This is a genomic window from Bacillus sp. EB106-04-02-XG92, from assembly GCF_058791995.1.
Map to the genome: position 1 here is coordinate 1 of NZ_JBYTEA010000019.1, position 57671 is coordinate 57671.

A 57671-nucleotide genomic window follows, 5' to 3' on the forward strand; every position below is an offset into this window, starting at 1 on the left:
GCCCGGTACAATACCGGACTCACTTTTATCAAGCTGCCTAATGAAATAACCGTGTCTAACTTTTAGGGGTCACTTCACAAACCTAGAATTCCTACAATCTGGCGAGCCTTAACATTATCGATATAATAATGCATCTCTAACCCTCGTCTTTCTGCACGGAGCACGGTTCCCCTTAATTTTGATAGATGCTGTGAAACAGTAGATTGCGGGAGTCCTAATATTTCTGTCAACTGTGTAACATTACACAGTTTATGGTGCATTAATTCATTTACAATTTTCAATCGAACGGGATGTGCCATTACTTTTAATACATCTACATCTTCCTCTCGAATGTTAGCTAGATCTCTATTAGATATTAATATTGTCATTTCGCATTCCCCTTTATTATTAATTTCTATTTTCCAATTATACTTATAAGTAGTACTTATAGATATTTACCATTTATCCTGTTGAGAAAATGTATTCTCGTTCTTAATCAAAAAAGACACCAATTCTATGAACAATTTTTACTGTACCAATGAATTGATGTTCTCTAATTTTTAGCCAAACTATATTTTATTTTAAAAAAGTTATTTTATAGTAGACGTTTTCTCGTTGACACAAACTAGTAGATTAGCGATGGGAGTATCAAAATGTATTGATAAGCGGTTGGAAGTAATTGTTTTTTTTAATAGCAAAAAACGAGCATCCTCTCAAATTAGATAAGGTGCTCGTTTTCATTTTGATCGGTAATTCTTAATTCAATTTAGTTTCTTTCCAATAAGTAAAGATTAAATCAACTTAAAACAAAGCGTTTTAAATTTAATTCATAGATCTTACTGAAACTTGGAATTGCCCCTTAGAACCATCATCATTTGAAACGTAAATTTTATATGTTCCGCTCGGTAATGGAGATAAAGCATTCTGTACATTTGTAACATTAATTTGTTGTTCTCCAGGTTTTATATAACCACCAACAATTAGCTCCATATTTGGACCTTTCACACTATATCCCATTGTATTTTGACCATTATTTTTCATAAAGAAGCTTAAATTTCCACTCCCATTATATACAAAAGAAGTTACAGCCTCTCCACTATAATCCATTGTTTGAGTTAATAATAAGTCTGCAGGAACATGTTCAACTATATGAATGGTATCATTTGTTTTGTGTATTTCTTCAGCATAAGTATTATTTCCTAACACACCAAGTGTTAATGCTGAAATTACTCCACAACTAAGCACTAGTTTATTTAACTTCATTTTAAGCTCCCCCTTGATGTTTGTAATCTATTACCATCATACATTCTTTTTCAAGTACGTTTTTATGTAATAATTCATATCTTTAAACCTATATATTTTAACTTTATATCTTAAAATAGTTACTGAAACACTCACATTGATAAAGCTACAGTATTATGATTCATAAAAAACATGTGAATTTCAAAATTTGTTTAACGAGAATCCATACAATTAAGTAATAATGTACTCAAATAAATAGCGTTTCTATTTTAAATAAAATATACTAATGAAAAATTTCGAAATTTCCACTTTATAATTTGGTATATTCCATGTTAATATAACGAAGGCTACAAATAGAATCCACAAAATATATTTTTCATAGAATATTCATACTTAAAATCCTATTATTTTATTAGTAAATCAATCCCAATTTTACTTATACAAAAGTCAATTTCTAGTTTCATATGTATAAATATCTAAGTAGATTTTTTATCTATTATTTTTCCTAACTTCCTTATCAATTCTAATAAAAGTAATATTATAGTACTTTTTCAAGCGCTCTTCCTTTTTTAGATAGAAAGTCTATTAATAACTAAACATCTAAGTTTAACTCATACATAATCCAATATACAAACTATCGGAGATGCAAAACTATGGGAATATCTACGCTTTTATTAAATACCTTTATAATAATAATTTGTATCCTTAGCTACCACGTATTTTGGCTAGAACTTAAAGAAAAAATAACATGTAATAATATATTGATTTCTATCCTTTCCTCCATTGCTATTATTTTTTGCATGACTTTTCCTTTTCAATTACATGCTGGATTTATTTATGATTTACGTTTTATTCCTATCATATTAGTTTTTCTATATGGAAATACAAAAAATATTATTTTTATAGGAATTTTATATCTTTCTTATCGATTTTACTTAGGCGGAAATGGCGTTCTTCCATCATTTATTATCTTTACTATTATTTCTGTTATAACAATGCTCTTCCGTTACTTATTACCTCTATATGTTAAAGAAAAAAAGATATTATTGAGCTTGCTTCTTATTTTAGTATGTACAACTTCACTTTCTATCTGCGGTATTGTAACTCAAATACATACAGGTAGTAAAATAGACTCTACTCTCATAGAATTTTTATTAAATTATATAATCATTAATATTTTCACAGTATTATTATCAGTATATTTAATAGAAGGCATGATTGAGAAATATAAAATGAAAGAAAAGCTGCAACGGGCTGAAAAATTTTATATAGCTAGCGAACTAGCGGCGTCGATTGCACACGAAATCCACAATCCACTAACTACAGTACATGGATTCACTCAATTGTTAAATGAAAAACATGCCTCTAAGCTACCTCAGGATCAGTACTTAGAAATCATGTTAATTGAAATGCAGCAAATACAATCTACTATTAATAACTATTTATCTTTAACAAAACCACAGAACATCCTAAAAGAGAAAATAGATATTAATCATATTTTAAATCAAGTGAAAGACACTATTTCACCACTAGCTCTATCATACAAAGTTGAAATAAAACAAAATAATACAGATTCCTTTTATATAAATGGAGACCCCGAAAAATTCAGGCTCTGTCTAAACAACATCATACAAAACGGAATTGAGGCCATGATAAATGGTGGAGTATTACAAATAAATATACAGAAAATAAAAGGGAATATTATAATCGATATTATTGATTCAGGGATTGGAATGTCTTCTCAGCAAATAAAGCGGATTGCTTTGCCATTCTATTCAACAACAGAAAAAGGGACTGGCCTTGGTACCATGATTGCTTATAGTGTTATTAAAGAGTTAAATGGTGATATAGAGATAGAGAGTGAATTAGGTAAGGGGACACGCTTTTCTATTAGTATCCCCTGCTAATATGACGGAATTATTCGAATGATAAATTCTTTCTACTTAACTTATTAAATAAATTTCAAAAATGCCACTACTTGATTCATTAATTATCTTCATTTCGTAAATAAATTAAAAGTAATAAGGACCAGAGTATATCCGTTTTTACCGATAAACTCTAGTCCTTATTACTTTGCTCAGTTCTCTATGAAATCATAATTCATCAACTATTGTATCTCATTTACTAATTAGATCTACTTAGCTTCAAGATAAAGTCTCGTGATACTTGATTTCTTACTATCATTAGATATATTACTTACAGTTATTTTTTCATTTAAAGTATAATTTTTTTGATATTCATAACGATACTCCAGTATTTATCTTTATAACTGATATCATTACCTGCATTACTAAATATAAGCTAATATTGATTTCCAGTCATAAAAAACAATTGTCTTTTTTCTACTTTACTTCTACCGTATAATTCCCTGTTCCCCCGCCATACTGATACACATGTAAATAATATTTTCCTGGATACGTGTAGTAACTTCCTACTAACTTATTCCCTTCTTGCTGTGCATACGTAACATAATTATTTAAATCTGCTTCTGAATAAAGAACCCAGTTTACTCCGATATTATTTTCCTTCGTTACATTAATTTGTAGGTTTTTCGCCGTTTCTATATTAATTTCAAAGTAATCACTCGTATCACCATTTCCTAAACTCGCACGTAAAACTTGATTTAATTGTAGTTTATTTGCTGTTTGGAATGAATTATTCAGCTCTTTTTCTACGCTGTTATCTTCTTTCTTTTGAACCGTTACATTCGTTGTAACCGTATTCGTTAATCCTTTGTCATCTGTTACTGTTAATTTTGCCGTATATGTTCCTTCTTTTGTATACACGTGAGTCGGATTTTGTTCATTACTTACAGTACCATCACCAAACTCCCATTTATAAGAAACAATTTTCCCATCTTCATCTTTTGATCCATCGCTTTTAAATGAAATTGCTTCATTTATATTTCCGCTATATGGACCATTTATAACCGCAACTGGCGCTTTATTCACAGTACCTTCTTCTGTATTAATACCATGGAATACAACGTCATATTCAAATTGTCCAGATGCATTTACACGATAATTTACAAAATACACTGTTACTGTTTTATAGCCTGTCCATTCTTTTGCACTTAACCGTTTTAACGTATCATTCACGTTTTGTGTAATTGTTTTCCAGTCTTCATATTCTCCTTTTGCAGTCGTACCTGTATACGTTCCTTGCAGTGTAAATGTATTAAAGAACTGTGATTTATTTTTCTTAACTGATACATTACTTAATTTTGCTTCTGCTGTAATTTCTGCAGCAATATCTGAAACTGGTTTTGGTGCGTGCGTTGCTAAATAATCATCCGATACTAATGGAACATTATATTTCTCACGGTTATCGACTAACATTTGCATATAATCTTGATACTCTTTATTTAAATTCGCATCTTTACTTAATGCAGAGCAGTATGCATCATATGCTGTGACATCATTTTTCCTAATAAGATCATGAATTTTGTCAAACATATCATATCTTTTCGTGTACATGTACGATTGTAAAGCGAAAGAGTAATTATAGAAATCCCACGTTCCATACTTTGCGTTTAACGTTCTCTCTGCCGTATAACGCTCTGCTGGATTTGAAGATATTCCTCCTATAATGCTCTTTCTCGGTACAACATTATCCGTTCTCGTTGCACCTGCAAAAAACTCCGCATTTCCTTCTTCAAACCAAGATAATCTCTCATTCTCATAAATCTTCCCTTGTCCCCAAAGTCCCGGTACTTCATATCTACCTTGTAAGTAATGCGTGAACTCGTGTCGGAACAATTCTTCTAAACTATAAATGCTTTCTTCTGGCGTACGTTCATAAGTAAAGAACGTACCTGTTCCTTCTATATAAAGACCGCCGTTATTCGTTTCATACCCGTACAATTGACGGTTAAATTGATATTCAGCTGGACTATTATAAATAACCATTGTTAATACATCGTCAGGATTTCCTTTTTCTAAAGGTTGATCACTTTCAACCGTACGATGGAATTGTGCCTTCACTTCTTTTGCAGCCCAATATAGACGCTTTACTTTTTCTTCTGTCACTTTATCTCCAGCTTTTAAAACAATTGCCCCATCATCAAACGTATACGTTTTCGGCAAATATTTTTTCTTTCCATCTTCTCGTATTTGATCTAAATTCACAACATTTCCATTTGCATCTTTCCCGCCATAATTCGTCGAGATTTGCTCAGCCGCTACGAAATATTGCTCTCCTAAATACGGATACATTTTCATTGCGTCCGTTACAACTTGCAATCCTTTCGTTCCTGTACTATGGAATGTACCGAGTCTACCTGTATAATAAATACCATTATTAATTAACCATCCATTCTTCGCTGTTACCGTTCCAATTAAGGCAAAACGACTTAATTCATTAATATAGCTATCAATTTTTTGGTACCACATTGTATCTTTCGGAGCTTTTCTCGTATCATACAAATACGATTGAATATCGTAGTCAACACCTTGCATAATATCGTAAATCGCATTTCCAGCTGAAAGATTGTCTACTAATGTAGAAAAATCATCGTTATATTGTTTAAAGATTTTTGCAGCTACTGTTATCGTTTCCACATCACTCGAAGCATTTCCAATTAATTTTCCGTATAATGATACAACTCTATTTTGTTCTAACGTACCGAGTTTGAAATTCGGGTTATTCGCAATCGTTTTTAATGCAGGTAAGCATTTATCATGATAGCTCCGCTCATTTAGTTTACTTAATTCTGCATTATAAAATCCTAAATAAAACCCTGAGCGTAATACTTCTACTAAAGTCTCAATCCCTTTGGAATCATCTTTCGTATAAGCTTGTCCCTGCTGCTTCAATTTATCAATAATTGCCTGCATCCTACTATCATTTTGATAGAATGCAAGGCTATCCTTATTAAACTGAAATAGACCAGTAATTTGCTCCCAATCAATTGTTACAAGTAAATCTACTAATTGCTGATTGCTTAATTGATTCAATTCAGCAATTGTATAAGTTTTCGCTGCAGCTAATTGCTTACTTTCTTTTTTCACTTCAGGCGGTCTTTGCGACAAATCAGCAAATTGTAGCCTTTTCTCAAAAGACTTATTTTCAAGCACTTTTGATGAATGCGCTAATTCTTGGACTGGTAATTGTACACCAACTGGCTCCATTTTGAGCACATTCCGATAAGAAACTTGCTCTCCCTTTGTACTTTCTGCCAATGTGCTCCCTTGGAAACTCCCTAACATTAAACTAGCAAAACTTACCCCTACTAACACTTTTTTTGAATAGCCTTTCATGCTCTCCCCTACCTTACATTTTTTAGTGTCCCGCACCATTATTTTACTATTCTTACTTTTTATTCTGTATTGAGAAAAAATAAGAGAACGTTCACACATGTATCCATGCCTAGCAAAATTAACACTTGACTTTATGTGAATTTTATATCAAAAAAAGATAGATAATAGCGAATTTCCTGCTACATCTATCCTCGTTTTCAACGCTATGATTTTAACTTTATAAACGTAACTTCCGGTAATGTTTGCATATGCTGAATCAACTCATTCTTTTCTTCTGACGATATATTTTTCAGCTGCATCCTTACCTTATAAACTATTTCTGCTTCTTGCTGTAAATCTTCCACTTCATATGAAAGTATTGGAATGCCTTTCACTTGTAGCGTTTCTACTATTTGTTGTACCGCTTCATGTTTATTTATATGTATTTGCACTGTTATGCTTTGGGGAAATAAAAATTGCACCTTAAAAATACGGCTTACAATCTCTAAACCAATTAAAACGAGGATCGTCGCTCCAATTCCTACTACATACATGCCAGCCCCAATTGCTAATCCAATTCCTGCTGTAGCCCATAAACCAGCCGCTGTCGTTAATCCTTTCACCGCCTGCTTTTGTATAATAATTGTACCTGCACCTAAAAACCCTACACCACTAACAACTTGCGCTGCAATACGGCTTGGATCAAGAGCCATATGTTCCTCATTCATAATATCTGAAAAGGCATATTTTGAAACGACCATTATTAAAGCACTTCCTACCGCTACTAGGAAATGTGTTTTTAACCCCGCCTCTTTTGATCGAATCTCCCTTTCAATTCCGATTATCGCTCCTAATAAACCCGCAACACCGATTCGTATAATTAGATCAACATCTACACTCACGAGTCCTTCCCCCTTTCGTTCATTATAGATAGATAAAACAAGAATTATCACACACATCTACTTATCGATATAAAAGCATTTCATTAAAATACACTTAATATCCCAGGCGATTTATGTTAATATTTTTAATATTAAAATAAAATGAATTCAACCTACTTTTTATACGAAAAATCATAAACTGTACTTTCCATTTAAAAATGAGATATGGATTGCATAAAATGAGGTTGAGAAAATTTAGAAAACGCTTACATTTTGTATCATAATTTTTTTAAAATACTACATAAATAAAGGGGATTACCAACAATGAACGTCTCTTTACTAACACCTACTACCGATTTACAAGAAGAATACTTAGATTTTTATAAAGAATGGAAAGATAGCGGTGAAACGATGATTCCATGGGTTATCTCAAAAGATCCATCTAATTTCACGGCAATGATTCAAGAACTTCACGATGCGCATAACGGCATAAATCTTCCTGAATCTTGGGTACCAGACTCTACATATTGGCTCGTCACAGATGAAAATAAAATTGTAGGGGCTGTTAATATACGCCATAGTTTAACCGAACATTTATTTAACGCTGGCGGTCATATCGGTTATGGCATTCGTCCTTCTGAAAGAAGAAAAGGTTATGCTACGAAGTTATTAGAATTATCGCTAGAAAAAACGAAGGAATTAAACATCGAGAAAGTACTTGTCGTTTGCGACGAAGTGAATACTGCTTCTGAAAAAACAATTTTACATAACGGTGGACTTCGTGATGATAATTTCACTGAAGAAGATGGAAATGTAGTAAGAAGGTTTTGGATCGAGCTATGAAGAACTCATCCAATAAAAATAATCTTGTTATAGAGAAATATAATAGAAGCAATGAGCTACAAGTAAAACAACTTATTAATTTATACAATGAAGAATCGTATCTATTTAACTTATTACGAGATAATAAAACAAAATGTGCGTATGTTGCCTACTATATAAAAGATGTAGTAGGCGTCTTTTTCACCTGGAACAGTAACTTCCATCCATACTGCACATACTTTCGAATATACACGAACCCTTTCTATTCAGAGCTACACATAGAACAATTTTTATTAAACGAGATTCAAAAGCAAGAAAATTTTAAACTCCCATTGCAAACCTCCATATGGGAAACGTCAGCTCATTTAAAAACCTTTTATGAAGAACATAACTTTACGGAAATCCGAAGAACGTATATGCCGATATTAGACGTACAAAAAATCATACCTATCGGGACAACACTTCATTCAAATTATGATGTACAAACCTTATCAAACATCTTATCCAATAATAGCTTCTTTGAAAAACTAGCTCACTTAGTAAAAATGAATTATGAAGATACTCACTTAGCAAATCCGGTTGCCTCATACCCGCTAGAAATTTGGAAAGAAAAGATCTTAGCTGATGACATATTACTAAATGGGAGCTTTGTAATGATAGATGAAGAGACTGAAATTATTGCGTACTCTTTCCTCCATACATCAGAAAAGGAAAATACGGTAGAACTAGGATGGTGCGGGACTCACACTATAGAAAATGTCCCCTTGATGAAACAGCTCGTTTTCAAACAAACTATGTATGCAAATAAACACGGTTATTCTTTCATTCAAGGTGAATTCGATTCAACGAGTATATATGCAATGGAGATATTAAAATCCTTTCCTTTCAATCCTTGTGCTACTTGGATTACGTATCAAAAAGAAGCCGGAAAGTGATTATACACTTTCCGGCTTCTTTTATACAGCTTCTATTTCAAACTGGACTGTAATACCACTAGGATCTACTACAGTAAATCCATTTAAAATCTCATTTATTTCATGTTGTTTTTCTATTAATCTTCCTTTCACTTCCTCTAACGCTTCTTTATGCGGTAATACAATTGTATATACTTTAAGCCCCGTTGCATGTGCTGGTGGATGTGGATTATTTACTCCGTTCCACGTATTTGCACCTATATGGTGATGATATCCTCCTGCAGAAATGAATAAGCAGTCATCTTCGCGTTGTTGCACTTCAAACCCTATTGTCTCTACATAAAACTCGTGTGATTTCTCTACATCAGCTATTCGTAAATGTACGTGCCCAACGACAGTATTAGCCGGTAATCCATCAACCTCATAATCAACGAGCGTTGCTAGCTCTTTTAAATCTAGCGGCGTACTTCCTCCTGGCCCTTCTCCCCATTGATCTCGCGGACGGTCTGCATAAATCTCAATACCATTCCCCTCTAAGTCTTGTAAATAAAACGCTTCGCTATACGTATGATCACTTGCACTATTAAACCTTGAAATTGGTAAAATTTCATTTGAATATGTATAACGTCCCTCTTGCTCAGCCGGACTATCAATTACATTCTTATTACGAATCACACCAAATAACGCCGAAGCAAATGCCTCACGAGTCGGAACTAAAAAGGCTACATGATATATACCAGTCGTACGCGGTTCTTGCAGTACCCCACCCTCTAACTTTTCAAGAACAAGTAGCGTACTCTTGCCACCTTTTCCAGCTAAATATACTTTATTTTCCTCTTGTTTAATTACTTCTAGTCCTACTACATTCTCATAAAAAGCAATTTGCCGCACTAAATCTTTCACTTTAAATTCAACATGACCAATACGTGTTTTCGGATGAATTTGTACCATGAATAACTCCATCTCCTTATACCGATATTTTCCTATTTCATATAACCGTTACTATGAAGGATACAGCTAAATTCCTCCTATGTAAATAAGAAAAGTCAGAATTTATAAACATTTTTATTTTCGTAATAAAAAAGTCACCTCTTCTAGCTTTTAGAAAAGGTGACTTTATAATTATTATTTCATTTTATGTACTTCAGCAACTAACTTTCCGCCTTGAATACCCATATAAAGTTTTACAGGTGCATCATTCGTGTTTTCAAACACTAAGTCTAAGTATGGATAAGCAATTGTAGCATCTCTTCCTTGTGGAACATAACCTACCGTTTTAGAGTGTGTCGTTCTCTCTACCATTTTCAAACCAGCTTGATCTGCTGCATTATATAATGTTGATGATGTTTGACAAACACCACCGCCATATCCATCTACTAACTTACCATCTACAATTTCTTTTCCTAATTGATATCCTTTATCCGGTGTTGTATCACCAATTAATGCATTGAAAGAGAAACTGTCTCCTTTTGCTAATACAACTCCATTTATGCTCGCTGCTGACAAACGAATATTCTCAATACGTCCACCTGTTGAGCCACCTAAATTCGTTTCATATCTACCAATTACCGTGCCACTTCCTTGCGCATCACTTAATGTAGCGGTAGGTTTTTTCTCAACAATAGGTAACTGATATGAAGAATCCCACATACCTACGTTTAATAATTTATTTACTAACTCTTTTTCCATTAATTCAAAAGAAGGCTTTCCTTCTTGCCAACTTCCGTCAGGTCCTAAACGTGAAGGGACCATCTTTTTGTCAACACTTTTCCCAACTTCCCTAGCAACCTTCTCAACTGATTTTTTAAATTTTGCTTCATCTTCAAAATAGCCTAGACTTGATAAATCTAGCTTTTTCACTTCCGTACCTGTACGACCATCTACTAAACTAATAGAATCCTGTACTTCTGCTTTAGCCTCTACCGTGTGGCCACCAATATCACTTACTAACGCAACATCACTAACTTTTGTACCACAGCCACTCACTACAGCTACACATAACACCCCAACTAATATACCCTTTACTTTACGGAACAATATACTCTCCCCTTTTTCCTAATAGTACTTTTATGTATTATTTCATTTTTATGTATGTTTTGTTACAATCATTTTACAATATATTTATAAAATGTTACAAGTTATTTTTTACTCTATATAAATTACTCTTTTCTTTTCCAAATGTCTATACATATTTACATAAAAGTTTGAGTTTGATAGAATTTTAACTTTTATGTGACTCCATTTCATTATCCAGTATATACCATCTAACGAACGAAACACAAATGTAAAACACCATATTCGCATTTACAAAAAAACATCCTGTGAACATAAATAGGTATTTGCCGTGCCACACTCCGCTTTTACACATACATTATGGTGAATTAACCTATTTTAAAGAAATGGAGGATGTTTTTATGTACCCCTACAATCCATACGATCCATATAACCAAAATGCTTATCAGCCTCAATATGATTTACAAGCACAATACCAACAATATATAGATCCAGTAGAACAAGTTAATCCATATGATCAAACTCGACAATTCCAACTTCCAATCTCTTTCCCTGGTGCTGGAAACCGTCAACTAGAAAGACGAGTAAATGAGCTTGAGCAAAGAGTACGTCAATTAGAAAATACGGTTGAGCGACATACACGTAGATTAAACCGCTTAAACCAACGTTTACGTACTATAGAAAACAGACTAAACATTCCATTTTCAGCATTAGAAGACGGATTTTAATTTCGAAAACAAAAAATATATTAAGGAAGGGACTCCCCCTTCCTTATATAAATTGACGAAAGTTTTTTCCATCTCTATACTGATAAGAGTTAATGAAATGAAACAAGGTGATAAATATGGATTTCGAAATAAATTATCTTTCCTTTTATGTTGTACAAGTAGAAGGAAAAGGTGAAGCAGTTGATAAACGCTACAAACATTTTCAAACATTAGACGCTGAAGAGTATGAAGATAGCTCCTTAAAAGAATTTTTGAATGGTGAATTATTAAAAATTTCAAAGCGAAAAGTAGAACGTCATGCGAAAACAGAACAAGCTCCGACAAAAATCGGTCGCTTCATTGTAGAAGAAGGGCACGAACTTGATTCAAACCCCCATTACAACTTATTTAATCGCATTCGCTTCGCAGAAACTAAGGAAAACTTCAAAGATATGAGTGAACCACTCGTTTATACATATCTTGACACAAGTGCTGTACGCGGTGGTGTATTTTTAATTGCGCAAGCAAAACTACGTAAATATTTTGATGATCCATTCGTTTTCGTTATGAAATGTGACTTTGAACCGAAAGTTGCTTCTATTTCAGATGAATCCACATTAATTCGTAATGTTGAAATGGCCATCACAACAAAAAACATGAAGTCTATCCAATATCCGTACATGCCTGAAGAAGGTATGGTCGAAGTCGGCGAACTAAAAATTCACCAAGCATCACACGCCCGTTACTTTGAAGACTTCTTAAAATTCGTCGAGTATGAATGCTCTATGCCTGAAATTATGAAAACACAAGTAATGGACATGGTATATGACCAAATTGAAGATGTATTTGAAGAAGGTACGGAAGAACGCGAACAATTCGACCAAGCAATGGAAGTATGGGCTGCCAGTCCGAAACGCGAAATTATGGAACAATTTTCAACCGAAGAAGTAATGGAAGCTACCGCACAAATCGTCGAGCATGCTCCTGAAGTGGAATTGAAGCTAAAAGCGGACCATATCTCTGTTAAGGCCCTGCTTGCTGATTTCGGGGATCAAATACATATCGCAAAGGTAAATGACCGATACGTACTAATGATCGAAGCTGACACACTTACGTTTGAAAAAGGCTTCTCTCCTATTGAATTCCTGAAGCCAGATGAATTGCAAGATGTGATTGAGCGGATTGAGAATAAGCAGCAGTATTCTTACGATCCGAACGGGATTGAATAAACCCTTCTATATCCCTATTTTTACTGAGCGCTGTTAACGAGCGCTCTTGTATTTTGGACATAGTTGAAAGTTATATAAAAAACCGATTCTACTCAGAATCGGTTTTTATAACAATATATGCTTATTTTTGATCTAAGTGGACATTTATTGCCGAATCAAGTAGATTACTTCCTTATTGTACAAGCGTATTTCCAATAGAAGGGCTTATTTCAATATTTCTAATTGAACAAGTCCGTCTATAATTTTTTTATGTTTTCTTTTTAGTCACTATGTATGTTGTTCAAGTGAAAATTTCACTTCACTACCTCAAATTTATTGTAATCGTAGAAAGATAATTGAAAACGATATTCTGGATGCTCTCTCACCCAATCGTAAGCTTCTTCTAAAATATCCATTTTGTTTTGTACGTCATTAAGTTCACTACATTCGTCACCTTTTTGTTTGCACAGAGGGCAAAACCCATTCACTATTTCGGCACTTGTCGCCCTAATCGTTTTACTTTCTAAGTCAACTACTAGACGAAGAAGCAGAGAATGCTCTTCTTTTGTAGTCACCGTCATTTCAGCAATTCCTTCCTCATTCCAAAACACTCCGTTTAATTCCATCTGTACGTTGACGTCTTTAATATCTAAGTCTATCACTATCACACTTCCCTATATAAAACTCTTATCTTACTCTTTGATTTTAATCATGAATACACCTTAATTTTCAAAGTAATTATAATGACCCCATCACAACAAATCAATTGCTATTTAATATAAATATTTTATTCACATATAAAAACAATGACGTTACATTTATGTAGCTAGAAATAAAGAAGAATGTCATTTAACCTCTGCATTCTTCTCCATCTCAGCCAAATACTTAATCTGCCTTTCCGCTTTTCTAACCGCCGTACGAAAATGCTTTTTCAGTAGTTCTATTGTAGCTTCACTTATATAGTATCTTTCCGTTATACTTTCCCACGTGTCACTACTTTCAAATGTACTCCAAACGAAAGGACGCTCTGTCTTTTTTCTCATTTCTTTAAATACCCATTTTCGCATCTTTTTTTCGCTTTTTCTGTTAGTTTTCCGTTCTCTACAAGTTCAAGCTCACCGTGTCTTTTGTATCGTTTATGAATATCTCTCTCGTTATATACTTTTAGAAGTATGTTGGCTGTATTCTCAGCATCTGCTAAAGCTCTGTGTTGCTTTCCTTCCCATGTTAAACCGAGCTGTTCTACTGCAAATTGTAAACTTGGTGTATGCTCAAATAATTCTTCATACGCTTGGAAAACAAATTTCTGCAAATCAAACTTTCTCTCTTTTTCCATAGAGGGGCATTCTACACCGTGCAACGTACAATCATGAGATAGAAAGCGATAATCTTCTCTTCCCCATGAAACAAATATAGAATCCCCTCCGATAAACTGAATAAATTTCTCTATAATTTGCGGGAATTTCTCTATACCCATTAAATCTTTCTTTGTAATCCCTGTTAATTTTGTCGTATGGCGAGTAAGCCTAGCACCCGGTTTTACTAATTCCGAAAATTCTCCAATTACCTTCATTGTACTCGCTTCTATTTTTACAGCCCCGATATCAACTATCTCTGACGGATCGTCTGATTTATACGGCCTGAAATTTCTCTCTATATCAAACACAATAAAATGTGTAGCGTTTTCCAATTTATTTACCTCTTTCTACATTCCTTTTCACACACATACTTTATTTTCAGTATTCATTTATTCATACACTTTATGCATGGTAATACTTCGTCAAAAAACGAAAATTCAATCTCATTATGCTATGTACATAGGGGTATATTCAATAAAAATGCAAAAAAAAAGAAGGGCAAGCCCTTCCTTTTTCCATAATTACTTCTTGTTAACGTTAGTAGCTTGAGGTCCACGGTTACCTTGTTCTACTTCGAAAGTAACTTCTTGACCTTCTTCTAAAGTTTTGAAGCCTTCGCCTTGGATAGCTGAGAAATGTACGAATACGTCTTCTCCGCCTTCAACTTCGATGAATCCGAAACCTTTTTCTGAGTTAAACCATTTTACTTTACCGTTTTGCATGTAAAAAATCCTCCTACAATGTACCTATATGTACATATTCATTTTCAACCACTTTACAAAAATAAGTCAGACATTAAAAAAACTGCAACTCTGAGGAGATTTAACATTGCTATCCTCCTCGGAAGTTACAGCTCATTTAAATCTCTATATTATTAAAAGTAAAATGGTTTAAATATAATATATCATATCAATATAATAAAAGCAAAGTTTTTTTTGCTATACAACTTTTTTCTTCCACTGCATCGCTTTTGATTCACCTGATCCAGCTACAACATAGCCTTCTTTTTCGTTCACGATGCGCCAGCCATGCCCTTTAACTGAGTCACATACTGTAACAATTCCTTCTTCTAGAAGCACACGACAAACAGTACTAATCCCCGCCTTATTTTGCGTTGACGTTGTATATAGCACATGTTGATCTACACTTAAGTCCAAATAGCTACTTGCTTTCTGCTCGCTTTGACATGTGTGCCAATATGTTTTTTCACTCTCAATACTTTCATCTATTTTACAAAAAGAAATATTCCCGCTAATCCCTTTGCATGATCCACTAGCTGCTACTAAATAAGAATTGTGTAAAGTCAACGCTGAGATCATCTGATTCATCACGATTTTAATCCTCTTTAATTTACGTGTTTCCAAATTAAAGAGCCAAACACCACCATATTTAGCATGTATTTTCGTACCGATAAATAAGTAGTGTTTATATAAAAATAACGATCGAATAGATGGTGCCCCGTCACCATACTCAAGAAATGGATGAATGGTTTCCCATGTCGAACCAAAATTATTAGAATGATACAACGTTTTATCTCCATGTGCAACGACAGTCCCTTTTTCATTACTACACACATTCCAACTCGTTGCTTTTGTTGGAAAACGCTGAACCGTCCAGTTCTCTCCACCATTCATACTACGAATAAAAATTCCTTCGTCACCTACACCATACACTACATTACCTTCGCTATGTAAATCTCTAATTCGTTTTTGAAAACCATTTAAAATTTGTTTCCATTCTCCGTCTTGTTCAATAAATAAGCCATTATATGTAGTAGCTAACATAAGCTTTCCATCTCTTAACTTTGTAATAGCGGTCGCACTTAACATCGTCTCCACGTTGACACTCCCATTCTTAGAACTTCTCAGCAAATGCAATTGCAAAATTACTGCATTTTTCAACATCCTCTTCATCTTCTGGAGCTAATTCAATTTTCAATCCTTCTTGTACAAGCTCTGCACCGCGTTCTACAAGTTTCTCTTCAAATATCGTTACCGCTTCACAAAACAGTTCATACGCCGTATCTCCTGATCCGAATACCGCTACTTTTTTCCCTGATAAATCTATATTTTCTAAGTCATCATGGAAATCTTCCGCTTCAAATGGTAGTTCACCATCTCCCCACGTATAAGATCCTAAAATGATTCCATCATAAGCTAATAATTCTTCAGCATCCATGCCTTCCATCTCTTGCAATACTACTTCATGATCAAAAGCATCTAAACTAACTTTAATTAAATCAGCAATACTCTCTGTATTTCCTGACATACTTGCATAAGCTATTAAAATTTTCGCCACTTCGGCATCCCCCTCTTACAATAAATGATTCTCATTCTCATTATATTAATAATGAGAATCAATTTCAATTGTATTTTTAATTTTTATTTATTCCATACAAAAAAGCACAGATGACTATACAATCATCTGTGCTTTTTTATTACTTTTTAAAAATACCGAACGGCTTTCCAACTGGTAAAACAACTTTTCCGAAGTGTGTATTTAACACTGCTGCTGCTGAACCATAGAAAGATAATAATGAAATAAGCAGTTCAGAATATGCTGCTAAATTATGCATTGCATGCGGCATAACACCTAAAGTACTTAATGAAAGACCGATAAATAAGAAATCAATAAGGACGAAAATCATAAATAATACTTTATGTGTTTCCATTGCACCAATTGTCATAAAGATTGTGAAAATCAAATATCCGATAAAGGCTACTCCAAGCTGTTTTGAATCTGCAGCTTGTGCTAATTTTTCGCCAAATACTCCAAGTTGGATTAACCAAGTCATTCCAACACCTAACCAAAATAGGCCGTACGCACCGAATGCTGTTGTACCGAACGTATTGTTATGCTTTGCATCGTGAATGCACGCAAAGATTTGTGCAAATCCTCCTAAAAAGATTGCCCACGGTAATACAAGAGAAACGCCATCTGTTAAGCCTAACTTTTGAGATGATGCTACAAGTGTTACCATCGCTAATCCAAATAGACCAATTCCAGATGGATCCGCTGTTGTCATTTTCACATGATGTGTAGTTGTTTGATTGCTCATATAAACCTCCTGATTATAAACATACTCGAATACAATACTTAAATCAGAAGGCTATGTCAATGGTTTTTTTTGTATGTTGTCAGACCTTACTTTTTATAAAGATTACATATACTTCCGACCACTTCATACGGTTTTATATTCACTTCTTCCAACTCGTGTATCGGCAACCATAACGGAATATAACTTCCTCTATCTTTCAGTTCAAATTCTTCAGCTTTACCACTTCCGAAAACTCCACCTATAATACGGGCGTTAAAATAATACTCCGTACCCTTATACTCCACCTTTGCAATAAGATGCTCCACTTTTATATGTACTCCTAATTCTTCATAAGCCTCTCGCTTCGTTGCTTCTTCAGGTGTTTCTCCTTCTTCAATTCCTCCGCCTGGAAAAACATAATATGTTTCCCCTTCTCGGATACGTTTTATAAGTGCGATTTTCCCGTCCTCTACAATGATAGCCGCGCCGCGATTTTTTATCATTTTATTACCTCAATACGAATCGCAACTGTTCCCCACTTTTGTTCTTGTTCTTTCGTATATATTTTGTATGTACTTTCTAACATTTCCTCTAAACTATCATTTTCACAATCCAATAATTTTTTATCAATTTGTTCATACATTTCTTTAAAGCTTTCGTATCGTTTTATTTCCGTTACTTTTACAGTCATCGTTTCCTCTGTCGTAAGGTTCGTAAATACAATATGATCGCCTCGTTTTATAAGTTGACGTTTCGCATCGTATAAACGTACTTCATATACTTTTTTTCCTAATTGAATTGACTGAAAAGGTTTATTATATAACCCCATTTCGTATATCATTTATTCCACTCCTCTTTTATTCGTTGCGCCTACTACTATATTTGTGCATTACCAACTCATACAACACAGTTCCACTTACTCCAAGTTGCATATAATGTTCCATATCCATTACTTGCTTTAGAGAGGATGCTAAATTCGTTATGTTATATTTAAATCAAAAACCTGAATATAATAAATATGATATTGGTGATTATACTTATAGTAAAGTAGGACCAACCATTTTTTCTTGGAACGATGAAACAAAATTAAAAATAGGAAAGTTTTGTTCATTAGGAGAAGAAGTCGTTTTCATACTTGGCGGCGAACATCGCGCAGACTGGATAACGACTTATCCATTTAACGCTCTCTTCAATGAAGGAGCACATATTACTGGTCACCCTTCTTCAAAAGGTGATATCGTAGTCGGCAATGATGTATGGATTGGTTATCAATCCTGCATTTTATCTGGTGTTACAATTGGTAACGGAGCCATCATTGGAGCAAAGAGTGTTGTTACAAAAGACGTACCTCCATATGCAATTGTAGCTGGTAACCCTGCAAAATTTGTTCGATATCGTTTCCCGCAAGAAACGATTGACAAACTAGAGAATCTCGCATGGTGGGACTGGGACATCTCTGTTATAAAAGGCGCTATTCCATTTCTACTCTCGAGCAAAATCAACGAGTTTTTTACCTCATCGGAAAATGAATCTATATGATTCATACAAAAAGAGCATCTTATTCTTTCAAGATGCTCTTTTTATTTTTATTTCTTATGCCCGTGCAACTGATTACACGGAGAACATTGAAATGGAATTTTATCTAAACAATTAAAGTTCGTTTCACAAATTTGTTCAATCGTTGGAACGAACGGTATGACCACAATATTACTTTCTATTATTTGTGTAACAGGTGGTAACACTGGACCTACTTCATGTTCGAAGCGAATACTCGCTTGATTTATATAATTCCCTGAACCGCTTGGTGCTCTCTCCACTACTACTTGGAATGAAACTGTCCGTGCTTCACCTTGATTTAAACTCCCTATAAGAAATCCTGATACTGGGTTTACATTTGGCACTGGCGCATTACCAACCGTTACACTTCCAAGGATAAATCGTACACTACTATCTAACATATCTTGAAAACGAATATTTTGTATAACATTATCTCCCGTATTTGTAATAACTGTCGTAAACGTAATAACATCTCCAATCGTTGCTGCCTGTAAATCTGCCGTTTTTACGACTGCCGTTGAGACGTTTTGAGGAATAAACGGGATAACAACTGTATTGCTATCACCTTCAACTACTACTGGCAGCTCATTCGGATTTACAATTGCGAGCCCATTTGCTATAGCAGTATTTGTGACTAAGTTATTTATTTGCCCTCCTGTTATTACAACTTGAAAATTAATAATTGCTGCATCATTTGGCTGAAAATCACCTAACGGAATACCAGTATTCGGATTGGCAAATGGAAAAGGTACATCATTTACCGTTACCGTGCCATTTATAAATAACGTATTTGGATCAATGATATCTGTTAACACAATGTTGGTCACAGGAACTGTACTATCATTTATAACGGCAATTCCGTAAGTGACAACATCCCCTATCATTGCTACTTCAAAGTTTGCTCCTTTTGCAACAAATAAGATTGCAGTATTTACCGTTACAATAACTGTATTGCTCGTGTCCATCACTGTAACTGGCGGCTCTCCTGGTACTAAAATATATTCTGCTAACGCTCCAGCAACGTTTACTACTGTTCCACCATCCGGAAAACTTGTAATCGTAGCTTCATATGTTACAAGTGCCGTCTCACCAACTGGTATATCAGGTATCGTAAATCCAATCTGCGGATTTAACCCCGGTTGCGGAACCCCATTTATCGTTACACTATTTAGAACAAATTCAGCTTCCTGAGATAACACATCTATAAATTGAACATTCATCGCATCAGCCGTACCAGTATTTAATATACGAACAGTATACGTTACCGTTTCTCCCACTCCAACAACCGAATGATCTACTTCTTTCAGCATATCTAAACTACCTCGGTTTACTGGTGTGACTGTCGTATTACTTGAGTTCGTAATTGTAAACGGTGGTTCTCCTGGAATCAATTCGAAATCACCAGTTACTCTCGCTGTATTCATAATGCTACTAGAAGGCGGAATTGCGATTACATTTACTTCAAATGTAATTAATATACTATCCCCTACTGCAAGATCTGGTAATGAAAAGCCTACAAAAGGATCTAAACCTACTTGCGGAATTCCATCTATTTGTACACTTCCAGGAACGAATTCTAAACTAGATGACGGAACATCAATAAACTGAACATTCGTCGCTGTTACCGTTCCCGTATTTGTAACTTGCACACTATAAGTTAACGTATCCCCTAATCGTGTTGCTTGCTTATTTACGGTTTTTATAACATTAAATCTTCCTCTATTTACCCTTGTAATTGTCGTATTACTCGGTTCAGTTACTACAACCGGTGACTCTCCTGGTACTAAAGTAAAGCTTCCTGTTATATTTGCAACGTTCGTAATGGTTCCTGATGACGGGATGTTTGTAACTGTCGCTTGAAACGTCACGATAACGGTTTCCCCAACTGGTATATCTCCAACTCCAAATCCAGTAATTGGATTTAAGTTTGGTTGCGGGGTTCCATCTATCGTTACACTATTTGGTATAAATGACGCTCCTGCTGAAATCGTATCAATAAACTGAACATCATTAGCTGTTACCGTTCCTGTATTCGTTATTTGAACTGTATACGTCAATACATCTCCAACGAGAGTAGCAGCCCTATTTACTTGTTTAATAACATTAAATCTTCCTCTATTTACAGTTGTAAGTGTTGTATTGCTCGGTTGGTTTACTACAACTGGTGGTTCTCCTGGTACTAATATAAAGCTTCCCGTAACATTTGCAGTATTAGCAATTGTTCCGTTTGCTGGAACACTGACAACTGTTACTTGGAATATAACTTCTACACTTTCACCTGGGCTTATATCTGGAAGCGTGAATCCATTATTAGGATTGAATCCAGGTTGTAGCACGCCATCTATCGTTACACTATCTGGTATAAATGTGATCGAGGACGGTAATACATCACTATATTGAACATTCGTCGCTACCACTGTACCTGTATTTTGAACTACTGTTGTATATGTGATTGTATCACCTAATGCAACAACCGGCTGACTTACTGATTTTAAAACATTTAAACCAGGTTCATTAATTTCTGTTAATGTCGTATTACTTGTTGTCGTCTCCGTAATCGGTGGTTCTGTTTCACTTACAGCAAATGTAGCTGTAATGTCTACAAAGTTAGCAACTGTTCCACCTTCAGGTATGCTCGTAACCACTTCCTGATATGTGACAAGTACAAAATCATCTACAGGTATATCTGGAACTGTAAAACCGATGAAAGGATCTAATCCTGGTGCCGGTACCCCATTTATGCTCACACTTCCCGGTACAAATGCTACGCCGGCGGAAGTTGTATCTATAAATTCAACATTCGTCGCTGCCACTGTACCGAAATTAAAGATTAATACATCATACGTTAATATTTCTCCTACAGTCGCTACTTCTTTATCGACTATTTTTAATGGAAATATAGACGCTATATTAATTGTCGTAACGACTAAATTCGTTAATATCGTTTCCGTAATTGGTGGTTCCTGCGGATTTGGTTGTGAAGTAAACGTAACGTCAGCATCATTTAATATAACTTCATTATCTGGAATTTCCGTAATCGTCACTTGGAACGTCACAGAAATACTCGCTCCAGCATTTAATAGTGGACTAACTGTAAAGCCTATTTCTGGATTTAAACCGAGTTGCTGCACCCCACCTATCGTTACACTATCTTCTTCAAATGTCGTTCCTTCTGGAATGACATCTTGGAAGAGCACATCTGTAACAGGGATAATTCCTACATTTGTTATTAACACTGTATACGTTAATACATCTCCAACAGCACCAGCGGCAATATCAACTGTTTTTGTTGCTGTTACTTCACCAGGAGGCGGTAACGGTATCGTCACTACTGTCGTATTACTTGAATTTGTCGTTGTTACAGGAGGCTGTAAAGGATTTAATAAAAAAGTGGCTGTAGCAGATGCCGTGTTTAGTACGGCTCCGCGCGTGGATGGCGCAACTACTGTTACTTGGAACGTTACAGTCAATGATGTTCCAGCTGCAATATTAGGAAGCGGAAAACCTATATTTGGATCAAATCCAGGTTGAGGCGTTCCATTTATCGTTACACTATTTGCTACAAATGTTGTTTCTGGAGCAATTGGATCAATAAAAGAAACATTCGTTGCTGTTACTGTGCCGTTATTTCGAATGACAACAGAATACGTGTAAGTTTCTCCAAGTGCTGCTTGTTGTACAGATGAAGATTTTTGTATATTTAGCTGCGCTGTGTTTATTTGCGTCACTACAAAATTACTATTTGTTACAGTCGTTATTGGAGGGTTTGCTGGATTTATAAGAAAACTTGCAGTAACGTTCGATTGGTTTCTAACATTTCCACCGCTCGGAACACTCGTCACTGTAACTTGAAACGTAATCGTAGCCGTTTGCCCGACTGGAATATTTGGTACTGGGAAACCTGCCATAGGATCCGCGCCTTGCTGTACGACTCCGTTTATCGTCACACTATTTGCTACAAACGCAGTACCAGACGGAATTGGATCTTGAAAAATAATATTCGTTGCAGGAACAGTTCCTGTATTTTGAATAAGAATCGTATACGTTAACGTATCTCCTACTCCTGCTTGCGTTGTATTTACACTCTTCATTACATTAAGGGATCCTACATTCACTCGCGTCACAACAATATTACTAATCGTTACAATTGTAATTGGTGGCTGGAGAGGACTTACTTGGAAATCAGCAGTTACATTCGCATTATTCGGAAGAACTCTATTTGGTGGTACACTTGTAATTGTTATTTGAAAAATAACTGTTACCATCCCTCCGACTGGAATATTAGCAAGCGGAAATCCAATTGTTGGGTTTAAACCTGGTTGAGGCGTTCCATTTATTGTTACACTATTTGCTACAAACGTTGTTCCAACTGGAATTGGATCAAGAAACGATACATTTGTCGCTGCTACTGTTCCACTATTTTGTATACGAACTGTATACGTTAACGTATCTCCTACTCCTGCTTCAGCAGCGCTTACACTCTTTATTACATTTAATCCTGAAGAATTCACGACTGTCATAACAGTATTACTTGGCACCGTTACAGTAATTGGTGGTTCTGTTGGATTTACAAGAAAATCTCCAGTTACGTTCGCATTATTTACAACATTATTTCCTTGTGGAATTTCATCAATTAATACTTCAAACGTAACAATTACACTCCCACCAGCGGGTAAATTATTTAATGGGAATCCGAATTCTGGATCTGCCCCTTCTTGTAAGACCCCATTCACAAAGACACTGTTTTCAATAAATAATGTCCCTTGTGGAATTGAATCTTGGAAAAATACATTTGTAGCTGGTACACTACCTGCATTTATAATTTCGATTGTATATACTAAAACATCCCCTACTGTTGCAACATCCGTATTCACTGCTTTCACAACTTCAAAGTTCCCTGATTGTATAGTTGTATTCACAACGTTACTCGGAACATTGATTGTTACGGGTGGTTCACTCGGATTCACTTGAAAACTTGCTGTTACATTTGCTTGATTTAAAATATCTTCATTTTCTGGATCCTGTACAATTAATACGTCAAATGTGACTACAACTGTTTGAGCCGCAGGAATATTCGGAAGAGAAAATCCTGTATTTGGATTCAATCCACTTTGTGGTACTCCATTAATTATTACAGAATTTGCAACAAATGAGACAGCGGGAGAAATAGTGTCTTGGAAAAATACATTTGTTAGCGGAACGTTTCCTGTATTTTGGATGGCAATCGTATATGTTAAAGTGTCCCCTACTGCCGCTTGTGTCGTATTCACTTCTTTTATTACATTTAAACCGCCTGTATTAACTTGTGTCACAACTGTATTCGTTTGTCTATTAATCGTCACTGGTGGTTGATTCGGAATAACGACGAAATTAGCAGATACATTTCCGCGATTCGCAATCGTGCCTCCTGATGGTGTAGATGTCACTCGGACTTGAAAACGCACTGTCCTACTTCCACCTGGAGAAATATTTGCTACCGCAAACCCAGTCGAAGGATTTGCTCCAGGTTGTGAAACCCCATCTACAGTCACACTATTTGCGATAAAAGTCGTTCCAATTGGAATCGGATCTTGAAAAATAACATTTGTCGCAAGTACATTTCCGATATTCTCAATTGTAATAGTGTAGGTAAGAATATCGTTAACCGTCGCAAAAGCTTTATCCACTGTTTTTCTCGTTCTTATATCAGCTATATTAATAGTAGTAACTACAGTATTACTTGTCGCCTGCCCTGAAACTGGTTGTTGGCCAGGTACTGGAGTAAAGTTAAAGGTTGCACTCGCACGGTTCGGAATTGGATTGACAAGTGGATTAGATGTTACTCGAACTTGAAAGCGCACTACAGTCGTTTGAGAAGCATTAATACTTCCTAGATTAATACTACTTGCTGGATTTGCTCCTGGACGTGCTACTCCATTCACTGTAACACTATTTGGAACAAATGTTGTTCCACCAGGGATACTATCGACAAAAATAACATTATTTGCAGTGACATTCCCATTATTCGTCACATTAACCGTGTATGTTAATACATCATTAAGTGTTGCTGTCTGTAAATCTACAGATTTTTGCATACTTATAGTTGCTTGATTCACTGTCGTTTGTACTGTGTTTGAAGAAGACGTACTTGTAATAGGAGGGCTACCAACGAAAGGACGGAATTGATATGACACCATTGCACGATTTGAAATAGGATTTGGATTCGGGAATGATGTTATTCGAACTTGAAATGTAACAATTCTTTGCGTGTTATTTGGGATTGTACCTAAATTAATTCCATTAGCAGGGTTCGCATTAGGCTGTGTTACTCCTCCTACCGTTACACTACCTGCAACAAACGTCGTTCCGTTCGGAATACTATCACGTAATACAACATTTTCTGCACTTCCTGTTCCTGTATTTGGGACCGTAATCGTATAAGTGAGAGTATCCCCTACTCCTGCGACTGTTCTATTAACCGATTTAACAGGATTAATAATTGGCCCTGTTGCATCAATTTGAACCCCAAAGCCAGCTGCAGCATATCCATCTCCATTAGTAACGAATCGAACTGTTGCTGAAGTTTGATTATTTACTAATGATGCAGAGGCATTTACATTCGTAATATCCCATCCTTGTCTTCTGACGGCTAAAGCTGCCCCTAACGGCTGATTCAAATTCCCAAATGTCCCGGTTGTATCTAGCTCTCCAATGTCATTACAAATTTGTGATTGAAAGAAATTATTAGCAGGGTTTCTCGGGCCTGATAATGCAACTGTAGCATTTGCATTCGGTCCAAAGCGAAGTTGGTCTCCAACAATGTTAGAATCACCTTCTTGAGCAGTTACGAGCACCCGTCCTGTTACAGCTCCTGTCGCAGGGGTAGCAAATCCTGAGATAGTTGCATCAACTGGTGGTGATGAAGCATCGATAATTTCTTGACCTGCATAAACTGACAAATTCCGAAGTGGCAAACTGGCATTTTGATACACAACCTCAAGCGTCCATCCAGCCGAACGACTAATAGTTGGATCAGATGAAGTTCTTGCAGCTGGCACAGCCCCCGTTGTATAAGTTCCTGCCCCACCTGCACTAACAAGATTCGTTACATTAGCAGAGCGAGCATAATAAAATTGATTTCCTACTGAGCCTTGCTGCGCGGTTGCAGGATCTGGCGTAACAGAAAACGTCCCTGCTGGCGTTGTAAATGTAATGTTATCATTTAAAAATGGTAAAACATCTTCCGTATCAGTCCGGAAAGTACCAGCCCAAACTAATTCTGCGTATAACACACTGCTTCCCGCTGGAAGATTTAAAATGGCACTTGAAGAATTCAATTGCCATTCATCTGTTGTCCCTGCTGGAAATCCTGGTACTTGCAGCGCTGTATTTACTGTCGTAAACACAGCAAGTGTACCAAAAATATTGCCTGGTGCAGGCGATGTAGGGCTAAGCCCTAACGTATTCCCCGTAAAAGTGACGGCACCAGGTACTGTTGTTGTAAAACGATTTATAAAAGGCACACAATCATCTCATTTCAATTATAGTAAAAAGTGCTCTATACTATAAAATGTAGACAAACTGTGCAATGTACTTTGTCCAACAAAATTCCGCACATACGAGAGGAGCTTACTACACTATGCGCTATGTTATCGTAACAGGAACTTCACAAGGTTTAGGTGAGGCAATCGCCGCGCAATTGTTAGAAGAAAACACGAGTATCATCTCTATTTCTAGAAGAGAAAATAAAGAGCTTACGAAACTTGCACAGCAATATAACAGCAATTGTGTTTTCCACTCCTTAGATCTTCAAGATGTACATAATTTAGAAACGAACTTTAACGAAATCATTTCATCTATTCAAAAAGACACTGTATCATCTATTCATTTAATTAATAATGCTGGTACACTCGCACCGATGAAACCAATAGAAAAAGCTGAAAGCGAACTGCTCATTACGAATGTTCAAATTAATTTACTTGCACCGATGATTCTTACCTCCACTTTCATGAAACATACGAAAGACTGGAAAGTAGATAAACGTGTTATAAACATTTCATCTGGCGCAGGGAAAAATCCTTATTTCGGATGGGGCGCTTATTGCACGACGAAAGCTGGTGTAAATATGTTTACACAGTGTGTAGCAACCGAAGAAGCAGAAAAAGAATATCCAGTAAAAATCGTCTCTTTTGCACCTGGTGTTGTTGACACAAGTATGCAAGCACAAATTCGCGAAACAAATAAAGAAGATTTCATAAATTTAGACCGCTTCATCGCACTAAAAGAAGAAGGAAAACTATTGTCACCTGAATACGTTGCGAAAGCAATTCGTAACTTACTAGAAACTGAGAATTTCCCGCAAGGTGAAGTCATTCGAATTGATGAATAACAAAAAGGCATGCTCTAATAGCGTGCCTTTTCATTTTATTTCTCTAAAAATATAAGTACAGACTCCGCAATTTGTTCATAACCAATTTCTTGATAAATTTTATTAGACGTAGGATTCGCTAGATCAGTATATAACGTAGTCGTCTTATACCCTTCATCTAACATACGTTGACTAAGTGCACCGACACAACTAGATGCGTATCCTTTTTTCCGTTCTTCTTTCGGCGTATATACGAAATTAACTGTTATATTGTTTGTAGTCGGTCTCGTTTTTGCAGCTACAGATACAAGCTTCCCGTCTACTTCTAAACCAAATAGACGACGGTTCGTAATTAATGTATGAGCGGTTTGGGTCGCTTCTTCTTTTGTAGTAGGCAAATTCACATCTTCGCAAAATTGATATATCCACTGTTCTATTAATGGTAGCTCATCACTACTTGCTTCTCGAAAGACTCCACCTCCGTTCCACTTTTTCTTCACTTGTTTTAATTCATATACACCTTGCTCCATTACAACAGTAGTTTTCTTATTTTCTAACACGGCAATCTCTTCCGCTAATCTCTGTACAATTTTCTTATTACCGATCAATCCAGGAATATTTGGATATACTTTCGTTAATTTTTTTGCAAGTTCCACGATGTCCCCTTCTGACATCTCAGACGTAGCAACAATGATTTGTTTCTTTTCTTCTGTTTGAAGAAATACAACTACAATTTCTTCCTCTTGTTTTGCTATCCCCATAAATATCGGTTGTTGGATCATTTGTAATACACCTAATATGAGGTTATTTTCCTGCTCATTCTTCTCTAAAAATGGTGTAACCTCCTCTTTAAAAGTAAGAATCTCTTCATATACATGTAATTGAATCATCGACAATCTCTTCTCTCTATTTATAGTTTCATTAAGTATTGGCGATTAATTCACTAAATCCCTCTTTTACGATTCAATAATATCCGAGGCTAACGTATTCAAATCATTTTCCGCTTGTAAAATTCTCTGTTTTTCTTTTTCAAATACCTTTTCTTCTTTCTGAAATGACTCTTTTCGATTGTTAATCATACGCTCCATTTCTTTTTTACTCGGTCCACCGTATACCTTTCTTTTTTGAATGAAAGCTTCTGGCGATACAATCTCTTCCCACTCGTTTTCTAATAGCTGTATTTTATAATTTTCTTGTAAGTATATATTTACATCTTTGAAATGCAATTCATGCAGCTCCTTTTGTTGCTCCAATGACATATTTGCAATAACACTTGCTGCATGATGCGCATGCCGAAATGGAATGTTATAGTTTTTTGTTAAAACATCTGCGAAATCAGTTATCGTAATTGCATGTTTATAAGAACGACTTCTCAACGTTTCTTCTTCTATTTTCATCGTTCGAATCACTGCATTCATAATACACAAAACACGAATAGTCTTTTCAATTCCTTTATATAAATACGGCTGCAAGTCATCTTCCGTATCGACAATATCACCAAATGGCGTATTATGAATCATTTGAAATACTGTAAATGCTTCTCCTAAAGCACTACTCGTAATCGCACGCGCATGCTCAATTGAAACTGGATTTCGCTTTTGCGGCATAATACTACTAATTTGTACATATGGCTTCGCAACAGTAATACCATCATATTCTTTCGTCGCTAATAGTAAGAAGTCATGAATCCATCTGCTCGTATTCGTCATCATTACCATAAGTAGCGAGCTAACTTCTAATAAATAATCCGCTCCCGCAACAGCATCATATGAATTCTCAATTACATTTGTAAATCCAAGTAAATAAGCAACTCGCTCTCGTTTAATCGGGAAACTTGTTGTAGAAAGAGCGGCGGCTCCCATTGGAGACTGATTTAAAAATTTGTACGTTCGTTTCATTCGCTCTAAATCTCTTTGCATCGTATCATAAATCGCTAGCGTATAATGACCAAATGTAGTTGGCTGCGCTGGTTGTGTATGTGTATAAGCCGGCATAATCGTTCCCTTATGATCATCGGCAAGTTGCAACATACTTTCTTGCAATAACAAATGATGCTCCATTAATCGTAGTACATATCGCCTTAAACTCATGCGATACATCGTTACACCCATATCATTTCTACTTCTACCAATATGCATATTGCTTACAAAATCGCATTTCGCTTCTTGAGAAATTAAATGTTCGACTAAAAAAAAGAGATCTTCATGTTGCTTTGTATATAGCAATTGATCTTTCGGAATCCCCTCTATCTTGTTTAATGCGTGTAATATAACTTTAGCTTCTTCCTTTTTCATTAAATTTTCTTCAGTCAGCATCGTAATATGCGCTTTATGCACTTGAAACATATCTTTTAATAAGTAATTTCGTTGAAAATGAAATACATGTTGTAATACACAATCTACATATGTTTTCCCAGGGAAATCAGCGCCTTCACTCTTTATAAACTCTTCTTTACTTTGTTTCATCACCTTTTCCCCTCTCACCTAAGTATTACTACCCATCATACCCAGAGATAGGAAAAAAGTGCTTGTACATAAAAAACTCGGTGCTCTCTGCACCGAGTTTATTTAATAAAAGTCGCATCATACTTATCACTTTGCAACACTTGGAAATGTAAGTTTGCTAAATGTTTACGTATTTCTGCACTGTCGTCCTCATTTAAATTATTTGCTAAAAACACTATTTCTGTACAGTTCCCGCGTTTATCCATCGCATAAACTGCTTTTGTAACTGTCCATGGCGTATAACCATTTTTTTGCCCTGCATGTCTAAATGTTTTACGATATTTCTTAGCGCTCATATCTGTTTCAACAATATTCGCCCACACTTTTTCTTCGGCTTCTGTTAGGCCACCTTTATGATTTGCCTTTTGAAGCAGTACCATATAATCGTTTGCAGAAGCTGCTGGTAATCGATCTGACCAAATTTTATCGTAACGTTCCTCTAAATAAAGAGGAATTTCCTTCTGCAATAATGGTCCCTTCTTTTTTAAGCGTTCATGAATAATCATCGCGTATTCACGATATTGTTCTTGAGACATTTCTTTTAACTTTTTCTCTACTTTATATTTCGGAACATGTAGTTCTTTATGCAAATATCCAGGGATGTATAAAGATGAAACAATCGGAAATAGCGGCTGATGTGCTGGAAGCGATAAACTTTGTAAATTACGATTAATATTATCTAACCCTAACACTTCCATTAAATATTCAGCATTCGCATTCGAACTAAACTTAACCATTCCTTTTGCCACTTCTTCTAAAGAAACTGCTCCTTCTGTTATCTTGTCTGTCTTTTGCAAATACCTTTGCCATCTATCTTGTGCACCGCCATCTGTATTAGGTACGTAATAACGATTCACATCATTTATGGAAACGAAACTAGATGGATCAATTTTCCCTTCTGTAACTTGTTTCGTATATTCAAGCGCCACGATTAATTTCATCGTACTCGCAACTGGCAATACAACATTTGGATTTACAGAATAAACAACTTTATCATTTCTCTTTACTAGAAGCGCGCTATTTTTTTCATCTTTATGTTCTTCAATAAAGGATGCGATATACTGCGCATCATCATTATTTGAGCTCCATACTTTTTTCACTAAAAAATTACCCGATATTAGCAAAACGAAAATACCCACAATTACTGCGCATACTATAGTTTTTTTCAAGTAAAATTCCTCTCCTATTGTGTAACTCTTCTCTATTTATCTCTTACAAACAAAATAGTGGAGATGATTATTTTAGTAATCATCTCCACTATTTTAACTTGTATCCTCTTATTATGTCTACGTCATAATTTTGACGAAGTCTTCGAGAAATTTTTTATATTGTAATGACCAACCTATTCGAACCCAATTCTTTAAAGCTTTTGCATCAGGTTGAGGCCGAAAATCAGCAATACTTTCCCCCTTTGCAATCCCTACTGTATCTACATCGACACGGCGGTATACATAGTCCAAAATAGACGGATTTGCCGCAACCATCATTGTGACAACGTCATGCACTGGACTTCCTTTTATTTTCGGATTTAGCTTCCTATAAGCTTTATAATAATACGTAAAAATAGGTTCAATTAATTTATTAAAATTCGTTTTAGAATGTTTCGTAATGTAATTCACCATCTCTGGCGTAATAATTGCTTCAGATGTAACGTTAAGTGGCACTAATGTCACATTCTTGGCGTTTTGCATCACTAATTGTGACGCAATTGGATCACCATGAAAATTCGCCTCTGCGACTGGTGTCACATTGCCAGGCATTAAAAAAGCGCCACCCATTATATAATATTCTTTCACATACTTCATCATTGGCTTTTGCAAAATAAACGCTGTCGCAAGTGTCGTTGACCTGCCAGCATCAACAATGATTAATTCTCCTTTATATTTTTCAAGAATATCAAAAAACTCACAAAAAGGCTTTATATTCGGAGAAAGATTTTTTGGAGGACGAATTGGTCCTAAACCTTCTGCCCCGTGAATTTCCGGATAGTATGTTGTAATATCTCCAGATAAAGGAATCTTCGCACCATTAATAACTGGTATATCTTCCCTTCCTGCTAACTGCAATAAATATGCTGCATTACTCGTCGCCTTTTCTTGCGTTACATTTCCATATCCCGTTACTACGCCGACAATATCAATATCAGGATGCAACAATCCATACATAATTGCTAAAGAGTCATCAATTCCCGGGTCTCCTAAAAATAATACTTTTTTCATCACCCTCAACTCCATCCCCTCAATTGTTATTAATTTATGAATAGTCATTGATATACAGAATAAAAAAGAACAAATTCATACGAAAAAACGCAGTCCTATAAGGACTACGTTCTTCTTTAACCTATACTGTTTTTCTTCACGGTACTCATGCTTCCAATGGTATAAGCGATAAACGCAAAACAAATTGGGAAGACAACTGTATGTATACCGAATGGATTTGGATAGAAAAGATGGATGCACATATATGAACCTACCCCAACTAAAATAGAGGCAAGCGCTCCTGTTGCGTTTCCTTTCTTCCAATATAACCCTAATACGATCGGCCAAATGAATGCTGCTTCTAATCCACCGAAAGAAAATAAATTTAACCATATTAAAAAATCTGGTGGTTTAATTGCTGCTGCATAAACGAGCATTCCTACGATACCAGTAATCCACAAACTTCCTTTTCTAATTGTACTGTCTGCCGCATCTTTATTTATGTAATTTACGTATATATCTTTAATAATTGATGAACTTACAAGTAACAATAACGAATTTACTGTAGACATAATTGCTGCCATTGGTGCAGCTAAGAAAACTCCAGCTAGCCAAGGTGGCAACACTTCCATAGCGAGTAGCGGCATTACTTTATCTGGTACTGTTATACCGGGAAGTACGACTCGTGCAAACACACCTGTTAAATGCATACCAATCATAATTGTACCTACAACAATCGTTCCAATTATTAATGCTTGGTGCATAGCTTTTGAATTTTTATAAGACATAGCACGCACGCTAATTTGCGGTAAACCAACAACGCCAATTCCAATCAAAATCCAAAATGATGTCACATATGATTTCGTTAAACTACCATCCGCTCCGAATGGTGTAATTAAATTCGGATTAATTTGAACAAGTTCCTGCACAATCTTTTCAATTCCACCACCAGCAATGACAGTAGCAATTAAAATGATTGTCGTTCCAACTAACATAATGATACCTAATAACGTATCTGATAAAGCAACCGCACGGAATCCACCAATTAATACGTACACAAGTACAGAAAAAGTAAATAAAAATAGCGCCGTTGTATAGGAGAGACCCGTTAGTGACTCAATTAATCGACCACCGCCGACCCACTGAGCTACTGTTGCTGAAAATAAGAAAATAATAATACATAATGCAGAAAGTATAACAACTGCTTTATTATTATATCTTCCCTTTAAATAATCGATAAGAGTAATAGCTTCCATCTTCCTAGCGATAATTGCAAACTTTTTACCGATAACCGTTAAAACGATATACCCTGTTACAACTTGAATTGCAGATAGTAGCACCCATCCAAGCCCCATATTGTATGCAATACCAGGACCACCAATAAAACTACTTGCACTACCGTACGTAGCGATCATTGTCATTGCTAATAATAAACCGCCAAGCTCACGCCCACCAAGAAAATATTCTTGCAAAAATTTATTATTAGCAGTTGCTTGCACGCGTCTTGAAGCATATACACCAATTAAAAATACAACGATAAACGAAATTATCATTGGAATGATTACATACCAATTCATCTATTATTCCTCACTTTTTTCTTCCTCATCGAGTGAAATATCTTGAAATACAAAACGAACAACTAAACTAAGTAATATAACCATAACGATAAATCCAACGATACAACTATAAAAAAACCATGCTGGAAAACCGAATACATATGTATATTCACTCGGATTTTTACTACCAAGCCCATAAGCAAATCCGTACCATATTATAAAATTGATAATAGCAAGTCCAAGACCGATTAACGCTTCTCTATGGGCAATCCGAAAGCGTGAATCATCATGATAATTCTTCATTTTCTCCCTCCTCTCACGATGTATTATTGTACCATTGTTCTTCTAGTTTTTCCTACTAGAAAGCAAAAACAAGCAGGATTTTTTATATTCATATAGAAGATTCTCTTACATTACATATTTTTTACAATTGTAACACAAATGAAATTTGAATTTTCAGTATTTGTTACTTATGATTTAAATTAGAGGCTTTCCATCTAGTTCCCACATCCTTGATTTCGGAATAAACGCCGTCTCGTACTGCGTTTACATTATATTTTCAAGGGGGTTATACAATGAGTCAACTAGCTGTAAATCTTCATGAAAAAGTAGAAAAGTTTCTTCAAGGTACAAAAAAGTTATATGTGAATGGATCTTTCGTTGAAAGCGCTTCTGGTAAGACGTTTAAAACACCTAATCCAGCAACTGGCGAAACGCTTGCTGTCGTTTCTGAGGCTGGTCGCGAAGATATTCATAAAGCTGTCGTTGCAGCTCGCATGGCTTTTGACGAAGGTCCTTGGTCACGTATGAGCACTGCTGAGCGCAGCCGTCTTATGTACAAATTAGCTGATTTAATGGAAGAACATAAAGAAGAGCTTGCACAGCTCGAAACGTTAGATAACGGAAAGCCAATCCGTGAAACAATGGCAGCAGACATACCACTTGCAATTGAGCATATGCGCTATTATGCTGGATGGGCTACGAAAATCGTTGGTCAAACAATCCCTGTTTCTGGTGATTTCTTTAACTATACACGCCATGAAGCTGTTGGTGTCGTCGGTCAAATTATCCCTTGGAACTTCCCACTTCTTATGGCAATGTGGAAAATGGGAGCAGCGCTTGCTACAGGATGTACAATCGTTTTAAAACCTGCAGAACAAACACCACTATCTGCTCTATACTTAGCTGAATTAATTGAAGAAGCTGGATTCCCGAAAGGTGTTATTAATATCGTTCCTGGATTCGGTGAATCAGCTGGACAAGCACTTGTTAATCATCCACTCGTCGATAAAATTGCATTTACTGGTTCTACTCCAGTCGGTAAACAAATTATGCGACAAGCATCTGAATCATTGAAACGTGTTACTTTAGAGCTTGGCGGTAAATCACCGAACATTATTTTACCAGACGCCGACTTATCTCGCGCGATTCCTGGTGCACTTTCTGGTGTTATGTTTAACCAAGGACAAGTATGCTCTGCTGGATCACGCTTATTTGTTCCGAAGAAAATGTATGATAATGTCATGGCTGACCTTGTCCTTTACTCTAAAAAATTAAATCAAGGTGCTGGCTTAAGTCCAGAAACTACAATCGGTCCTCTCGTTTCTGAAGAACAACAAAAACGTGTAATGGGCTTCATTGAAAAAGGCATTGAAGAAGGTGCTGAAGTACTTTGCGGAGGAAGTAATCCATTCGATCAAGGCTACTTCGTTTCCCCTACTGTATTCGCTGACGTTAATGATGAAATGACGATTGCAAAAGAAGAAATTTTCGGTCCAGTTATTTCTGCAATACCTTTTAACGATATTGATGAAGTAATTGAACGTGCAAATAAATCACAATTCGGCTTAGCAGCTGGTGTGTGGACAGAAAATGTTAAAACAGCACACTATGTTGCAAGTAAAGTACGTGCTGGTACTGTATGGGTAAACTGTTATAACGTCTTTGATGCGGCATCTCCATTTGGAGGATTTAAACAATCCGGTCTTGGCCGTGAAATGGGATCTTACGCATTAAATAACTATACAGAAGTGAAGAGTGTTTGGCTCAACTTAAACTAACGAAAAAAGAACCTGACCTATCCGGTCAGGTTCTTTTCATTATGTATGCCTTTAAACTTGCAGTCCCCCGCTCACATTCAATACTTCTCCTGTAATATAAGATGCGTATTCCGATGCTAAAAAAGCAGCTGCGTTCGCAATATCTTCTGGCGTTCCAATTCTACCAACTGGAATCGCGCCGACCATCTTTTCTTTCACTTTATCTGGTATCGTTTTTGTCATATCTGTATCCATAAACCCTGGACAAATCGCATTACACGTAATACCAAAACTTCCAACTTCTTTCGCTGCCGTTTTCGTTAACCCTACAACGCCTGCCTTCGTAGCCGCATAATTCGCTTGACCTATGTTTCCTTCTCTACTAATTGAAGATATATTAATAATGCGTCCATAACCTTGTTGTCTCATATAAAGAAGCGCTGGTTGCATACAATAAAAAACTCCAGTTAAGTTCACTTGCAATACTTGTTCCCAAGAAGACTTCTCCATTTTATGTAACATTGCATCTCTTGTAATCCCAGCGTTATTCACCAAAATATGTAATGTACCGAATTTTTGAACTGCATATTCAATTAACGACTTCGCTTCATTTTGATTACTCACATCACATCGATATAAGCTCACTTCATATCCTTCATCCGATAACTCACGTGTCGTTTTTTGTAGCTTCTCTTCATTTACATCACTAATTAATACTTTTGCCCCTAGTTTTGCATAAACCCTTGCAATCTCTTTTCCAATCCCCTGTGCAGCTCCTGTTACAACAGCTGTTTTCCCATTTAAAAACTCCATTCCTATCCCCCATTTCTATTACTTATACTGTATATTTCGGCTTTTTACTTTCCAATTCCTCTTTGAATAAAAAAGTCTATTTGTGTCAAACTAACTTTGCAACGTCGCATAAAGTGCAAGGAGATTATGTCAAATGAACAAAAAAAATTTCAAGCAAAATAAAGCTGCTGATGGCATTGATGTTGAGTTCTCTCGTGAACTTGCTGACCACAATGACTTAGAAGCAAACGCACGTGCAAATGCCGCTGATGCACGTCAAAAACGCCAGTCAACAGAAAAATAAGGAAAGCACAACCTTATTCTTTTCAACAGGGACCTACTACCCAACAAAATAAACCGAGAGACATCTCTCGGTTTATTTTCGATATTTTTTTATATAATGTGCTAAAGTAAGTAGCGGATAAATTTGGGCATAGCTATGATAACGAATATAAAACCCACCTGGTAAACCTGTTCCAGTAGGATATTTTTCATTCACATAAGGATTCGCAAGCAAATATGAAATACCTTTTCGAATAGTTGGTGTTTCTTTATCATAGTAAGAAATGAGAGCATCTAACGCCCATGCTGTTTGAGATGGTGTACTAAATGGTAAAGTAACGAATCTTTTCTCCACACTACTTTGGCATGATTCTCCCCACCCACCATCTTCATGCTGTATATGTTCAAGCCATAAAGCCGCTCGTTTCAATGATGGATTGCTAGATGGAATTCCGAGTGACCGTAAACCTGTCATCACCGCCCACGTACCATATATATAACAAATCCCCCATTTCCCATACCAGGATCCATTTTTCTCTTGTACATTCATTAACCAATTTATCGCACTTTGTTTTTGTTTTTCAAGCAATTCATTTTGCGCATATGTCCCGTAAAGCTCTAACACTCTCCCTGTAATATCTGGTGTAGAAGGGTCTGTAATCATATCGCTTGCATTTTCGATTGGTAAATTTGCTAATAAATTGCTCGTCACACCTTTTTCAAATGCTCCCCAGCCACCATCATTATTTTGTAATCCTTTAACCCAATCAATCCCTTTCTTCCAAGCATTATCTATATTTTCGTTTCCTCTACTTCTCGCCAACGCTCTTAGCACAGCTGTTGTATCATCAACATCTGGAATTGTCGTATTCACATCCGAAAAACCCCAGCCGCCTGGATTAAGCGCCGGTGCATGTACGCTCCAATCAGCTTTTTTTGTATGTTGTTTTTTTAACAAATATGTTGCTGCATGTTGAATCATCTTGTTATCTTTCGGAACATGGGCTTCTTGTAACGCATAGCTGAGTAATGCCGTATCCCATAAAGTTGAAGGAGAGTTTTGCAAATGATTCCCTCTTTCCATCTTCCATATATAAGATGTTATCCCGGTTATAGCCTTTTGAATCATTGATGATTGAAGAGAATGACCTAACGCGAGTAAAGCATAAATCATATAAAAGGAGGCAGTTGCGTAACTATATAACGTTCCATTTTCATCAATACGCTCTTTCATAAAACGTTCAACTTCCTCATATCCTTTATGATGTAACGAAAGAGGATACGATATAATTTGCTTTACATCACTTACTAACGTTTGAAACAACGGAGACCGATCCTCCCGAAACCATTCTCCGCCCCCGCCGGCAATGTGATTTAAATTTGGCAATAACTTTTTCCCTACTTGAAATCTTTTATTTAAACAAAGCATCATCGGAATTAAATGAATACGTGCTGAGCTACTCAATTCAAATATACTGAGAGGGGAATCATTTTGGAGAAACATGATTGGTGTTGGCAAATGAAAGAGTGAAGGATATTCATATTCTCCATGAATTGCTAACAAAAACTTCGTCATAAAATGAGCACGCGCTACGCCTCCACGTTCCTTAATAAACATTTCGGCCCGCGTCATATTCGCATCTTCTTTTGTATATTTTTTCGATGCTAGCAGGGCCGCATAAGATTGAATTGTAGCAGATAAATTCCCTCCAACTTCATCTTCATACAATTTCCATGTTCCTTCATCTGTTTGGAGTGATGCTAACCTTTTTACAAACGGTTCTATCTCTTTATCTCTACCTAATAATTTTAATAAAAAAATCATATGGCAATCTGTTAATGGTGCCCCTTCAAAACAAAACCGCCACGTTCCATCTCGCTGTTGCATCGTTTGAAGGGCCGTTGTTCGCCTCGCTATTTCTTCATGCACTTTTTCATATAATAACAACTTACTCACCCACCCTTTCGAAATCCGTATAACGATATTCAAAAAAGGAGCTGAATATGTATGAAAACAAAGAAAAGCAGAACATATACAATGTTCTGCTCATAAACAATATCCCACTCCGACAATTATCCCTACTAAAGCACCAACTACTACTTCATACGGTGTATGCCCGACAAGTTCATTTAATTTCTTATACTCTGTTTGTCTACCGTGAAAAAACTCATTCAAAATTTTTGCTTGTTTACTTACCGCAAGCCTTACTCCTGAGGCGTCATACATAACAATAATGGCAAAAATAGCAGCAATCGCAAACATGGAACTTTCCACGCCTTCCACAACGCCAACACCTGTCGCGAGTGCTGTAACAGTTGAAGCATGAGAACTTGGCATCCCACCGGAAGCGAAAAACTTTGCAAAATCAAATTCACCCGTTTTAACCAATTTAAAGACTACTTTCGTTAATTGTGCTAAAAACCATGAAATTACAGCGGCCATAAGCGGATCATTATGTAAAATTGTTTCCACGTTCTCAGCCCCCTACTAGCTATAATGGAAATTCTTTATAGTATCAGTATAAAGAAAAATGCGTAGAAAATACTACGCATTATGATACTTTTGCTGATTTATTTTTTATAAATTTCGGTTGTTTCTGCACTAAGAACTTTGTTTTCGCTACCGAGAATACAAATAATGCAACCCATATACAGAAAAATGCAATCATATGAGTAGATGTGAAATGTTCACCAAATACGAATACACCTAAAATTAAACTAATCGTTGGTGCAATATATTGTAAAAATCCTACCATATAAAGTGGGATAAGTTGTGCTCCTTTTGCAAAATAAAAAAGTGGTAAAGCAGTAACAATACCCGCTCCTATTAATAGTAGCGTCGATAACATGGAAATAGAGCCAAATGAGCCGAAACCATGTACTCCTGTCATTACTAGATAAATAATCGCAAACGGTGTCACTAACATCGTTTCCATCGTAAGTCCAATTGTCGCATCATAGTTTAACAATTTTTTCGTTAATCCGTATAATCCAAATGAAAAGGCGAGTGATAAAGAGACCCACGGAATAGATCCGAAGCGTACTGTTAAAATGATAACCCCTAATCCAGCTAAACCAACTGCAACATATTGCCAAAAGTTTAACTTTTCCTTTAAAACAACTGTACCAAGTAAAATACTAATAAGCGGATTAATATAATAGCCAAGACTTGCTTCAATGACATGATTATGATTAACAGCCCATATGTAGACAAACCAGTTTCCGCTAATCAAGACTGAAGCTATTGTTAATGACATTAATAATTTAGGTCGTTTAAAAAGATTCACGAACTCCCTAATAAACTGACGAAACCTTTTCGTAACACCTAATACGAGTAACATAAAAACGAACGCCCAAACGATGCGGTGTGCTAATATTTCATCTGCTGGAACTTCCTCAACCCATTTCCAATAGAGTGGTAGGATTCCCCACATCGTATAAGCACCAGCCGCATATATAATCCCTTTTTTTTGCTGTGCTGATTGACTCCCCATCTTCCTTTTTCTCCTCTTCTCTTTTTTCTCCATTATACGGTCCCGCATGCTCACTTTACCAATAATCAATCTGCAATTCTTTCGACATTTCTCATACAGCAAAAAGTAAACATACTGTTATAACGACAAGTAATGGTATACCAAAAACAAATTTCTTTTTATGAGTTTTATGGTGAAACATATACATACCGATCCAAGCACCAACTGCTCCTCCAGCTGCCGCTGATAAAAACAACGTACTTTCTGGCGTTCTCCACTGCTTTTTCTTCGCTTTTCGTTTATCAAGCCCCATAAGGCTAAAAGCTATAACATTAATAATAATAAAATAAATCCATTTCATCGCTTTCTCTCCCTATGAAAAATTCGCTTAATGGTAACATGAAAAAACGACGGAAACAACTGAAGAACGCTTTTTATTAATTAGTTACCTTCATAATTTATATAGCCAATTAAACAGAAAGATGTTATGAGCAGAATCTTATATTTCATTCCCTTCACCCACTACCATATCATCGAAAAAACTTCTCTCAATCTCTTTTTCATCAAAATGAAGAACTACGACTAGTCCTACATATAAAGAAACGAAATTTAGAAACCATTCGCCATTTTCATCTTTGTTAGCTAAACATTTAAATATCTCTTGAAATTGCATACGCTCATCGGTGGCAACAACGGGACGCACGCCAAAGTATTTCAATACGAGATTCAGCTTCAGTTGCACGGATAATGATAAAATATATTTTAATAGCTTTGTATAATAAACAACATTTTTTTGGCTATATAACTTCACAAGCTTTTGATGTAAAGTAGAAATCGATAATTCTTCTTCAGTCGCTTTTGTTGCTTCTATCGTTTCAATCATCTTTTTCATATCCATTACATTTACCCCTCCTGTTACAAAACAAAAACCAAAGTGTATTTATTTTATAATCAGCAATAATCGTGCATTTCTTGTCTCTTGTTCTTCTTCACTAACTAAGTCATACTTTTTTAAAAGATGAAAGATATCGTTTAATATTTCCTGCGAATGATTACGTTGCAAAAATCCTTTCAATCCTGTAAAAATCCCTTCCGGTAAAAAACTCTTCTGACTTTCCAGCTTATTCATTACATCTTCCATAGTATGATCGATATTACAAGCCATAAAAAATTCCTCCTTTATCCTTTATAAATAATATCCTCCGCTAACGATGTAAACACTTCTCCTACAAGAGAGTCTTCATCATATACAGATGAACCGTTGTTTTCTTCTCGTTTTGCAAAAGGTATTTGCGCGATCACTTCTGTTTGCAATTGTTCTGCAAGCATTTCGCCTCCACCTTTTCCGAAGAGATAATTTTTCGATCCATCTTGTTCTTCATAATAAGCCATATTTTCCACAATACCTAAAATTTCGTGTTTCGTATGTTTTGCCATAACACCTACTCTAGATGCTACGAATGAAGCTACATTGTGTGGTGTTGTAACGATAATTTCTTGCGCCTGCGGGATCATTGCAGCAACATCAATAGCAACATCCCCTGTACCAGGTGGTAAATCAAGAAGTAAATAATCTAATTCTCCCCAGTGTGTATTCGCTAAGAAATTTTGAATCCATTTATTTAACATCGGCCCGCGCCACATAACCGGGTTATTTCCTTCCGTAAAAAATCCCATCGACATAATTTTAACACCGTGACTAACGACTGGAATTGCCGTTTGATCAATCATCGTTGGCTTTTGATTCGTTTCCATCATAGCTGGAATGCTAAAACCATATATATCTGCATCTAATATCCCCACTTTTTTGCCCATACGAGCTAAAGCAGTTGCAAGATTAATTGTCACTGTTGATTTTCCAACCCCACCTTTTCCGCTCGTTACAGTAATAAATCGTACCCCTGAATCAAGGCGAAGCATGCTCGGCATACCAGTTTCTGTTCTACTATTTTTCTTTAACTTCTCTGTTAGCGCAGCTCGTTCTTCTTGTGTCATAGAACCAAATGTCAAATCTACTTTAGATGCACCAATTGCATGCAGAGATTCTTCCACATCTTGTTGAATTTTTGCCTTTAATGGACAACCTTGAATCGTTAGCACTACTTCAAGTTTAACCTCTGTTCCATTCATTTGTATATTTCTAACCATATTTAATTCTACAATACTTTTGTGTAACTCCGGATCCTCTACATGTTTTAACGCGCTCATTATTTGTTCTTGAGTAATCATAAAACTCATCCCTTCTCGTATTCGAATTTATATACAACATCTTCTTGGCGAAAAAGCTTATTATCCCCCGCTAACAGGCGGAATGAATGCGACTACATCTCCAGCTTTTATCATCTCTTCATTCGTTACAAATTCTTCATTAACAGCCACCATCACTCTATCAAGCGATTGTAAACAATAGCTTGCTTTGAGCCATTCTTTTAATTGCTGCACTGTCATTTCTTGTTTTTCTAAAATGACTAATTGATCCAATCCGACTTCCTCACGCAAATTTGCGAACAATAAAATTGTAATCATTTTCTCATTCTTCCTTCTCCGGTTTTCCTTCTGGATATGCTGTATTTTCAAGTTGATCTCCAATCCACATCGTCCCATCTTCCCAAAATTCTTTTTTCCAAATTGGGACAATTCTCTTTATACGTTCAATCGCGTATTCATTCGCTTCATAAGCTACTTTCCGATGCGGTGATGAAACTGCAATAACGACCGCGATATCCATAATTTCTAGCCGCCCTACACGGTGCGTAATTGCTACTTTTGCATCCGGCCACTTTTCATTGATTTCTTCACCAATTCTTGTAAGTTGTTTTACTGCCATCGGCTTATATGCTTCGTACTCTAAATGTAGCGTTCGTTTTCCTTTTGTTAATTCTCTTACCGTACCAATAAATGTTGTAATTGCACCTGCTTCTCTTCTTGCGACTTTATTCGTTACTTCTTCAACTACAATCGGTATATCTATAATTTCAAATAGTACTTGTCCCATTAGAAACACCTCTCACTTTATAAAATGTCCAAGGCCATTCACTACCTTCATTATCTTCCAGCAAGAGAACATCTACGAACATATCTTTTTTATAACCTCTCGTACCACCTGGAAGTACAATAAATATATTTGTCTCTGCTAATGAAGAAACCGAACTAGATTTATCAAACCCTGACGGATAAGCAATTAATTGCCCTTCTTTATATGTCAGTTTTGCTCGCACAAATCTTGTAAATGGATTTGGTTTTAAAAAATCTTCTCCTAACAACGCTTTTTCTCTTTTTACATGTGCTTTTTCACTAAACATATACGTCCGAATACAAGGTCTTACAAACAATTCAAATCCTACGTAACAAGCAGATGGATTTCCTGATAAACCAAATAATAACTTGCCATTTAATTGTGCTACAGTCGTAACACTTCCTGGCCGCATTGCAACTTTATTGAAAAGAACCGATGCACCTAATTTTTCATATATAGCTGGCAAATAATCGTAATCCCCTACTGATACACCACCTGTTGTAATGAGCATATCTACTTGGCTTAATGCTTCTTTTACAGCTGTGAAACATGTATGAAAATCATCGCTAAACTTCCCAAAATATTTTACTCTGCCGCCCGCTCTTCGAATTTGAGACAGTATCATATACGTATTACTATTTCGGATTTTCCCTGGCTGTAGTGAATCATTTACATCCAGTAATTCACTACCAGTCGCTAATAGTCCAATTATAGGTTTTCTTGCAACTGGCACCTCGCTATAGCCGAACGTAGCAAGAAGAGCTGAAATACCTGGATGAATGTATGATCCTTTCTTTGCAAGAACCGTTCCTTTACGAGCATCTTCACCTTGAAAAGAAATATTGTCGCCCGTTTTAAATGATCGCTTCACTTCCATATAATTGTTGCCAGCTTCCTCATATTGACGAGTCAGCTCTAACATAACAACCGCATCACACCCATTCGGAATTTGCGCTCCCGTCATAATTCGGACTGCTTGAAACGGGCCTACTTTCTCGTGGAATATTGATCCTGCACCAATTTCACCAATTACTTCAAACACAATTGGTGTTTCATAACTTGCTACATTCGTATCTTCTGACCTAATAGCAAATCCGTCATACGGTGAACGATTGAATGAAGGTACATCATGGTCGGCTACTAAATCCTCTGCTAATATACGCCCGTAGGCTAATTCAATTGGCAATAGCTCCTTTAATCCCTCATTAGCAAATTCCATTACTTTACGAACAGCTTCTTCAACCGTAATTGGCACTCTTCTTTCCATTGTTGACAACCCTTTCTATTAACCGAATACGCGATAATATAATTGTTTCGCTTTCGATATATCATTTGTACCATGAATGAAAACACGACCATCCCGAAAAATAACGACGCGGTAATCATCTAGTTGGCAAGATAGTAAATATGGATTCTGCTCTACTCTCCCTAGTTTTTTTAATACTTTTTCTATGTCGTCAAAATCGTACTTTCTATTGTCTACTGGCCTAATTTGAACTGTATTTCTTCCGCATAAAACAGCTACCTTCGTTTGGTTTTCGTATGATAAATAAGGATAAGTTCGATTCAAACCGCACGAAGGGCAATCATCAGTCTTGATTTTCCCTAGTTTTATAAATTGGTTTTGATTATTCCATATATCAAACATGAAAAATGTTTTTCTAATTGCCGAGAAATCTTCTACTAAAATTTTGATTGCTTCCGCCACTTGATATGCCGCGACAATTTGGACAGCCGGACTAATAATTCCAGCTGTATCACATGTCACACCTGTAACAGGAACATTCTTCAGCACACAATGTAAACACGGTGTCTTTTGCGGAATAATTGTATAGCTCATACCGTACGATCCAACACAAGAACCATATACCCACGGGATATTATGTTTTTGCGATAAGTCATTAATGACAAATCGAATATCAAAATTATCTGTTGCATCAATTATCATATCTACATTTTTTAATAGGTCATCCATATTTTCTGCAACTGCATCCATTACGAAAGCATGTATGTGTACTTCAGAATTAATTTGTTCTAGCCGATTTTTAGCAGCAATTGCTTTTGGTATTTTCTCTCTGGCATCTTGTTCAGAGTACAATTGTTGCCTTTGTAAATTACTCCATTCAACGTAATCACGATCAATAATCGTCAACTTACCAATACCTGCACGTACGAAACTTTCGGCACTCGCACTTCCTAATGCGCCTGCTCCTACAATTAACACATGTTTATTACGAATTTTTTCTTGTCCTTTACTCCCAATTGGTTTGAACAACTGTTGTCGTGAATACCGCTCATCCATTACATATCCTTCCTCTCACGAACTCTATTTCATATTGGAATATTGTTTTTGATAACAAGCAAAGTAAGCAAATCCAACAAATCCAGCTCCTCCAATTACATTTCCTATAAAGACAGGAACAAAATTTCTAGCAAGATCCACCCACGTCAGATGACCTGCAAAAATAACTGCTGAGATGACAAACATATTTGCTACTACTTGCTGAAATCCAATCACTACAAATGCCATAATGGGAATCCAAATTCCGATTATTTTCCCGACAAAATCACTCGTCCCATAAGCGAGCCAAAGCGCCAAACAAACGAGCCAATTACAACCAATTGCTAAAATTAAAGTTCTTCCAAACGATTCATGTAATTTCCCTTCTGCTATCGCTACCGTTTTATTTAAATAATCTCCCTCTGTTAATCCGCCAAGATGACCGAAACAATACGCAACAAAAATAGCTCCCACGAAATTCATGAAAGTAATCCAAACCCAGTTATTTAGTACACTTACTAATGTAATTTTCTTTGCATATAGTGCCATAGACAGTGACATCATATTTCCCGTAATCAATTCTCCTCCTGCTAATACGACGAGCATTAATCCAACAGGAAAAACCGCTCCTCCTAAAACATTGACTAAACTACCCCAGCGTTCAGGTAAATTACCTAAAACGCGAATGTTAAGCAGAAAACCTAACGAAATAAACGCTCCTCCTAAAAAACCGAGAATAAGCATTGCTGGCAACGTCTGACTTACTTTTTGAACACCGGCCTCAATTACAAGCTCAGCAATTTGTTCCGGTTTATGAAATGCCATTACTAATTCCTCCATTTTCTCCAAATAAAAAAGCAGCTTCAAAAAACCTCCACAAAATAAAGGTTTTTGAATGCTGCTTAATTTCTCTGCACATCTTTTACAGAGATATCAATCATCACTTTTACTATAAAATAGAAAATCTACAAACGTTGCACATTTTCCATTTTGTATATAATTCATCATAGCTTTACTCTTATATATCAACCACCAATATGTGACATTTCAATTTTAGGTACTCTTTTTTCACTTGTATTATTTAAGCGTTCATCTGAATAACGATCTTCTCGGTTGTTCCATATATCACGTACGATATTTGTTATTTCCTCGTCAGTGTACCCAGATCGAAGTAGTTCTCTCAAATCATTTCCTTTAGAGGCAAACAAACAAGTATATAATTTTCCTTCTGCAGAAATACGGGCTCTCGTACATGAGGAACAGAAGGAATCTGTTACTGATGAAATAATACCTATCTCTTCATCACTTCCAATATAACGATAGCGAGTCGCAACTTCACCTGCATAATTCGCTTCAATCCGTTCTAATGGCATAACTTGATGAATGGCATCTACTATTTCTTGTTTCGAGACGACCTCTTTTAATTCCCAACCGTTATAATTCCCAACATCCATATACTCAATAAAACGAAGAATATGCTTATTTTCCTTAAAGTATTGTGCCATCTGCAAAATGTCCTGTTCGTTTTTCCCCTTTTGAACGACCATGTTTATTTTAATTTTCATACCAACTTCAGCTGCAGCCTGTATTCCTTCTAGTACCCTTTGCACTTTGCTTCTATTACCATTCAAATAGAAAAAACGGTCTTCTTCTAAGGAATCTAAACTAACTGTCACACGTGATAAACCCGCCTTATATAAATCAGGAGCAAACTTTTTAAGTAACGATCCATTGGTTGTTAAACCGATATCCTCCACACCATCTATTTTACTAAGGCGCTCAATAAGCTGCGGAAGACCTCTTCGAAGTAACGGTTCTCCGCCCGTAATCCGTAACTTTCTTACACCTAAAGAAACAAAAATACGTGTTATCCTTTCAATCTCATCAAAAGATAAAATTTTATTATTAGACAAAAACGAATAATCAGGACCAAATATTTCTTCTGGCATACAATAACGACAGCGAAAATTACAGCGATCAGTAACAGAAATACGTAAATCCTTTAAAGGACGTTGTAGTTTGTCTAATGTGACAGATTTCATATTTATTGCCTCGCTTTTACTTATTTTATATTTAAAACACGCTCTGGATGCGTATATACATTTAAAGATTGATTCCGAATAAACCCTATCGTAGTAATACCTAATTCTTCTGCTAGCTGCAAAGCCAACTCAGTTGGAGCTGATTTTGAAAGTATAATTTCACAACCAATCTTTGCAACTTTCAATAATATTTCCGAAGAAATACGACCACTAAAAACTATGATTTTATCTTTTATAGAAATATTATTTTTTAAACAATAACCGTAAATTTTATCTAACGCATTATGTCTACCGATATCCATTCGGCTTAACATAATACCATTCACGTCACACAAAGACGCATTATGCACGCCTCCTGTATGACGAAATGTCTCTGCGGATTGCTGCATTTCTTTCATTAACCGAAAACAATCTTCTGCAGCAACCTGCACATGGACACCATTCATCTTTTTCGCGCTTAGGGCATCATTTGCAAAAACAAAACCTTGTCTACTCATACCACAACACGACGTAATATAACGTTTATTTTGCATTTGTTCGTAATACGGATTCACTTTTGTCGTCGTGACATGTACAAATCCTTCTTTCTCTTGTACCCATATGTCATCAATATCTTCATATTTCCGAATGATTCCTTCAGATGCTAAAAAGCCTATTACCATATCTTCTATATATTCTGGAGTACTAACCATTGTAACAAACTCCTGTCCGTTCATTTTAACCGTGACTGGAAACTCTGTTACAATGCTGTCCTCTATATGTTTAAACGCCCCTTGTTCATAACGAAAGATTTCTCTTTCTACCTGTATCGGCTTCACGATCAGTATCCTTCTCTCACGTTATATTTTTATCAAAAACAAATACCGAAACTGCAATATCTTCTTCTACTTTCATATCTGAAAACAAATTCACTAATTTCGCTCCAACAAGTTCCTCCAAATGTTCACGGGAATTCGCAGCATACACTTCTTGAATCATTTTCGTTCTAGCCATATGAACCATTTCCGCACCGTCCATCGTACTTGAAATAAATTTTTCAGTAGGTGTTAAGTTTCCATAAAGAGTCGCTATAGCCATATTTTCCGCAAAAACAGTATGAATTCGTTCTGGTCCTTTTCCAAAAAGTTCCTTTCGAAGTTTTCGTATCATATCATTAAATTCATGTACTTTTTTTGACATACAATTATACCTCCCAAAAGCCTCATTTTACTTTATTATATATTTTACCAAAATGAGCCTTCCGCCCAAACTATTTCGTACAAATATTTGGGCGGAAAGGTTCACTTCATGAAGTTTATTCGTCTTTTAACCCTTTCCCCATACCTTTTAAGAAATGAAGCCCAAACCCGATAGCACGGTTAATATCTGGGTCTTTCAATACTTTCATAAGATCGAATACCCCTACTTTTTTATTACTTTCTAGATGTTCATTACCTTCTTCTAGTCCGACTAATAAACTGCCTATAAGCTTTTTCGTAAGTTCTGGGTCAAGTTCAGTTAACGCACCTGCAGCGCCCATCATATTATTAATTAAATTTGTAACAGGCTCACGAGTTACTTGACCTAGAACAATTTTCGCAATTGGTTCTTTCGCTTTTAGCATTGAATTTGCAGCTTCTAGCATTCCAATGTCATTTAATTCCCCTACTATATTAAACATCTGATTTAGAGCTTCCTCATTATTAGTTAGAAGCTCTTTTAAATCATCTAACTTTTGCTGTTTTATTTCTTCCTCAGTTAATTCTTGTTTTTGAATCATTTTTATAGGTGCAGCCATAGTTTTCTCCTCCTACTTATCCGTTAAATGCACATACTCTGGACGTGCCCACTTACGATGTACCTCAATGCCAGCTTGAGGGTGACGTTTTTTATTGCGTGGGTTCGCTTTTGGCATCGGATTTTCGCCATCAACTTCTAACACTTCCATACGTACTTTCGTTTGTTTATACGCAGGTGTATTCGTACGTACATCCACAGCAGGACCTGTTAAGAAATTAATTGCTGTTTCGTTATCTGTAGAGTTCATCGGTAAATATAACTCATTCGCTTTTACACGATCTGTAACGAGTGCACGTAATTTTAATGCTCCAAAAGGAGAGACAAGACGAACTAACGAACCTGTTTTTACGCCACGTTCTTTTGCAAGGTCTGGAGAGATTTCAACGAAAACACCAGGTACTTTCGTTTGAATACCTGTTGATTTATTTGTCATATTCCCTTCATGGAAATGCTCAAGCATACGACCGTTGTTAATGTGGAGGTCAAACTCGGCTGGAAATTCAGCTGGACGTACCCAGTCAGCAATCGCAAAACGAGCTTTTTTATCTGGGAAGTTAAATCCATCTTGGAACAGAAGTGGTGTATTCGTTCCATCAAAACTTCCCCAATGGAAACTGTTCCACCCTTCAAGCACTTCATAGCTCGCTTGCGAGAACAATGGTGATAAACTTGCCATTTCAGCAAAGATTTCACTTGGGTGGCTATAATTCCAGTTTGCACCTAGTTTATTCGCAACTTCCTGGACGATCCACCAGTCTGGTTTCGCGTCTCCTAGCGTAGGAAGAACTTGATATAATCTTTGGACACGGCGCTCTGTATTTGTGAAAGTACCTTCTTTCTCAAGAGATGGCGCTGCTGGTAATACAACATCTGCATATTGAGCAGTTTTAGAAAGGAAAACATCTTGCACAACGAAGAAATCAAGGCTAGATAACACTTCATGTACATGATTTGCATTAGAATCTACAAGAGCCATATCTTCTCCGACAAGATACATTGCTTTCATTTTTCCTTCGTCAATTGCGTGAAGCATTTCAATATTATTAAGACCTGGTTCACTATCAATTTTCACTCCGTAAGCCATTTCAAATTTCGCACGTTCCATATCGTTAGTAACATGTTGATATCCAGGAAGCCATCCTGGTAAAGTACCCATATCACAAGCACCTTGTACGTTATTGTGACCTCGAAGTGGGTATGCACCTGCTCCTGGACGACGATAGTTCCCTGTTGCAAGAAGTAAGTTTGAAATTGCAGCGGAAGTATCAGAACCACCTGTATTTTGCGTTACCCCCATACCCCAAAGGATACATGTACCATCTGCATCACGAATCATTTCAGCCATTTGAATAAGTGTTTCTTTTGAAATACCTGTTACTTCTTCTGCATATTCAAGTGTATATTCTTCTAGGCTCTCTTTGAAATCTTCAAAGAAGTTTACATTCTCATTAATAAATTCCTGATCATGCCAACCTTGATCGATCATATATTTCGTAACAGCCATTAACCATACTTGATCTGTTCCTTGTTTTGGACTAACAAAGACGTCTGAACGCTCTGCCATTTCTGTTTTACGAAGATCAGCGACAATTAATTTTTGTCCGTGTAATTTATGCGCACGTTTAATATGTGTAGCTAAAACAGGATGACCTTCTGTCGGATTACAACCTACAATGATAACAAGACCAGATTGTGCGATGTCTTTAATCGTTCCAGCATCTCCGCCCATACCAATTGTACGGAATAATCCGTCTGTCGCTGGCGATTGACAATAACGTGAGCAGTTATCAATATTATTCGTTTCAAATACTTGTCGGGCTAATTTTTGAATCACATAATTGTCTTCATTCGTAATTTTTGATGAAGAAATAAAACCGATAGCATCTTTACCGTACTCTTCTTTAATCGATCCTAATTTACTTGCAACTACATGTAATGCTTCTTCCCATGTAGATTCAACAAACGATCCATTTTTACGAATTAAAGGTTTTGTAATTCTTTCTTTAGAATTTACGAAATCCCAACCGAACTTTCCTTTTACACAAGTAGAAATTGCGTTAACTGGCGCATCCGAAGAAGGCTGTACTTTAAGGATTTTACGCCCTTTCGTCCACACTTCAAATGAACAACCTACACCACAAAATGTACATACTGTTTTCGTCTTCTTCGTACGAGTATCACGCATGGCCGCTTCCACTTCTGATACCGCAAAAATACCGCTATATCCAGGCTCAACTTCTTTAATTAAATCTACCATCGGTTCAAGAATATCTGGTTTTAATCCCGTCATAAATCCAGCTTCACCAAGCATTGTTTTCTCCATTAAAGCGTTACAAGGGCAAATGGTTACACATTGACCGCAGCTCACGCAGGAAGAGTCATTAATATTTACTCCTTCATCCCAAATAACTCGTGGGCGTTCCGCTTCCCAGTCTATTGATAACGTTTCATTTACTTGTAAGTTTTGACACACCTCAACGCATTGACCGCATGCGATACATTGATTCGGGTCATAGCGATAAAACGGATGCGTCATATCAACTTCACTTACATCTACTTTCGGTTCATAAGGATATTTTTGATGTTCAATCTCCATTAATTCTGCTGTATTATGCAGTTTACAGTTCCCATTGTTGTTGTCACATACTGTACAGTATAATAAATGATTTTCTAGTAATCGATCCATCGCCTCAGTTTGTGCTTCTTTTGCACGAGCAGAATTACATTCAATGTTCATACCTTCTGTCACCACTGCCGAACAAGAGCGCATTAACTTTCCGTCAACTTCTACAATACATGTGTCACATGTTTGAATAGGATCTACTTCTGGCACGTAACAAATTTGCGGATGTTCAATCCCGTTCTCATTTATAACACCCAATATCGTTGAACCGGGCTCCGCTGTATACTTTTTTCCGTCAATTGTAATATGAACCATGTTGTTATTCATGGTCTTTCCCCCTTTTTGAGAATAAAAAAACTCCACCACGAAAATATACGCACCACATTTCGGCACGTTATTATCATGGTGGAGTAGTTTATTAGCACATCTTGCTAAAATACCAATCCATTTATTCATAAATAAAACGATAGATTCATAACAGGTCATATCAAGATTCCATCTTTAACACTATAATTATAGCGTTAAAGATGGAAATATACAATATAAAATTTAAACTACGCATATGTCAGCATGGAACTATCCATAATAACCCATATAATACATGACAAGGAGTAAGCAAATAAATGGGGTCTTTTAATAAATGGATACGTGGTGAAAAGTCTTTTTCTGCACAAGAGCAAGCTGATCACTTATTAAATAAATCTATCTCTTCTTCTCTTTCCCTTAATTTAAAACACTTGTCCAAACTGTTTAGCGGTATTCCAGAATTAATTACACGCACTTTTCCGTTAAAAAACGGAAAAGAAGCCGCTCTTATATATATGGAAGGACTTGTAGATAAAACTGTTATTAACATTGATATTCTTCGCCCCCTCCTATTTAAACAGTGGAATGAGGACGATTTTTGGGAATCTTCCGTTACAATCGGAAATGTAAAAAAAGTTCAGCAGTGGTCAGACATTGAACAGTCCCTTTTACATGGTAAAAGCATTTTATTCATAAATGGACAACCTACAGCGTTAGAACTAGATACGCAATCGGCACCAAAAAGAAGTATTGAAGAACCTACAACAGAAACTTCCATAAAAAGCTCACACGAAGGATTTAATGAAGTAGCGAGCGACAGCCTTGCACTTATTCGTCGATATATTCCAAATCGCGAATTAAAAGTGAAGGAATTCACTGTTGGTGAACGAGCTACTTCAAAGGTTTTTTTGCTTTATCTAGCAGATGTTGCGAACGAAAATGTCGTAAAAGAAATGGCATCCCGTATCGAGTCAGTAAAAGTTGATGCGATTCTTACTACTGGTGAATTAGAGGGGTTTGTTGAAGATAATTCCTTTACTCTCTTTCCGCAATTATCAATAACTGAACGCCCTGACACAACAGCACATCATATTCTTGATGGGCGAATTGCCGTTGTTGTAGATCGCTCACCAGGCGTATTAATAGGACCTATGACCTTTTCATCCTTTTTTCAGACGATAGATGATTATAGCTTCAGACCTATGATTCCATCTTTTATACGACTCCTTCGTTTCACTGGGCTATTTATTGCAATATTTGCTCCTGCTCTTTATATTGCTATGATTTCCTTTCATTATGAAGTAATTCCACTTAAATTATTGTTAACAATTGGAGAATCTCGAGCCAAAATTCCTTTTCCGCCTATATTAGAAGCACTTTTGATGGAATTAGTACTTGAAATGCTACGCGAAGCTGCAGTTCGACTTCCCGGTCCCGTCGGACAAACAATTGGCGTCGTAGGAGGGATTGTCATTGGACAAGCTGCAGTTCAAGCAGGAATCGTAAGTAATGTTATGGTTATCGTCGTATCTATTACCGCAGTCGCTTCTTTTATCATTCCCAATCTGGAAATGTCAGCAGGAGTTCGGATTCTTCGCTTTCCAATGATGATAATCGCTTCTTTATTCGGAGTCATTGGAATTATGGTTGGAATGTCAGTTATCATCATCCATATTCTTTCTATGGAATCACTTGGTGTTCCTTACGGTAGTCCTTTTTCTCCATCATTTGCTACGGATTTAAAAGACGTTCTTGTGCGTTTGCCATGGAAACTAATGAAGAAACGACCACTATCCCTTAACTTAAAACAAGAAAATCGACAACCGGATATAGAAGAAAAGGAGGAAGATAAGTGACAAAGCGTGTAAAGAGGGAGATCAGTTTATTTCAATACATTTTAACGATTAGTGGTGTTCAAGTAGGATTCGGTGTACTTACACTGCCACGTGAAGTGGCACAAGGGGCGAATACAGATGGCTGGATGTCTATTATTATAGGATGCGCTATCACTACTTTAGTCAATCTATGTATTGTAAAAATCATGGAGAAGCATCCTGGTTACCATTTACTTGATGTGCTAACTCTTTATCTTGGAAAATGGTTAGGAAGAGTAGGAATGATTTTTTGGATTTTATATGCTGTTCTTGCAGCTATTTCCTTAATTTTTTCCCTCTTATACGTTATTCACATTTGGATTTTACCTAGAACTCCAATGTTTTTAATTATGATTTTACTATCTATTCCAATGTTAATGCTAGCATGTAAAGGCGTTCTTATTATAAGTCGCTATGCTGTTTTCACTGTATTTTTCACACTATGGATGCCTTTTCTATTGTTTATTCCGCTTAAAGATGGGCATTGGATTTATCTTCTTCCTCTTCTTAAAGAAGGCTGGATACCAGTTTTAAACACAGTAAAATCAACTATCATTGCTTTTCTCGGATTTGAGTTTGCATTTGTCCTTTATCCTTATCTCAGTAATAAATCATCTGCAAAAAAAGGAATTGTTCTTGCGAATTTGATTACGCTATTTATTTATCTTCAAGTCACGTTTGTCTCTTTTGTTTATTTTAGTCCAGATGGTATAACAAAGTTTTTATGGCCGACTCTTTCTCTTGTTACACCATTTCACTTCTCATTTCTTGAGCGATTTGAAATTATCTTTTTGTCATTTTATCTCTTTATTATTTTTGATTCCTGTATTCCTTATATTTTCACTGCTTCAGATGGAATTAATCAATTACTTAACAAAAAAAGCAGTTCATTACCTATTTATGTTTTATTATTCGGGTGTATTTTCATCTTATTCTTTTATATCCCTTCCTCTTACCAAATAAGTGCGTTGCGAGAATTTTGGGGAACTGCAAGTTATTTTATCGTTTTTCTATTCCCGGTCGTATTTCTCTTATACATGACACTTTATCAGCATTGGAAAAGGAGAAGAGTTTAAATGAGGCGCTTTATTCATTTCACTATACTTTACTTTCTCATAACCTTTTTAACAGGCTGTGGAGATCGACTCGACTTAGAAAAACAATCGATTTCATTAATTTACGGCTTTGATGCAAAAGCAAAAGGAAAATTAATTGTGTACCACGTAAATCCTATTTTTAATGAAGACGTAGAAAAAAAGTACGAAACACATGAAGCGAAAGTACGTACACCTCGAGAAGCAAAAGCAACGTTTAATAGTTCAAGTGGCGGTTTAGTATCTACAGAAAAGTTACAGCTCATTTTATTTAGCACAAATTTTTTAAAACAAGAAGGGGCTATGCCTTACCTTGATGTTTGGTATCGTGATCCTAAAAACACTGGAAACATGCGCATGGTTGCAGTAGACGGTCCAATTTCTTCAGTTATATATAATAACTTTAAAGATAAGCCTGCCCTTCCCGAGTATTTAACAGATTTAATTAATACGAACAAACTGTACAATCGGACCGTTTTTACTACATTCCATGAATTTCACAGGCAAACGTTTAATAAAGGTATAACACCTGCTATTTCAGAAATAAAAAAAGGTAAAAAGGATGTTATCGTTACTGGTTCCGCGCTATTAACTTCTCGCGGAATTTATAAAATGTCATTAAATCGTTATGAAAGCGCCCTTCTTCTTTTGTTACAAAAGAAAGCGAATACACCGGTTTCGCTTACATTGAAAATCCCTTCTACTTCAGTTGAAAGTAATAGTGATTTAAAAGATACCGATGGCGGCGATTTCGTAACAATAAATGTTCTTAGCATGAATCGTGATATCCATACAGATTATAGCGATAACCACTTCAAATTTCATGTTAAAATGGATTTGAAAATTGCTGTCTCTGAACTTACATTCAATATGAATATAGACAAAGATAGAAAGAAATTAACTTCTCTTATTACAAAACAACTAAACAAAGATTTGAACGATTTAATCCACAACATTCAAAAACAGCAACTTGATCCATTCGGATTTGGTGATTATGCGAGAGCGTTTCAATATAAAGAATGGAAACAAGTCGAAGATGATTGGCCGAGTGCCTTTTCAAAAGCTAATGTAAAAGTAACTCCTACTATTAAAATTTTAGAAAACGGGATTATTAAATAGCAAAAAAAAACACGCTACCTGTTCTTATAAGTAGCGTGTTTTCATTTACATTACAATTATTATTTCAATGGACTATACTCTATTTCCATTTCTAACATTACTGTGTTTTTTAGCATATACAAAATATATAACTATACCTATTATTACCCATGCTACAAAACTAATTATAGTAACCTGAGAGAGGTTCAAAGCTAAATATATACAACTTACTATTGAAACGATTGGTAAAAAAGGTACTAGGGGCGCACGGAATGGCCTTTTCATATTAGGATGTGTCTTTCTTAATACAATAACAGCTATAGATACAAAAACAAATGCTGTTATCGTTCCCATATTCACTAAATTAGCTAATAAATTCAAATCCACTAATCCTGCTAATAAAGCTGCTAGTATACCTGTAACCCACGTATTAAAAAATGGAGTTTGTAAACGTTTATGGACACTTGAAAGTCTTTTTGGTAACAGTCCATCTCGACTCATCGAGTAAGATACACGAACAAATGCAAACATAGCTACTAACAGAACTGTTGTTAGCCCTGCTATCGCTCCCACCGATAACAACCCAGCAATTCTATCTTCTCCTACAGTGCGCAACGCATATGCAACCGGATCAGCAACATTTAATTCCGTAAACGGAACCATTCCAGTTAGCACGAATGAAACACCTACATATAGAACGGTACAAATGAACAAGGAAACAAGTAGCCCAATTGGCACGTTACGTTGTGGACGCTTCACTTCCTCTGCGGCTGTTGCAACTGCATCAAATCCTAAAAAAGCAAAAAATACAGTAGCAGCGCCCCCTACCACACCGTGAAAACCAAACGGTAGAAATGGTTGCCAATTCTCTGGTCTTACATATTGTGTCCCTACAACAATAAATCCTACAATAACAGCCAGTTTAATAATAACCATTATATTATTAATTCGTGCACTTTCTTTTGCACCACGGCTTAATAAAAATGTAACAACTAAAATAATAAGAACTGCTGGCAAATCAATAATTCCACCCTTTCCCATACCAGGTGCCGAAGCAAAGATTGTAGGAATGTGAATATTAAACCCTAGTAACAATGACTGAAAATACGCTGACCATCCTGCTGCAACCGCAGAAGTCGCTAATAAGTACTCCAACATAACGCACCAACCGACTATAAATGCAAAAATCTCACCTAGTGTCATATATGTATATGAATATACACTTCCCGAAACTGGAACTGTAGAAGCAAATTCAGCATAACAGAAAGCTACACATGCACATATAATTGCCGCTAATACAAAAGATAATACAATCGCCGGACCAGCATGTTTCGCTGCTACAATACCAGTTAATACGAAAATACCTGTACCAATAATTGCTCCAATACCTAAAAGAGTTAAATCAATCGCTC

51 protein-coding genes and 1 pseudogene (1 of these 52 running past the window's edge) are annotated in these 57671 nt (G+C 36.1%); 12 read left to right on the forward strand and 40 right to left on the reverse strand.

Annotation, left to right across the window (positions count from 1 at the left end; genetic code table 11):
• Positions 1-74: 74 nt before the first annotated feature.
• Both AC3WVA_RS27020 and AC3WVA_RS27025 read right to left on the reverse strand, forming a co-directional pair.
• A complete protein-coding gene (locus AC3WVA_RS27020; protein ID WP_017560598.1) occupies positions 75-368 on the reverse strand; it encodes an ArsR/SmtB family transcription factor in 294 nt (97 codons plus the stop codon).
• A 433-nt stretch (positions 369-801) separates the two neighbouring features.
• On the reverse strand, positions 802-1242 hold the full coding sequence (locus AC3WVA_RS27025) for a hypothetical protein (RefSeq protein WP_098881239.1): 441 nt from the start codon (positions 1240-1242) through the stop codon (positions 802-804).
• 632 nt (positions 1243-1874) lie between these two features.
• On the opposite strand from AC3WVA_RS27025, the gene AC3WVA_RS27030 reads away from it, so the two are divergent.
• Positions 1875-3128 carry an ATP-binding protein gene (locus AC3WVA_RS27030; RefSeq protein ID WP_098881238.1) on the forward strand — a complete coding sequence of 418 codons (1254 nt, stop codon included), beginning with the start codon at positions 1875-1877 and terminating at the stop codon, positions 3126-3128.
• Between the two features lie 435 nt (positions 3129-3563).
• Here AC3WVA_RS27030 and colA read toward each other — a convergent pair whose 3' ends face one another.
• Both colA and AC3WVA_RS27040 read right to left on the reverse strand, forming a co-directional pair.
• Positions 3564-6479: a collagenase ColA gene (gene colA / locus AC3WVA_RS27035; RefSeq protein WP_492322338.1), complete on the reverse strand. Its 2916-nt coding sequence runs from the start codon at positions 6477-6479 to the stop codon at positions 3564-3566.
• Between the two features lie 203 nt (positions 6480-6682).
• On the reverse strand, positions 6683-7360 hold the full coding sequence (locus tag AC3WVA_RS27040; RefSeq protein ID WP_098881236.1) for an MgtC/SapB family protein: 678 nt from the start codon (positions 7358-7360) through the stop codon (positions 6683-6685).
• Positions 7361-7663: 303 nt separating this feature from the next.
• Here AC3WVA_RS27040 and AC3WVA_RS27045 point away from each other — a divergent pair, with 303 nt between their 5' ends.
• Both AC3WVA_RS27045 and AC3WVA_RS27050 read left to right on the forward strand, forming a co-directional pair.
• On the forward strand, positions 7664-8182 hold the full coding sequence (locus tag AC3WVA_RS27045) for a GNAT family N-acetyltransferase (protein WP_098881235.1): 519 nt from the start codon (positions 7664-7666) through the stop codon (positions 8180-8182).
• Positions 8179-9096 carry a GNAT family acetyltransferase gene (locus AC3WVA_RS27050; protein ID WP_098881234.1) on the forward strand — a complete coding sequence of 306 codons (918 nt, stop codon included), beginning with the start codon at positions 8179-8181 and terminating at the stop codon, positions 9094-9096. Before AC3WVA_RS27045 ends, AC3WVA_RS27050 begins: the two co-directional genes overlap by 4 nt.
• A gap of 21 nt (positions 9097-9117) precedes the next feature.
• Here the strand turns inward: AC3WVA_RS27050 and AC3WVA_RS27055 are convergent, their stop codons facing one another.
• Together AC3WVA_RS27055 and AC3WVA_RS27060 are read right to left on the reverse strand one after the other, a co-directional pair.
• Entirely contained in the window at positions 9118-10026 is a 909-nt protein-coding gene (locus tag AC3WVA_RS27055; protein ID WP_492322339.1) for a VOC family protein, read from the reverse strand.
• Between the two features lie 174 nt (positions 10027-10200).
• Entirely contained in the window at positions 10201-11112 is a 912-nt protein-coding gene (locus AC3WVA_RS27060; protein WP_071757672.1) for a VanW family protein, read from the reverse strand.
• 362 nt (positions 11113-11474) lie between these two features.
• Between AC3WVA_RS27060 and AC3WVA_RS27065 the strand changes: the two genes are divergently transcribed.
• Both AC3WVA_RS27065 and AC3WVA_RS27070 read left to right on the forward strand, forming a co-directional pair.
• Complete coding sequence (locus AC3WVA_RS27065; RefSeq protein ID WP_141539397.1) at positions 11475-11816, forward strand: hypothetical protein; 342 nt, start codon at positions 11475-11477, stop codon at positions 11814-11816.
• A 116-nt stretch (positions 11817-11932) separates the two neighbouring features.
• Complete coding sequence (locus tag AC3WVA_RS27070) at positions 11933-13024, forward strand: DUF3900 domain-containing protein (protein ID WP_492322340.1); 1092 nt, start codon at positions 11933-11935, stop codon at positions 13022-13024.
• 293 nt (positions 13025-13317) lie between these two features.
• Here AC3WVA_RS27070 and AC3WVA_RS27075 read toward each other — a convergent pair whose 3' ends face one another.
• The 8 genes and pseudogenes from AC3WVA_RS27075 to AC3WVA_RS27110 all read right to left on the reverse strand — a co-directional run bounded on the left by AC3WVA_RS27075 (position 13318) and on the right by AC3WVA_RS27110 (position 18239).
• Positions 13318-13665 (reverse strand): hypothetical protein, encoded by a 348-nt coding sequence (locus tag AC3WVA_RS27075; RefSeq protein ID WP_142321017.1) that lies wholly within the window; start codon positions 13663-13665, stop codon positions 13318-13320.
• Between the two features lie 183 nt (positions 13666-13848).
• Positions 13849-14693: pseudogene (locus tag AC3WVA_RS27080) on the reverse strand (exonuclease).
• A gap of 189 nt (positions 14694-14882) precedes the next feature.
• The gene (gene cspB, locus AC3WVA_RS27085) at positions 14883-15083 is read right to left on the reverse strand and encodes a cold shock-like protein CspB (protein WP_001179150.1); all 201 of its coding nucleotides are present in this window, start codon (positions 15081-15083) and stop codon (positions 14883-14885) included.
• 216 nt (positions 15084-15299) lie between these two features.
• A complete protein-coding gene (locus AC3WVA_RS27090; RefSeq protein WP_098346104.1) occupies positions 15300-16199 on the reverse strand; it encodes a WD40/YVTN/BNR-like repeat-containing protein in 900 nt (299 codons plus the stop codon).
• Between the two features lie 16 nt (positions 16200-16215).
• Positions 16216-16659 (reverse strand): flavodoxin, encoded by a 444-nt coding sequence (locus tag AC3WVA_RS27095; RefSeq protein WP_001062755.1) that lies wholly within the window; start codon positions 16657-16659, stop codon positions 16216-16218.
• A 139-nt stretch (positions 16660-16798) separates the two neighbouring features.
• On the reverse strand, positions 16799-17419 hold the full coding sequence (locus AC3WVA_RS27100; RefSeq protein ID WP_000070938.1) for an acetate uptake transporter: 621 nt from the start codon (positions 17417-17419) through the stop codon (positions 16799-16801).
• A gap of 86 nt (positions 17420-17505) precedes the next feature.
• Entirely contained in the window at positions 17506-17901 is a 396-nt protein-coding gene (locus tag AC3WVA_RS27105; protein WP_098881231.1) for an NUDIX hydrolase, read from the reverse strand.
• The gene (locus tag AC3WVA_RS27110) at positions 17898-18239 is read right to left on the reverse strand and encodes an ASCH domain-containing protein (RefSeq protein ID WP_098346106.1); all 342 of its coding nucleotides are present in this window, start codon (positions 18237-18239) and stop codon (positions 17898-17900) included. The genes AC3WVA_RS27105 and AC3WVA_RS27110 overlap by 4 nt, the downstream gene beginning before the upstream one ends.
• A gap of 140 nt (positions 18240-18379) precedes the next feature.
• Here AC3WVA_RS27110 and AC3WVA_RS27115 point away from each other — a divergent pair, with 140 nt between their 5' ends.
• Entirely contained in the window at positions 18380-18937 is a 558-nt protein-coding gene (locus AC3WVA_RS27115; protein ID WP_098346107.1) for a CatB-related O-acetyltransferase, read from the forward strand.
• Positions 18938-18984: 47 nt separating this feature from the next.
• On the opposite strand, the gene AC3WVA_RS27120 is transcribed toward AC3WVA_RS27115, so the two are convergent.
• A complete protein-coding gene (locus tag AC3WVA_RS27120) occupies positions 18985-26457 on the reverse strand; it encodes a DUF7507 domain-containing protein (protein WP_098880514.1) in 7473 nt (2490 codons plus the stop codon).
• Positions 26458-26573: 116 nt separating this feature from the next.
• Here AC3WVA_RS27120 and AC3WVA_RS27125 point away from each other — a divergent pair, with 116 nt between their 5' ends.
• The gene (locus AC3WVA_RS27125; RefSeq protein WP_098346109.1) at positions 26574-27323 is read left to right on the forward strand and encodes a (S)-benzoin forming benzil reductase; all 750 of its coding nucleotides are present in this window, start codon (positions 26574-26576) and stop codon (positions 27321-27323) included.
• A 35-nt stretch (positions 27324-27358) separates the two neighbouring features.
• On the opposite strand, the gene AC3WVA_RS27130 is transcribed toward AC3WVA_RS27125, so the two are convergent.
• The 6 genes from AC3WVA_RS27130 to AC3WVA_RS27155 form a co-directional block, all read right to left on the reverse strand.
• On the reverse strand, positions 27359-28192 hold the full coding sequence (locus AC3WVA_RS27130) for a GNAT family N-acetyltransferase (RefSeq protein ID WP_098346110.1): 834 nt from the start codon (positions 28190-28192) through the stop codon (positions 27359-27361).
• Between the two features lie 66 nt (positions 28193-28258).
• Positions 28259-29785 carry an argininosuccinate lyase gene (argH, locus tag AC3WVA_RS27135; RefSeq protein WP_321191671.1) on the reverse strand — a complete coding sequence of 509 codons (1527 nt, stop codon included), beginning with the start codon at positions 29783-29785 and terminating at the stop codon, positions 28259-28261.
• Positions 29786-29865: 80 nt separating this feature from the next.
• Complete coding sequence (locus tag AC3WVA_RS27140) at positions 29866-30975, reverse strand: serine hydrolase (RefSeq protein WP_098346112.1); 1110 nt, start codon at positions 30973-30975, stop codon at positions 29866-29868.
• Between the two features lie 117 nt (positions 30976-31092).
• On the reverse strand, positions 31093-32073 hold the full coding sequence (locus tag AC3WVA_RS27145) for a nucleoside hydrolase (RefSeq protein ID WP_142321018.1): 981 nt from the start codon (positions 32071-32073) through the stop codon (positions 31093-31095).
• Positions 32074-32141: 68 nt separating this feature from the next.
• On the reverse strand, positions 32142-33581 hold the full coding sequence (gene panF / locus AC3WVA_RS27150; protein ID WP_098346113.1) for a sodium/pantothenate symporter: 1440 nt from the start codon (positions 33579-33581) through the stop codon (positions 32142-32144).
• Between the two features lie 3 nt (positions 33582-33584).
• Complete coding sequence (locus tag AC3WVA_RS27155) at positions 33585-33863, reverse strand: YhdT family protein (protein ID WP_098346114.1); 279 nt, start codon at positions 33861-33863, stop codon at positions 33585-33587.
• A gap of 272 nt (positions 33864-34135) precedes the next feature.
• Here AC3WVA_RS27155 and dhaS point away from each other — a divergent pair, with 272 nt between their 5' ends.
• Entirely contained in the window at positions 34136-35620 is a 1485-nt protein-coding gene (gene dhaS, locus AC3WVA_RS27160) for an aldehyde dehydrogenase DhaS (RefSeq protein WP_098346115.1), read from the forward strand.
• Positions 35621-35671: 51 nt separating this feature from the next.
• Here the strand turns inward: dhaS and fabG are convergent, their stop codons facing one another.
• Complete coding sequence (fabG, locus tag AC3WVA_RS27165) at positions 35672-36412, reverse strand: 3-oxoacyl-ACP reductase FabG (protein ID WP_061678476.1); 741 nt, start codon at positions 36410-36412, stop codon at positions 35672-35674.
• A gap of 133 nt (positions 36413-36545) precedes the next feature.
• Between fabG and AC3WVA_RS27170 the strand changes: the two genes are divergently transcribed.
• Positions 36546-36695, forward strand: coding sequence for a YfhD family protein (locus AC3WVA_RS27170; protein ID WP_001035806.1), 150 nt, complete (start codon positions 36546-36548; stop codon positions 36693-36695).
• Positions 36696-36767: 72 nt separating this feature from the next.
• Here AC3WVA_RS27170 and AC3WVA_RS27175 read toward each other — a convergent pair whose 3' ends face one another.
• From AC3WVA_RS27175 to fdhF, 17 genes are all read right to left on the reverse strand, one after another.
• On the reverse strand, positions 36768-38621 hold the full coding sequence (locus AC3WVA_RS27175; RefSeq protein WP_098880513.1) for a terpene cyclase/mutase family protein: 1854 nt from the start codon (positions 38619-38621) through the stop codon (positions 36768-36770).
• Between the two features lie 99 nt (positions 38622-38720).
• On the reverse strand, positions 38721-39146 hold the full coding sequence (locus AC3WVA_RS27180) for a divergent PAP2 family protein (protein WP_048527641.1): 426 nt from the start codon (positions 39144-39146) through the stop codon (positions 38721-38723).
• Positions 39147-39225: 79 nt separating this feature from the next.
• The gene (gene rarD / locus AC3WVA_RS27185) at positions 39226-40167 is read right to left on the reverse strand and encodes an EamA family transporter RarD (protein WP_098346117.1); all 942 of its coding nucleotides are present in this window, start codon (positions 40165-40167) and stop codon (positions 39226-39228) included.
• A 91-nt stretch (positions 40168-40258) separates the two neighbouring features.
• Entirely contained in the window at positions 40259-40507 is a 249-nt protein-coding gene (locus tag AC3WVA_RS27190) for a DUF1294 domain-containing protein (protein ID WP_016086864.1), read from the reverse strand.
• 138 nt (positions 40508-40645) lie between these two features.
• Positions 40646-41044, reverse strand: a complete 399-nt coding sequence (locus AC3WVA_RS27195) for a hypothetical protein (RefSeq protein WP_098346118.1) — start codon at positions 41042-41044, stop codon at positions 40646-40648.
• A 42-nt stretch (positions 41045-41086) separates the two neighbouring features.
• Positions 41087-41311, reverse strand: coding sequence for a group-specific protein (locus AC3WVA_RS27200; protein WP_098346119.1), 225 nt, complete (start codon positions 41309-41311; stop codon positions 41087-41089).
• Positions 41312-41325: 14 nt separating this feature from the next.
• Complete coding sequence (locus AC3WVA_RS27205; RefSeq protein WP_071757682.1) at positions 41326-42375, reverse strand: P-loop NTPase; 1050 nt, start codon at positions 42373-42375, stop codon at positions 41326-41328.
• A gap of 60 nt (positions 42376-42435) precedes the next feature.
• A complete protein-coding gene (gene moaD, locus AC3WVA_RS27210) occupies positions 42436-42672 on the reverse strand; it encodes a molybdopterin converting factor subunit 1 (RefSeq protein ID WP_098346120.1) in 237 nt (78 codons plus the stop codon).
• A 4-nt stretch (positions 42673-42676) separates the two neighbouring features.
• Positions 42677-43141 carry a molybdopterin synthase catalytic subunit MoaE gene (moaE, locus tag AC3WVA_RS27215; protein ID WP_098346121.1) on the reverse strand — a complete coding sequence of 155 codons (465 nt, stop codon included), beginning with the start codon at positions 43139-43141 and terminating at the stop codon, positions 42677-42679.
• Positions 43122-44429: a molybdopterin molybdotransferase MoeA gene (gene moeA, locus AC3WVA_RS27220; protein ID WP_098346122.1), complete on the reverse strand. Its 1308-nt coding sequence runs from the start codon at positions 44427-44429 to the stop codon at positions 43122-43124. The genes moaE and moeA overlap by 20 nt, the downstream gene beginning before the upstream one ends.
• Before the next feature lie 18 nt (positions 44430-44447).
• On the reverse strand, positions 44448-45464 hold the full coding sequence (locus tag AC3WVA_RS27225) for a molybdopterin-synthase adenylyltransferase MoeB (RefSeq protein WP_098346123.1): 1017 nt from the start codon (positions 45462-45464) through the stop codon (positions 44448-44450).
• Between the two features lie 24 nt (positions 45465-45488).
• The gene (locus AC3WVA_RS27230; protein WP_098346124.1) at positions 45489-46268 is read right to left on the reverse strand and encodes a formate channel; all 780 of its coding nucleotides are present in this window, start codon (positions 46266-46268) and stop codon (positions 45489-45491) included.
• Between the two features lie 200 nt (positions 46269-46468).
• The gene (moaA, locus tag AC3WVA_RS27235; RefSeq protein ID WP_098346126.1) at positions 46469-47485 is read right to left on the reverse strand and encodes a GTP 3',8-cyclase MoaA; all 1017 of its coding nucleotides are present in this window, start codon (positions 47483-47485) and stop codon (positions 46469-46471) included.
• 20 nt (positions 47486-47505) lie between these two features.
• Positions 47506-48303, reverse strand: a complete 798-nt coding sequence (gene fdhD / locus AC3WVA_RS27240) for a formate dehydrogenase accessory sulfurtransferase FdhD (RefSeq protein WP_098346127.1) — start codon at positions 48301-48303, stop codon at positions 47506-47508.
• A 16-nt stretch (positions 48304-48319) separates the two neighbouring features.
• Positions 48320-48664, reverse strand: coding sequence for a Na-translocating system protein MpsC family protein (locus AC3WVA_RS27245; protein ID WP_000039582.1), 345 nt, complete (start codon positions 48662-48664; stop codon positions 48320-48322).
• Between the two features lie 115 nt (positions 48665-48779).
• Positions 48780-49262 (reverse strand): helical membrane plugin domain-containing protein, encoded by a 483-nt coding sequence (locus AC3WVA_RS27250; RefSeq protein WP_000729897.1) that lies wholly within the window; start codon positions 49260-49262, stop codon positions 48780-48782.
• 12 nt (positions 49263-49274) lie between these two features.
• A complete protein-coding gene (gene fdhF / locus AC3WVA_RS27255; RefSeq protein WP_098880512.1) occupies positions 49275-52214 on the reverse strand; it encodes a formate dehydrogenase subunit alpha in 2940 nt (979 codons plus the stop codon).
• Positions 52215-52510: 296 nt separating this feature from the next.
• On the opposite strand from fdhF, the gene AC3WVA_RS27260 reads away from it, so the two are divergent.
• Genes AC3WVA_RS27260 through gerSC form a run of 3 tightly spaced genes read left to right on the forward strand, consistent with a single transcriptional unit; the run spans position 52511 to position 56280 of the window.
• Positions 52511-54049, forward strand: a complete 1539-nt coding sequence (locus AC3WVA_RS27260; protein ID WP_098880511.1) for a spore germination protein — start codon at positions 52511-52513, stop codon at positions 54047-54049.
• The gene (locus AC3WVA_RS27265) at positions 54046-55143 is read left to right on the forward strand and encodes an endospore germination permease (protein ID WP_098521420.1); all 1098 of its coding nucleotides are present in this window, start codon (positions 54046-54048) and stop codon (positions 55141-55143) included. Before AC3WVA_RS27260 ends, AC3WVA_RS27265 begins: the two co-directional genes overlap by 4 nt.
• Entirely contained in the window at positions 55144-56280 is a 1137-nt protein-coding gene (gerSC, locus tag AC3WVA_RS27270; RefSeq protein WP_098521421.1) for a spore germination protein GerSC, read from the forward strand.
• Positions 56281-56352: 72 nt separating this feature from the next.
• Here gerSC and AC3WVA_RS27275 read toward each other — a convergent pair whose 3' ends face one another.
• Positions 56353-57671 carry the 3' portion of an amino acid permease gene (locus AC3WVA_RS27275; protein ID WP_141539678.1) on the reverse strand. The gene runs 64 nt beyond the window's last position, so the window shows 1319 of its 1383 coding nt (coding positions 65-1383); its start codon lies off the right edge, out of view; the stop codon is at positions 56353-56355.

Coding starts and splice junctions, on each gene's coding strand:
- AC3WVA_RS27190 (WP_016086864.1), bottom strand. CDS start 40,507: ATGAAATGGATTTATTTTATTATTATTAATGTTATAGCTTTTAGCCTT.
- AC3WVA_RS27155 (WP_098346114.1), bottom strand. CDS start 33,863: ATGAAGAATTATCATGATGATTCACGCTTTCGGATTGCCCATAGAGAA.
- AC3WVA_RS27105 (WP_098881231.1), bottom strand. CDS start 17,901: ATGATAAAAAATCGCGGCGCGGCTATCATTGTAGAGGACGGGAAAATC.
- AC3WVA_RS27205 (WP_071757682.1), bottom strand. CDS start 42,375: ATGATTACTCAAGAACAAATAATGAGCGCGTTAAAACATGTAGAGGAT.
- rarD (WP_098346117.1), bottom strand. CDS start 40,167: ATGGGGAGTCAATCAGCACAGCAAAAAAAAGGGATTATATATGCGGCT.
- AC3WVA_RS27115 (WP_098346107.1), top strand. CDS start 18,380: ATGTTATATTTAAATCAAAAACCTGAATATAATAAATATGATATTGGT.
- AC3WVA_RS27225 (WP_098346123.1), bottom strand. CDS start 45,464: ATGGATGAGCGGTATTCACGACAACAGTTGTTCAAACCAATTGGGAGT.
- cspB (WP_001179150.1), bottom strand. CDS start 15,083: ATGCAAAACGGTAAAGTAAAATGGTTTAACTCAGAAAAAGGTTTCGGA.
- AC3WVA_RS27245 (WP_000039582.1), bottom strand. CDS start 48,664: ATGTCAAAAAAAGTACATGAATTTAATGATATGATACGAAAACTTCGA.
- panF (WP_098346113.1), bottom strand. CDS start 33,581: ATGAATTGGTATGTAATCATTCCAATGATAATTTCGTTTATCGTTGTA.
- AC3WVA_RS27020 (WP_017560598.1), bottom strand. CDS start 368: ATGACAATATTAATATCTAATAGAGATCTAGCTAACATTCGAGAGGAA.
- AC3WVA_RS27200 (WP_098346119.1), bottom strand. CDS start 41,311: ATGGCTTGTAATATCGATCATACTATGGAAGATGTAATGAATAAGCTG.
- moaE (WP_098346121.1), bottom strand. CDS start 43,141: ATGGGACAAGTACTATTTGAAATTATAGATATACCGATTGTAGTTGAA.
- AC3WVA_RS27055 (WP_492322339.1), bottom strand. CDS start 10,026: ATGGTACAAATTCATCCGAAAACACGTATTGGTCATGTTGAATTTAAA.
- AC3WVA_RS27045 (WP_098881235.1), top strand. CDS start 7,664: ATGAACGTCTCTTTACTAACACCTACTACCGATTTACAAGAAGAATAC.
- AC3WVA_RS27145 (WP_142321018.1), bottom strand. CDS start 32,073: ATGACTATTCATAAATTAATAACAATTGAGGGGATGGAGTTGAGGGTG.
- AC3WVA_RS27110 (WP_098346106.1), bottom strand. CDS start 18,239: ATGATATACGAAATGGGGTTATATAATAAACCTTTTCAGTCAATTCAA.
- fabG (WP_061678476.1), bottom strand. CDS start 36,412: ATGGAGTTTTTAAATGGGAAAACAGCTGTTGTAACAGGAGCTGCACAG.
- moaD (WP_098346120.1), bottom strand. CDS start 42,672: ATGATTACAATTTTATTGTTCGCAAATTTGCGTGAGGAAGTCGGATTG.
- dhaS (WP_098346115.1), top strand. CDS start 34,136: ATGAGTCAACTAGCTGTAAATCTTCATGAAAAAGTAGAAAAGTTTCTT.
- gerSC (WP_098521421.1), top strand. CDS start 55,144: ATGAGGCGCTTTATTCATTTCACTATACTTTACTTTCTCATAACCTTT.
- AC3WVA_RS27030 (WP_098881238.1), top strand. CDS start 1,875: ATGGGAATATCTACGCTTTTATTAAATACCTTTATAATAATAATTTGT.
- AC3WVA_RS27130 (WP_098346110.1), bottom strand. CDS start 28,192: ATGATTCAATTACATGTATATGAAGAGATTCTTACTTTTAAAGAGGAG.
- moaA (WP_098346126.1), bottom strand. CDS start 47,485: ATGAAATCTGTCACATTAGACAAACTACAACGTCCTTTAAAGGATTTA.
- AC3WVA_RS27125 (WP_098346109.1), top strand. CDS start 26,574: ATGCGCTATGTTATCGTAACAGGAACTTCACAAGGTTTAGGTGAGGCA.
- AC3WVA_RS27230 (WP_098346124.1), bottom strand. CDS start 46,268: ATGGCATTTCATAAACCGGAACAAATTGCTGAGCTTGTAATTGAGGCC.
- fdhF (WP_098880512.1), bottom strand. CDS start 52,214: ATGAATAACAACATGGTTCATATTACAATTGACGGAAAAAAGTATACA.
- AC3WVA_RS27025 (WP_098881239.1), bottom strand. CDS start 1,242: ATGAAGTTAAATAAACTAGTGCTTAGTTGTGGAGTAATTTCAGCATTA.
- AC3WVA_RS27195 (WP_098346118.1), bottom strand. CDS start 41,044: ATGGATATGAAAAAGATGATTGAAACGATAGAAGCAACAAAAGCGACT.
- moeA (WP_098346122.1), bottom strand. CDS start 44,429: ATGGAAAGAAGAGTGCCAATTACGGTTGAAGAAGCTGTTCGTAAAGTA.
- AC3WVA_RS27050 (WP_098881234.1), top strand. CDS start 8,179: ATGAAGAACTCATCCAATAAAAATAATCTTGTTATAGAGAAATATAAT.
- colA (WP_492322338.1), bottom strand. CDS start 6,479: ATGAAAGGCTATTCAAAAAAAGTGTTAGTAGGGGTAAGTTTTGCTAGT.
- AC3WVA_RS27260 (WP_098880511.1), top strand. CDS start 52,511: ATGGGGTCTTTTAATAAATGGATACGTGGTGAAAAGTCTTTTTCTGCA.
- AC3WVA_RS27250 (WP_000729897.1), bottom strand. CDS start 49,262: ATGGCTGCACCTATAAAAATGATTCAAAAACAAGAATTAACTGAGGAA.
- AC3WVA_RS27100 (WP_000070938.1), bottom strand. CDS start 17,419: ATGAGCAATCAAACAACTACACATCATGTGAAAATGACAACAGCGGAT.
- AC3WVA_RS27070 (WP_492322340.1), top strand. CDS start 11,933: ATGGATTTCGAAATAAATTATCTTTCCTTTTATGTTGTACAAGTAGAA.
- AC3WVA_RS27065 (WP_141539397.1), top strand. CDS start 11,475: ATGGAGGATGTTTTTATGTACCCCTACAATCCATACGATCCATATAAC.
- AC3WVA_RS27170 (WP_001035806.1), top strand. CDS start 36,546: ATGAACAAAAAAAATTTCAAGCAAAATAAAGCTGCTGATGGCATTGAT.